The organism is Nonomuraea sp. NPDC052116 (genome assembly GCF_040680035.1).
Taxonomy (GTDB): Bacteria; Actinomycetota; Actinomycetes; order Streptosporangiales; family Streptosporangiaceae; genus Nonomuraea; species Nonomuraea angiospora_A.
Genome location: NZ_JBFAWA010000014.1, coordinates 1 through 57,025, shown reverse-complemented (window position 1 = coordinate 57,025; position 57,025 = coordinate 1). Strand labels below are relative to the sequence as shown.

Genomic DNA, 57,025 nt, shown 5'->3' with positions numbered 1-57,025 from the left:
CGCGCCGGCGGTCGGCGCGGTCAACGGCCTGCTGGTGGAGTTCGCGCGCATCGACTCGTTCATCGCGACCCTCGGCACCGGCAGCATCCTGTACGCCGTCACGGGCTGGGTGACCCAGGGCGCCCGGATCTTCCCCGGCCCGCAGGGCCTGCCCGAGGGCCTGACCGGCCTGTACGACTCGACGCTCCTCGGCCTGCCGGCGCCCGCGTTCTACGTGCTCGTCCTGGCCGCCGCGCTGTGGCTCGTGCTGGAACGGCTCCCCGTGGGCCGCTACCTCTACGTCATCGGCTCGAACCCGCGGGCGGCGGAGCTGGTCGGGATCCCGGTCCGCCGGTACGTCGTCCTCGCCTTCGCGGGATCCGGCCTGGTGACCGGCTTCGCGGGCGTGCTCCTCGCGGCCCAGCAGCAGATCGGCAACCCGAGCGTCGGGCTGGACTACCTGCTGCCGGCGTTCGTGGCCGCGCTGCTCGGCTCCACCACGGTCAAGCCCGGGCGGGCCAACCCCTGGGGCACGGTCGTCGCCATCGCGGTCCTGGCCATCGGGCTGTCGGGCATCAGCCAGCTCGGGGTGGACTTCTGGGTCACCCCGCTGTTCAACGGCGCCACCCTGCTCGTCGCCGTCGGGCTGGCCGGCTACTCCGCGCGGCGCCGGGCGCACACCGGCCGGGTGCGGAGCCTTCCATGAACCTCGCCCGCCTCGTGGCGCTCGTCCTGGTCGCCGGCGGCTGCTCTCTCGGCACCCCGCCACCCGCCCCCGGAGGGGGGTGCCACGACGTGGTGCACACCGCCAGGCGGGCGGTCGCCCGCGCCGAGGCGACGGACGTGCCCTGGGGCGGTCCCACGAGTGGGCCGCGCGCCGTCCCGGGCAAGAGCATCGTCTTCGTGGCCTCGACCATGACCAACCCCGGCGTGGCCGGCACCGCCGACGCCGTACGGACGGCCGCCCGGTCCGTACGGTGGAGCTTCCGCGTGATCGACGGCCAGGGCACCCCCGCCGGGATCCGGGTGGCCCTGGGCGAGGCGGTCGCGCTCCGGCCGTCGGGCATCGTCATCGGCGGGTTCGACCCGGGAGCCGTGGCGCAGCAGGTCAGGCAGGCCAACGCCGCCGGGATCCAGCTCGTGGGATGGCACGCGACCAAGTCACCGGGCCCCAGCGCGAACCCCCGCCTCTTCACCAACGTCACCAGCCGGGTGGAGGACGTCGCGCGGATCAGCGCGTACTGGATCATCGCCAGGTCGAACGGCCGGGCAGGCGTGGTGATCTTCACCGACTCCTCGATCCCGTTCGCCGAGAACAAGTCCCGGCTCATCAAGCAGATCCTGGCGACCTGCTCCGGCGTCCGGCTCCTGTCGTACGAGAACATCCCGCTCCCCGACGCGGGCATCCGCACGCCGCAGGAGGTCTCGTCCCTGCTGTCCCGCTTCAGGGACCTGTGGACGTACTCGGTCGCCATCAACGACGTCTACTTCGCCGACGCCGCTCCCGCGCTGCGCGCCGCCGGCAAGCCCGGGGAGGGGCCTCCGTACTCCATCGGCGCCGGGGACGGGGACCCGTCGGCGTTCCAGCGGATCCGCGCCCGGCAGTTCCAGCACGCGACCGTCCCGGAGCCGCTGAACGCGCAGGGCAGCCAGATCGTCGACGAGCTCAACCGCGCGTTCGCCGGGCACCCGCCGAGCGGGTACGTGACGCCGGTGCACCTGACCACGACGGCGAACGTCGACGACGCCACGTCCTGGGACCCGCGCGGCTACCGCGACGCCTACCTGCGGATCTGGCGCGGGTAAGCGCTACCAGCCCCGGGAACGCAGGAAGGCGGCGCAGCGGCCGGTCCAGTCGCCCACGACGGGATCGGCCTCGGCCAGCCCCAGCCCGTGCCGGCCGCTGGGATAGACGTGCACCTCCAGGGGGATCCGGTGGCGGGCGAGCGCCCGGGCCACCTGGAAGGTGTTCTCGACGGGGACCGCCTCGTCGTCGGCCGTGTGCCACAGGAACATGGGCGGCGTGGCCGGGCCGACGCGGTCGCCGAGCGACAGCTCCGAGCGTACGGACTCGGGCGCGTCCGGGCCGAGCAGGTTGGCGGCCGAGCCCTGGTGGGCGGCCGGCCCGGTGAGCGCGGCGACGGGATAGCAGAGCACGGCGAGCCCGGGGCGGGGATCGGCCCGGTCGACGGCGTCGTGTGGACCCTCGGGCAGCATGGAGCCCGCCTCGGTGGCGAGCAGCCCGGTCAGGTGGCCGCCCGCCGAGAAGCCGAGCACACCCACGCGGGCCGGGTCCACGCCGGTCGAGGCGGCGTGGTGCCGCACCCAGCGCACCGCCCTGGCGGCGTCGAGCAGGGGCAGCGGGTGGCGGTGCGGCGCGATCCGGTAGCGCACGACGAACGCCGCGATGCCCAGCGAGTTGAGCCAGTGCGCGACCGGCGCGCCCTCGTGGTCGGCGAGGTGGTGGTAAGCGCCGCCCGGGAGGACCACGACGGCCGGGCTCGGGCCGTCGTGCCGTACGGGGAAGGCGGTGATGGTCGCCTCGCCGGTCGTGGGCCACAGGGGGTGCTCGCTCATGCCGTGCCTTTCTGGGTTGTCCGAGACGGATGTTAGCGAGGGCCCGATGTGAGCCGTTCGGTTAGGTTGGTCGGGTGCGTGATCGGGACCACCCGTTGAGCAAGGATGCCGCGCGGCCGCTGAGCGGGCTGCGGATCGTCGAGCTCTCCAGCTACGTGGCCACGCCGCTGTGCGGGATGACGCTGGCGCAGCTGGGCGCCGACGTGATCAGGGTCGAGCCGATCGGCGGCGCTCCCGACCGTACGCGCTGGCCGCTGGCCGAGAGCGGGACGAGCCTGTACTGGTCGGGCCTCAACAAGGGCAAACGCGCCGTCGAGGTGGACCTGTCCGCCGAGGACGGGCGCCGGCTCGTCGCCGACCTGGTCGTCGGCGGGGGACGGCGCGGCGGGATCGTGATCAGCAACGCCGACCGGCACCCGGAGCTGACCTTCGAGGCGCTGCGGGCCCGCCGCCCCGACGTGATCCACGTGCTGCTCACCGGCCGCCGCGACGGCGGGACCGCGGTGGACTACACGGTCCAGGCGGCGACCGGGTTCCCGCTGCTGACCGGCCCGGAGGACGCCGGGCAGCCGGTGAACGGCGTGGTGCCCGCCTGGGACCTGGCCGCCGGCCTCTACCTGGCGGTCGGGCTGCTGGCCGCGGAGCGGCACCGCGTACTCACGGGGGAGGGGCAGCAGGTGCGGGTGGCGCTGGAGGACGTCGCCCTGGCGACCGCCGGAAGCCTCGGCTACCTCGCCGAGGCGCAGCTGAACGGCACCTCGCGCGAGCGGATCGGCAACCACGTCTACGGCGCCTTCGGCCGGGACTTCGCCACCGCCGACGGCGGGCGCCTGATGGTCGTGGCACTCACCGAACGGCACTGGCGCGACCTCCTCGCCGCCACCGGCCTCACCGGCGTGGTCTCCGCGCTGGCCGCCGCCCTCGGGGTGGACTTCGGCGCGGAGTCCGAGCGCTACCGGCACCGCAGGGTGCTCGGCGACCTGATCGCGAGCTGGTTCGAGACCCGTACGCTCGCCGAAGCGGAAGAGGCGCTGCGGGCCACCCGCGTGCTGTGGTCGACGTACCGGAGTTTCACGGAGCTGGCCGCGACGCTGCCCGGGAACCCGCTGATGGGCAAGGTCGCCCAGCCCGGGGTCGGCGAGCACTGGGCGCCGGGCTCGCCGCTGGTGATGGACGGCGAGCAGGCCCCTCCTGAGGCGTCGCCGGAGGTCGGCGGGCACACCGAGGAGGTGCTGCGGGCCGAGCTCGGCCTGTCCGCTGCGGAACTGGCGGAGCTGCGGAAGAACGGCGTCATCCGGACGACACGGGGAAGGTCCACGTGAGCTGGGAACCGCACACCCTCACCACCCGGGAGACGGTGGAACCCGGCCCGGTCGCCGCGCTGTCGGCGCTGTTCGACGACGGCACGCCCGCGGTCGGCCCGGGAGACGCGCTGCCGCCGCTGTGGCACTGGCTCGCCCTGGCCCGCTGGCCCGTCTCGTCCGTGCTCGGCGCGGACGGCCATCCGGCGCGCGGGTCGTTCCTGCCCCCGGTGGAGCTGCCGCGGCGGATGTTCGCGGGCGGCGAGGTCGCCTTCCACGCCCCGCTCGCGGTGGGGAGCACGGTACGCCGCGAGGCGCGTGTCGAGTCGGTCACCGAGAAGCCGGGGCGCTCGGGCCGGCTGGTCGTCGTGGTCGTCGCCATCCGGCTGTACGACGAGCACGACCGGCTCGCCGTCGAGGAACGGCAGAACCTCATCTACCGGGAGGCCGGTGCCGTCCCGGACGAGGCCGCTCCGGCCGGGCCCGCGGCGGCCCTGGCGCCCGTCGGCGCGCCTTTCGCCCGGGCGGGGGAGGGTTCCTGGCGGTTCGCCACGGACCCGACGCTGCTGATGCGGTTCAGCGCGGCGACGTCCAACCCTCACCGGATCCACTACGACTGGCCGTACGCCACCCGCGTCGAGGGCTACCCCGGCCTGGTGGTGCACGGGCCCCTGATGACGCTCGCCCTGGCGGAGGTCCTGCGCCTGGAGGGGCGTGACGCGCCCGTGGCGCGGATGCGGCACCGGAACCGCAAGCCCCTGTTCTGCGGCCGGCCGGCGCTGCTGCGGCGGATCGACGCGGCCACGCTGGGCGTGTTCGGCCAGGACGAGGAGCCCCACAGCACCTTGGCGATCGAGTTCGGGGAAGGCGCCGGCCGTGCGTGAGATGACCGAGCCCGGCCGCGCGCGTGCCGTCGTGGAGGCGCTGCGGGGCGTCGTCGGCAGGGCCGCCGCCCACGTCGCCTCCGCGGACCGGGACCAGGCCGTGGCCTACGACGTGGCGTCGATGTCGGCGGCGGTCGCGGCGGCCGGAGCACTCCTCGACCACGTCGCGGACCCCCGCCCGGGCCACGGCGCGGACCTGGCGCTGCTTTATGCCGCCGACGTCGCCGCCGATCTGGCCGGTCGCCTGACCGGCAGGGAGTCGCTGTGGGGCGTGGACGGGGCGGCCCTGGACGGCGTCGCCGCCCACGTCGCCGCGGGACGCGACCCGGCGTTCCTGGAGCGCGTCGCCGAACGCGTGCTGGCCACCCGCGAGGCGGGGCCCCGGCACCTGTCCGCCGAGCTGCAGCTGGTCCGCGCCGCCTTCCGCGAGTTCGCCGCCGACCGCGTCGTCCCCGTCGCCGACCGGATCCACCGCGACGACGAGGACATCCCCGCCGACATCATCGACGGGCTCGCCGGCATGGGCTGCTTCGGGCTGTCGATCCCGGCCGAGTACGGCGGCGGCGCCGAGGGCGACGAACTGGCCGCCATGGTGGTCGTGACCGAGGAACTGTCCCGGGCCTCGCTGGGCGCCGCCGGCTCGCTCATCACGCGTCCCGAGATCATCGCCACCGCGATCGCCCGCGGCGGCACCGAGGAGCAGAAACGGCGCTGGCTGCCGATGATCGCCTCGGGGGAGCGGCTGTGCGCCGTGGCGGTCACCGAGCCCGACTTCGGCTCCGACGTCGCCCGGATCACCACGAGCGCGACCCGCGACGGCGACCAATGGGTGCTGAACGGCGTCAAGACCTGGTGCACCTTCGCCGGCCGGGCCCACTACCTCCTCGTCCTGGCCCGCACCGACCCGGCCGGGCACCGGGGCCTTTCGCTCTTCGTGGTGGACAAACCCTCCTTCACCGGTCACGAATGGCGCCTCACCCAGGAGGGCGGCGGGTCCGTCGAGGGACGTGCCATCCGTACGCTCGGCTATCGGGGCATGCACTCGTTCGAGGTGCGCTTCGACGGCTGGCGCGTCCCCGCGGCCGACCTGATCGGCGGGGAGGGCGGTCTCGGGCGCGGGTTCTACCTGCAGATGCAGGCGTTCGCCAACGCGCGGCTGCAGACCGCCGCCAGAGCCGTCGGGGTCATGCAGTCGGCGCTGGAGCTGGCCGTGGACTATACGCGGCAGCGGCCGGTCTTCGGCCGGCCGCTCGCGGACTACCAGCTGACCCGCGCCAAGATCGCCAGGATGGCCGGGTCGATCGCCGCGTGCCGGGCCTTCACGTTCGCGGCGGCCCGGGCCGTGACGGCCGGCGACGGCCAGCTGGAGGCCGCGCAGGTGAAGCAGCTCGCCTGCCGGGCGGCCGAATGGGTCACCAGGGAGGCCCAGCAGCTGCACGGCGGCTACGGGTACGCGGAGGAGTACGGCATCTCCCGGCTGTTCGTGGACGCGCGCGTGCTGTCCATCTTCGAGGGCGCCGACGAGGTCCTCGCCCTGCGGGTGATCGCCCGCAGGCTGATGAAGCCCTGACGACGAAATCGGTTGGCGGAGGCCGCTGATCGGCCGAGATCATGGCCCTCATGTCGATCCGTACGGCCCGTGAAGCCGATCTGCCCGCCCTGCTCGCCCTCGCCGTCGCCTTCTACGAGGAGGACGGCTTCACCACGCCGGAAGGCGACCTCAGCGTCAACCTCACCACCTTGATCACCTCGCCCGCGGCCCGGGTCGCGGTGAGCGAGGAGCACGGCCGGATCATCGCGTTCGCGATCACCACGACCTCGTTCGGGCTCGAGTCCGGCCTGATCGCCGAGCTCGAAGACCTCTACGTCACTCCGGAGGCGCGCAGGCGCGGCGAGGCGAACCGGCTGATCGAGGACAGCCGCAGCTGGGCCGCGGAGCTGGGATGTTCCCTCCTGGAGATCGTGATCGCCCCCAACGGCAACGACGTGAGCCATCTCTTCGCCTTCTACGGCAAGCGCGGGTTCCAGGACGAGGGGCGCCGCCTGCTCAGCCAACCGCTGTCCAGGACGTGATCACGCTCTGGTGGCGACCTGGAGAGGCCGGCGGACGCCGGTGGCGGCGGCGCGGTCGCGCCACCAGTGCAGGCCGGCGGCGTCGGCCTGCTGTTCGAGGGCGGTGAGGTGGGCGGTGGCGGCGTCGTGATGGCCGGTGGCGGAGGCGAGCAGGGCGAGGTACCAGTCGACGGGGCCCAGGCAGAGCACGGCTGATAGGGCGGAGATGCGGCCGCTGTAGGGGAGCAGGGCGGTGTAGGCGCTACGGCATTCGTGGGTGCGGCCGAGCGCGGCGACGGCGGCGGCGCGCAGGCAGGTGGCCGACAGCCAGGACCAGTCCCGGGGAGGGGCTTGACGGGGGCCGCCGTTGAGGCGCCGCGCGTGGTCGAGGTGGCCCTGGGCGCACAGGTTCAGGGTGGTGGCGTCGTGGTGCAGGGTGGGATGGACGCCGCGGACGGCGGCGATGAGCGGCGCGGCGTCGGCGATGGCGCCGCAGTGGTAGCTGAGCGCGAAGCGGCCGGTGGCGACGGTCTGGCGGGCGTGCCAGAGGTTGAGGCGGCGGGCCTGGTCGTCGGCGTCGTCGTAGAGGCGGTCGGCCTCGTCGAAGCGGCCGTCGAGGGTGAGCCGGTTGGCGTGCCAGAGGGTGTGCTGGAAGCGGGGCCAGGGCAGCGGGTGGAGTTCCAGGAGGGCGTCGCAGCGGGCGGCGGCCCGGTCGGCGCCGGCCACGTCGAACGCCTCCAGGCGGCCGCAGGCGTCCACCATGCCGGCGAGCAGCTCGACCTGAGGGTTGTCGGTGTGCTCCGCCAGGTCGTGTAACTCGCCGGTGAGGTCCGTCAATCCGGTGAGGGCCCGGGGCCGGGGGATGGTGAGACGGCGGTCGTCGCAGGTGCCGGTGCGGGTGCGGGTGAGCGGGCGGGGGTCGTCCGCCGGGTGCTGGCCCGCGTGGTACTGGGCTGCCGGGTGCCGGTCCGCCACGGGCAGGCCCGCCAGGTGCCGGTCCGCGAGTGGCCGGTCCGCGAGGTGCCGGTCCGTCAGGGGCCGGTTCGCTTGGTACGGGTCGCGCAGCAGCGACAGCGACGGCTTGCCGAGCGCGGTGAGGGCGCGTACCACCAGCCCGGCGCCCGCGTCGGCGCGGTCGGCGGCGCGCAGGGCGGCGGCTCCGGCGCGGCGGGCGGCGTCCCGGTCACCGGTCGCCTCCAGGGCCTGGACGTGGTGGAGCAGCAGCTCCACGTGCTGGGCGGGGTCGCCGCCCGAGGCGTCGTGGGCGGCCACCGCATGGCCCCACCACCCGGCCGCCTCCGCGTACGCCAGGCGCAGGCCGGCCTGCTCCGCGGCGGCCACGGCCCAGCGGACGGCCTCGCCGTGCGAGCCCGCCTGGACGGCGTGCCAGGCGATGGCGGCCACGTCGGCCGACGGGCGGGCGGCCAGGGCGGCGGCCAGGTCGCGGTGGACGGCGGCCCTGCGCCGGGGCGGCAGGCCCCCGGCCAGCGCCTCCCGCACCAGATCGTGCACGAACACCAGCCGCCCACCCCCGGCGACGGCCGGCTCCACGCGAAACGCGCGCCCGCCCCCGACGGGCAACCCCGCGCCGGCGGCCCGACCAGGCGCATCCTGCGCGCCGGGCAACCCCACGTCGGTGGCGAGGTCGAGGGCGGCGTTGGGGACGGGTAGTCCCGTGCGGGCCGTCAGGTCGGCGGTGGGGGAGAGCAGGCCCGTGTGGGTCGTCAGGTCGGGGGTGGCGCTGGGGGAGAGCAGGCCCGCGCGGGTTGCGCGGTCCAGCAGGTCGGCCGCCTCGGGGCCTGCGACCTGCGTCACGATCGCCGGGTCGAACTCCCTGCCGAGCACCGCCGCGACCGCCAGCACGTCCGCGACCTCGGCGTCGAGCTGCGACCGCACCAGCCCGGCGACCGTCTCCGGGACGGCGTCCACGGCGTGTCCGCCGGCCCGCAGCCGGAGGCATTCCCGCACGAAGAAGGGGTTGCCGCCGGTCCGGTCGGCCAGCCGCGCCGCGGCCTCGGCGTCGAGCTCAACGCCCAGGCCGGCCGCCATGGACCGTACGGCCTCCGGCGCCAGGCCGCGGACGCGCAGGCGGACGAGGTCGTAGCGGGCCAGCCGGCTCAGCGGGTCGTCGAAACCCGGGCGGAACGCGGCGACCAGCGTGACGGCGGCGCCGTCCAGCCGCAGGACCAGGTCCCTGAGCAGGTCCAGCGACGCGGAGTCGGCCCGCTGCAGGTCGTCCAGGACGATCACCAGCGGCCGGACGCGCGCGGCCGCGGCCAGCCACCGCGCGACGGAGTGCGCGTCGGCCGGGCGGTCCGCGTCGAGCAGGCCGGCCAGGGTCTGCCGGTCGCCGGGCGGGCAGTGCTGTTCGAGCGTCCGCAGCACCTGGACCCACGGCCACAGCGGCGGCAACCCTTCGGCGTCGTGGCAGCGCCCCCAGAGCACGAGCTGCCCGAGCGCGGCCGAGCAGTGCTCGCCGAACTCCTCCAGCAGGAACGTCTTGCCGATCCCCGCCTCGCCGCTCACCGCCGCCAGCCGCAGGCCGGCGCGGGCGGCCCGCTCGGGCAGCGCCATCAGCTCGGCGAGCCGGTCGTCCCGGCGAGCCGGTCGGGGCTGGGGAGGCACGACCAGGGTGGCCGGGGCGGCCGGCTCCAGGGAGTCGGCCTGGCGGAGGATGTCCTGTTCGAGGGAGCGCAGCTCGGGGCCGGGGTCGAGGCCGAGCTGGTCGGCCAGCTGCCGGGCCGCGCGGCGCAGTACGGCCAGCGCCTCCGCCTGCCGCCCGGTGCGGTACAGGGACAGGGCGAGCAGGCACCACAGCCGCTCGCGCAGCGGGTTCTCGGCCGTCTCCGCCTCCAGGTCCGTGATCACGGCCTGCGGGCGGCCCAGGTCGAGCAGCGCCCGGGCGCGCCGCTCGAGCGCGACCAGCCGCAGCTCGCGCAGCCGGCTCACCTCGGTGAGGGCCCAGGTCTCGTCCCCGAACTCCCCGTACGGCATGCCCCGCCACAGCCCGAACGCGGCGTCCAGGCAGGTCAGCGCCTCCCCAGGCGACTGGAACTCCGACCGGCCCACCAGCTCCTCGAACCGCGACGCGTCCACGTCATCGGCGGCCAGCAGGTAGCCGGGAGGCCGGCCGATCAGCACCTTGGGCTTGGCCCACGGGCCGCGGTCCGGCTCGATCGCCCGGCGCAGGTTCGACACGTACGAGTGCAGCGACGACAGCGCGCTGGGCGGCGGCGTGTCCCCGTACATGTCATGGATCAGGGTGTCGGTGGAGACCACGACCCCGCGTGCGATGAGGAGCCGGGCCAGCACCGCGCGCGGGCGGGCCCCGCCCAGGCCGACGGGCTCCCCGTCGTCGGCACGGACCTCGAGAGGTCCCAGAACTTGAAATTCCACAGCACGTCCGGTTCGCTCAGGCGGATCTGGAGAAGTCAGGCGGATCTGGAGAAGAGGGTGGCCGCGGGCCGCAGGGCCATCAGCAGGCCGAGCGCGGCGTACCCGATGACCAGGTGGGTGCCGCCGACCCAGCGGGCCAGCTGCTCGCCGACCAGCAGGTAGCAGGGGACGGTCACGACCGCCCAGCTCTCCGCGATGAGCGGCCACCAGCGCAGCACCCCGCGCCACCGCGCCGTGAAGGCGAGCTTGACGCTGATCGCGGCCATGCCCAGCATCGACAGCGGCCAGCAGATGTCGAGGAAGGCCAGCCAGGTCTCGTCCTTGACGCCGTCCGGCAGGACGCCGTGCAGCAGCGACCAGACGCCGGCGAGGCCGAGCACCGCGGCCTCGAGCTTGAGCGCCACCGCGGCGCCCCGCGAGGTGCCGATCGCCCGCGTCTTCATCTGCACCCAGAGCAGGCAGAAGATGCCGAGCTGGAACACCAGCCCGGTCAGGTCGATGATCCGCTCGCCCACGCCGACGCCTTGCGTGCCGTGGATGTAGATGGCCGTCGCCCAGGTCAGCGAGCCGACCATCAGCCCGATCCCGGCGCGGCGGACGGCGCTCTCGCTCACCGCCGGCGCGGCGCCGGTGTCGGGGGTGGAGTTGAGCACTTGGGTGTCCGTACGGGCCCGGGCGGGCTCGTTGCGGATGTGGGAGTCCATGGGGTTCCTTCCGGTTTGTTGCGATGCCCCAACGATGTCCGCCCGCTGTCCCGGGCCGGCAGAGCCGCCCGTCCCTGATCCGGTCCCGAGGCGCCCCGCCGCGTCCCGGGACAGGCTGTCCCGGGACAACGGGACACATATCCGGCGACAATGCTCAGGTGACAAAAGCCAGCCGCCTGTCCGCGATCCCGGCGGCGCTCGCGGTCGTGCTCACGGTCGGCACGGTGCTGCTGGACGTCCGCAATTCCGGGATCTCGTTGCCGCCCGGCGCGGGCCTCGAAGCCGTGAGCTGGCCGGCCGCGGTGTCGGGCCTGGCCCAGGCGGTGCCCGGCGCGCTGCTGCTGCGGCGGCTGCCCCGGCATCCCGTCGCCTGGGTGCTGACCCTGTCGGGCGTGCACTGGGCGCTGAACGGCTTCTCCGGCGCCTGGTCGGTGTACGCGATCTACACCTCGCCCGGGGGTTTCGCGGCCGCGCCGGCCTACTGGTTCTACGCCCGGTTCGGCGCGGCGCTGCTGGTCGGGCTGCCGCTGCTGATCCTGCTCTTCCCCGACGGGCGGCTGCCCGCCGCCAAGGGCTGGCGGCGGCTGTCGATCGCCGGTCTGGGGCTGGCCGGCTACCTGCCGCTGGTGTGGCTGTTCGTGCCGGCGTCCGCGATGATGCGGTTCGAGAACGCCCCGCTGCCCCCGGAGATCCTGCGGCTCGGCCTCGACGCCGTCAGCCTGGAGCTGTCCTACGAGACGTGGGCGGTCCTGCTCGGCCTCGCCCGAGCAGGGGCGGCGGTGAGCCTGATCATCCCCTGCGCGGTCATGGTGCACCGCTACCGGCGGGCGGACGCGGAGCGGCGCGCCCAGATCCGCTGGCTGACCTGGGCCGCGCTGGCCGACATGTTCGTGCTCCTGGTGCCCCTGGAGCAGCTGTCGTCGGTGCTCCTGTGCGTCGGGATCGCGCTCACCTCCGCCGCGGTGCTGATCGCGGTGACCGAATACCGCCTGTACGACATCGACCGGCTGCTGCCGGCGACCTTCCTGTACGGGATGCTCGCGGTCCTGGTAGTGGCGATCGACGTGGCCGTGTTCACCGTCGCGGGCAGCGTGCTGGGCGAGCGCGACTCCGCGCTGGCCGCGATCGCGATCGTCTCGGTGGCCTACGCGCCGCTGCGGACGTGGTTGTGGCGGGCGGCGCGGCGGCTGGTGCGCGGGGCGCGCGACGACCCGTACGCGATGGTCTCGACGCTCGCCGAGCGGCTCGAGGTCACCACCGAGCCCGACGCGCAGCTCGCCGCGCTGGCCCACACGGTGTCGGAGGCGTTCCGGCTGCCGTACGTACGGGTGGAGATCGAGCGGCCGGGCGGCGTGCGCACCGTGGTCGAGCACGGTGTCCCGGACGGGCCGCAGCTGTCGCTGCCGGTCGCCTACCGCGACGAGGCCGTGGGCCGGCTGGTCCTGTGCCGGGCCGACCTGACCGAGCGCGACCAGCGGCTGCTCGGCGACCTCGTCCGGCAGGCCGCCCAGGCGGCGCGGGCCAGCGAGCTCAGCGCCGACCTGCAGCGCATCCGCGCCAGGCTCGTGACCGCGCGCGAGGAGGAGCGCCGCCGGATCCGGCGCGACCTGCACGACGGCCTCGGCCCCAGCCTCGGCGCCGTCGCGCTGCGCATCGAGACCGCCCGCAACCTGGCCGCCACCGCGCCCGCCGAGTCCGACCGCATCCTGGAGCAGACCGCGGCCGAGGTCTCCGTCGTGCTGGCCGACGTCCGCCGCCTGGTGCACGACCTGCGCCCGCCGGCGCTCGACGAGCTCGGCGTGCTCCGCGCCGTGGAGCAGCAGGCCGACCGGGTCCGCTCCGGCGGCCTGCAGATCGCCGTGACCGGCGACGACGCGCTCGGCTCGCTGCCCGCCGCGGTGGAGGTGGCCGCGTACCGGATCGTGTCGGAGGCGCTGGCCAACGTGGTGCGGCACGCCGCGGCGACGCAGTGCGAGATCATGCTCGGTGTGCGCGGGCGAACCCTGGAGATCACGGTACGCGACGACGGCCGCGGCATCGGCCACGACGTCGAGGCCGGGGTCGGTATGTTGTCCCTGCGCGAGCGGGCGGCCGAGCTCGGCGGGGAGTGCCAGGTCACCTGCCCGCCCGGCGGCGGGACGCTCGTCCGCGCGCGACTTCCCCTCGAACAGACCACGGAGGTGGCCGGTGTCCGATGAGACGATCCGAGTGCTGCTCGCCGACGACCATCCGGTCTACCGCGACGGGCTGGCGGCGCTGCTGGCCTCCCTGCCCGGCATCGACGTCGTGGGCACCGCCGCGGACGGCCGGCAGGCCGTCGCGCTGGCCGCCGACCTGCAGCCGGACATCGTGGTCATGGACGTCAGCATGCCGGAGCTGGACGGCATCGAGGCCACCCGCCGGGTCGTCGCCGACAGCCCGCACATCGGGGTGGTCATGCTGACCATGTCGGAGCAGGACGCCACCCTGTTCGCGGCGATGCGCGCCGGAGCCCGCGGCTACCTGCTCAAAGGCGCGAACCAGGCCGAGATCGTCCGCGCCATCCAGGCCGTCGCCCACGGCGAGGCCATCTTCGGGCCGTCGATCGCCCGGCGGGTGACCGAGTTCTTCACCGCGCCGCCCACCGAGGATTCGGCGTTCCCGCAGCTCACGCCGCGCGAGCTGGAGATCCTCACGCTGATCGCGGCCGGCCGGTCGAATCCGCAGATCGCCTCGGAGCTGTTCCTGTCGCCCAAGACCGTGCGCAACAACGTGTCCAACATCTTCGCCAAGCTGCACGTGGCCGACCGCACCGAGGCCATCATCCGCGCCCGCGACGCGGGCCTCGCCCGCTGAGCCCCTTCGAAAAGAGGGGGTTGTCAGGGGTTGCGTTCTCTACGTGGACGACTCCAGGTGCTGCTGGATGACGGCCATGACGTCCTGGGGCGAGGCCGCGCGGCTGAAGGTGGCGACGACGATCTGGTCGCCCTTGTCCTGCGGCTGCTCCAGGTGGCGGAAGGTGGCGATCACGTACCGGAGCGCGTGGTCGAGGGGGCCTGAGGGGTCGTACGTGCCGCCCGCGCGCAGCCATCCCCGCAGCACCTGGTTGTGCGCGGCCACCACGGAGGCGGCCATGAGCTCGGCGCGCAGGCCGGCGTCGGGGGAGTCGCCCAGCCACTCGCCGACGAACTCGCGGAACAGCCGCTGGTAGCGGGCCACGCTGGCGATCTCCCTGTCGCGTAGCGCCGGCACGCGGCGGACCAGGCGATATCGGCGCAGCGACACCTCCGCGTCGTCCACGTAGTGGGCGAGCACGATGCGCACCGCGTCGGTGATGGCGACGATCGCGGTGTCCGCGGTCGAGGCCCGCAGCCGCGCGGCGATCCTCTCCAGCAGGGTGTCGTGGTCGGGGAAGATCGCGTCTTCCTTGGAGCGGTAGTAGCGGAAGAACGTGCTGCGGCTCACGCCTGCTCGCGCGGCGATGTCGTCGACGGTGGTCTCGTCGTAGCCGCGCTCGTCGAACAGCGCCACGGCGGCTTCGGCGAGGCGCTGGCTGATGGGCGGTTTCGACATGTGGTCATTCTCTCGAAAGTTAGGGGTATCCAAGCTATCGAAACTGAGTATCGTCAATATGAAACTGAGTCTTATTGGCGGTGGTGCATGTCAGCGCAGGGCACAGCGGGTAGCCTGGCCCGCCTCAAGGAGCGGTTGGACGAGGCAGTCCACGTGGGCGAGGCCCGGGCGGCGGCCAAGCAGCACGCGAAGGGCAGGCTGACCGCCAGGGAGCGGATCGAGCGGCTGCTGGACGCGGGCTCTTTCGTCGAGCTGGACGCGCTGGCCCGCGGCGGGCTGGTGTACGGCGACGGCGTGGTGACCGGTTACGGGACGGTCGACGGTCGCCAGGTGTGCGTCTTCTCGCAGGATTTCACGGTGTCCGGCGGAAGCCTGGGGGAGGTGTACGGGCAGAAGATCTGCAAGGTCATGGACCTGGCCATGAAGAACGGCGTGCCGATCATCGGCATCAACGAGGGCGCCGGGGCGCGGATCCAGGAGGGCGTGGTCTCGCTCGGCCTCTACGGCGAGATCTTCCGCCGCAACATCCGGGCCTCCGGCGTGATCCCGCAGATCTCCCTGATCATGGGCGCGTGCGCGGGCGGCCACGTCTACTCGCCGGCCCTCACCGATTTCACGATCATGGTGGACGAGAAGTCCCACATGTTCGTCACGGGACCCGACGTGATCAAGACCGTCACCGGTGAGGATGTCACCTTCGAGGAGCTGGGCGGCGGCCGGGTGCACAACAGCCGCAGCGGCATCGCCCACTACCTGGCCCATGACGAGGACGACGCGCTCGACTACGCCCGGGCGCTGCTGTCGTACCTGCCGCAGAACAACCTGGACGACGCGCCGCACCCCGAGTTCGAGGCCGATCTGGAGGTCGGCGCCGACGACCTGGCGCTGGACGCGCTGGTGCCGGACTCGCCGAACCAGCCGTACGACATGCACGAGGTCATCGCGGCCCTGCTGGACGACGGCGAGTTCCTGGAGGTGCAGCCGCTGTTCGCGCCGAACATCGTGGTCGGCTTCGGGCGCGTGGAGGGCCGGTCGGTGGGCGTGGTGGCCAACCAGCCGATGCGGCTGGCGGGCACGCTCGACATCGACGCCTCCGAGAAGGCCGCCCGGTTCGTCCGCACCTGCGACGCGTTCAGCGTCCCGGTGCTCACGCTCGTGGACGTGCCTGGCTTCCTGCCCGGCACCGAGCAGGAGTGGAACGGCATCATCCGGCGCGGCGCCAAGCTCCTGTACGCCTACGGCGAGGCCACGGTTCCGCTGGTCACGGTGATCACCCGCAAGGCGTACGGCGGGGCGTACGACGTGATGGGCTCCAAGCACCTGGGCGCGGACGTGAATCTGGCCTGGTCCACCGCGCAGATCGCGGTGATGGGCGCCCAGGGCGCGGTCAACATCCTGCACCGCAAGCGGCTGGCCGCCGCCGACGACCCCGACGCGCTCCGGGCCGAGCTGGTGCGCGAGTACGAGGACACCCTCGCCACCCCCTACCTGGCGGCCGAGCGCGGCTACGTGGACGCGGTGATCGCGCCGAGCGAGACCCGGCGCGAGGTCACCCGCGCGCTGCGGCTGCTGCGCGGCAAGCGCGACGCCCTGCCGCCCAAGAAGCACGGGAACATCCCGCTATGAACGTAATTAAGGGCGACCCCTCGCCGGAAGAGCTGGCCGCGCTCGTCGTGGCGCTGCGCGCTCTCGCAGATGACGACGTTTCCGAGCCGCCCGTCGGTGGCTCGTCTGCGCGCCGCCGTGTGCTGCGCCGCCCGTTGGTGACCGGCCCCCGCGGATGGCGGGAGTCGAGCTGGAGTCTTGGAGGATCCCTGTGAGCACGACCTTGCGCAAGGTGCTCGTCGCCAACCGCGGCGAGATCGCCGTCCGGATCGTCCGGGCCTGCCGCGACGCCGGGATCGCCTGCGTGGCGGTCTACGCCGACCAGGACCGCGACGCGCTCTTCGTCCGGATGGCCGACGAGGCGTACGCGCTGGGCGGCGCCACGCCGGGGGAGACGTACCTGTCGATCGAGAAGATCATCGAGGTGGCCGCGCGGTCGGGCGCCGACGCGGTGCACCCCGGGTACGGCTTCCTGGCCGAGAACTCCGGCTTCGCCGAGGCGGTCATCGACGCCGGGCTGGTGTGGATCGGGCCGCCGCCCGCGGCGATCACCGCGCTCGGCGACAAGGTGCAGGCCCGGCACATCGCCCAGAAGGTCGGCGCGCCCCTGGTGGCCGGGACACCGGACCCCGTCGCCGGGGTGGAGGAGGTGCTGGCGTTCGCGGCGGAGCACGGCCTGCCCATCGCGATCAAGGCCGCGTTCGGCGGTGGCGGGCGGGGGCTGAAGGTGGCGCGCACCGCCGAGGAGATCCCCGACCTGTACGACAGCGCCGTGCGCGAGGCCGTGACCGCGTTCGGGCGGGGCGAGTGCTTCGTGGAGCGCTACCTGGACCGGCCCCGCCACGTGGAGACCCAGTGCCTGGCCGACGCGTACGGCAACGTGGTCGTGGTCTCCACCCGCGACTGCTCGCTGCAGCGCCGCCACCAGAAGCTCGTCGAGGAGGCGCCCGCCCCGTTCCTCACCGGCGAGCAGGAGGCCCTGCTGCGCCGGAGCTCCAAGGCGATCCTGCGCGAGGCCGGCTACGTCGGCGCCGGGACGTGCGAGTTCCTCGTCGGCCAGGACGGCACGATCTCCTTCCTGGAGGTCAACACCCGCCTTCAGGTGGAGCACCCGGTCACCGAGGAGGTCACCGGCATCGACCTGGTGCGCGAGATGTTCCGGATCGCGGCGGGGGAGGAGCTCGGCTACGACGATCCCGAGCCGCGCGGCCACTCGATCGAGTTCCGGATCAACGCCGAGGACGCCGGACGCAACTTCCTGCCCGCCCCCGGCACCATCACCGGCTGGCGGGCCCCCTCCGGCCCTGGCGTCCGCCTCGACGCCGGGTACGAGCAGGGCGAGACCGTGCCGGGCGCCTTCGACTCGCTGATCGCCAAGCTGGTCGTCACCGGGGCCACCCGCGAGCAGGCCCTCCAGCGGGCCGGCCGGGCGCTGGCGGAGTTCGGGATCGACGGCATGCCGACCGTGCTGCCGTTCCACCGGGCCGTCGTGGCGGAGGAGGCGTTCACCGCAGAGCCCTTCACCGTGCACACCCGCTGGATCGAGACCGAGTTCGACAACCTGATCGCCCCCTACGACGGTGTGCCCGGCGAGGCCCCGGAGCAGGGTGAGCGCGAGCGGATCACCGTCGAGGTGGCGGGCAAGCGCCTGGAGGTCGTCCTCCCCGCCGGCACCGCGAAGCCGCGCGCGGCCGCCAAGGCCGCCCCCCGGCGCGAGAAGAGAGGCGCGGCCAAGGCCGCCGCCGGTGGGAACGCCCTGGTCAGCCCGATGCAGGGCACCATCGTCAAGGTGATGGCCGCCGACGGCGACGACGTGGTCGCCGGGGCCACCATCGTGGTGCTGGAGGCCATGAAGATGGAGCAGCCGCTCACCGCCCACAAGGCCGGGACCATCGTCGGGATGTCCGCCCAGGTCGGGGCCACGGTGGCGGCCGGGACCGTGATCTGCGAGATCAAGGACCCGGCCTGACGCCGAGGCGGACCCGGCCGATCAGCGCTTGAGGCGCAGGCCGCGCAGGAAGCCCCACAACCCGCCGGACCGGGACGAGTCCGCCTGGGCCTCGCCCGCCGCGGACGGCTGAGCCGCGGGCGCGTCGGCGCCGTCGGCGGCGCGCTCGCCCGCCGGTACGTAGCCCTCGGCCAGCTCGAACTGGACCGGCAGGGACCGCAGGGCGCGCATGAAGGGGGAGGGGCGCCAGGGCAGCTGGTCGGCCGGGAGCGCGAGCTTGATCTTGGTGAGCCGGCTGAACAGCCGGCGTACGGCGATCGTCGTCATCTGGGTCGCCAGCCGGTGCCCCAGGCAGCTGTGCGGCCCCGCGCCCCACGCCAGGTGCGCGCGGGTGCTGCGGATCGCCTCGTGGTCGAGTGCCCCGGCGAAGCGCGGATCGGCGTGGGCGCCCGCGACGGAGAGCATCACCGGGTCGCCGGCGGCGATCGTGTAGTGGCCCATCTTCACGTCGGTCTTGGGGAAGCGGAAGGTCAGGTTGGCCATCGGCGGGTTGAGCAGCGCGACCCGGTTGACCGTCTCGTCGATCGCGCCCACCGACAGGCTCGCCCGTACGTCCCGGTTGGAGACGACCTCGACGACGACGTTGCAGACGAGGCTGGCGGTGAAGTCGAGCAGGCCGGGAAGCATGAGCAGCTCGCGGGCCAGCTCGTCCAGCGTGAGGTCCGGAGCGGCCGCGATCATGTAGGAGGGCAGGTCCTCGCCGGGCCGCTCCCGCTTGGTGGCCGCGAGCTCCGTCATGGCCGCGTACAGCCGCTCGAACGCCGCGGCCGCGTCGGGCCCGGCGTCGATCATCCGCCAGATGTCCATCACGACCTCTTCGCCGCGTGCCGCGGAGAAGCCGAGCATGCGGTTGGCGACCATGAGCGGGAGCGGCCGGGCGTACTGGGCGGCCAGGTCGGCCCACCCCGTGGAGCCGCCCTCGGCCAGCACACCGATGAGGTCGTCGGCGTACTGCACGACGGCCTGTTCGAGCAGCTGGGACTGCGGCTGGGTGTGGTCCTGGAACGGCGCCAGCGCCTGCGTCCACGCGTTGCGGAACCGGCGCTGCGCGGCGCCCTCGGAGAAGGCCGAGTTGTTGATCTGGAAGACGGGCAGCAGCGGCCAGTCCGCGGGGATCCGGCCCTCGACGTTCATCCGCCATCTGTCCACGCTCTTGGTCCAGATGCCGCCCGAGTTCTGCAGGACGCGGAGCACCTCCTCGTAGCCGAGGACGAACCAGACCGGCACGCCGAGGACGTCGACCGGGGCGACCGGGCCGTACCTCTTGCGCAGGCGTTCGTGGACGAAGGCGGGGTCCGCGTCGTAGTCCCTGGTCAGCAGCGGTTCTACGGACATCGACAGCAAGGGTTCTGCGGGCTGCTGGGCCCATGGGCCGTGGGTCACGGGGATGAACTACCTCTCTGGGAGCTTTGGGCCGGTTCGCTCAAGAGATCTGAAAGCATCACGCAAAGCGCCCGTCATGGCAAGAGGAAAGTGTACGGCGTGTCCTGAATCATGGACGCTGCGTGGTCTCGGCGGCCTTTCAAGTGATCTGCTATCAAACGTCATGCATCGACGATCACAATCCTCAGGTGAGCCCTGAACCCCAGCAAATAGGCCCATACACCATCATCCGCCCCTTGGGCCAGGGCGGTATGGGGGTCGTCTACCTGGCCCGGGACCAGGGATCCCGGCTCGTCGCGCTGAAGAGGCTGCGCGAGGGACCGGCCGGCGACGCGGGCTTCCGCCGTCGGTTCACCAGGGAGGTCGAGGCGGCGCGCAGCGTGGCCCGCTTCTGCACGGCGCCGGTGCTGGACGCGGGCATCGACGGCGAGAGCGCGTACATCGTCACCGAGTACGTGGACGGCCCCGATCTGGCCACCGCCATCAGGAAACGCGGTCCGATGGCCGGGGCCGACCTGGAGGCCCTGTCCGTCGGCGTGGCGACCGCGCTCACCGCCATCCACCAGGCCGGGGTCGTGCACCGCGACCTGAAGCCGCAGAACATCCTGCTCAGCCCCGTCGGCCCGCGAGTGATCGACTTCGGCATCGCGCAGCTCGTGGAGCCGGACGCGAGCCGGTCCACCGGGATCGTGGGGACTCCGGCGTACATGTCGCCGGAGCAGGCCACCGAAGGCCGGATCACGGCCGCGAGCGACGTGTTCGCCTGGGGCGGCGTCGTGGCGTACGCGGCGACCGGCCGGCCGCCGTTCGGGTCGGGCGGCGCGCCCGAGGTGCTGTTCAGGGTGGTGCACTACGCGCCCGAGCTGACGGGGCTGGACGAGCGGCTCAGGCCCCTGGTGGAGCAGGCGCTGGACAAGGACCCGGCGCGACGGCCCACGGCCCAGCAGCTCCTCGACCGCCTGCTCGGCCGGGAGTCGGTGTCGGTGGACACCGGGGTCCGCACGGTGAGCAACTCGTGGGCCGCCTCGCGTGCCCGCCGCCGGGACGCGCCGGCGACCGGCCGCTGGAAGGCCCCGGTGGCGGTCGCGGCCGCGCTCATGGTGACCGGGGCCACGGTCACCGCGGCCTGGCATCCTTGGGAGACGGCCGCCCACGGCGGAGGAGCGTCCCCGGTCACCGCAACCTCCCCGGCGGCGTACGACGGCGGCGTCCCCCCGCTCGCGCAGCAGGACACGTCCGTGCGGAACCTGGACGGCCAGCGGGTGCCCGTCCACATCACGATCGACAACCTGTACCGCGTGGACGGAGACCTCCGGCTTGAGCTGACCGTGCGGAACGACGCCAAGGACGGCGCGTACGCGGACCTGTACACGATCCTGGGCCGGGACTCGGAGGATCTCTCGAGCATCGGCCTGACCTACAAGGGCGCGCCGAGGACGCTCCGCCCCTTCATCGAGAAGGACGGTTTTTGCGTCTGCTCCAGCTGGACCTCGGTCAACAACATCGCCCCGGCCAAATCCCAATTCCTCGTCGCGGAGTTCGACAACGTGCCGTGGACGGCGAAGAGGGCGGACCTCGACCTGCTGGGGCTCGGGGAGTTCAAGGACGTCCCCATCACCTGATCCAGGCAGCATAGTGGAGCCTTGGCGGGATATGTCCTACTCTGGGGCTGCGAGGGGAGTACTTCCCAAGTGCCGATCCGGTCAGTACGGACGTACCATGCGTCCCCGGACGGCCGCCCGCTACCCCCGGGTGAAGGAGACCTCGAACGGCTGAGCACGTTCGAGGAGGTTTCATGTCCGCGGGGACATTTCTGGCTGCGCCCGATCAGGGCAGCATCGCGTCCGTCACCCTGTGGGCGGTCACTGTGGCCGCCCTGGTCCTGCTGTTGGTGATCGACATCCTGCTGACCCGGCGCCCGCACGAGGTCCACATGCGCGAGGCCCTGGCTTGGTCCGCGTTCTACCTGGTGCTCCCGCTGGGCTTCGGCGCGTACCTGTGGGGCTCTTTCGGCACCGGAGTGGCGGTGGAGTTCTTCACCGGGTACGTGGTGGAGAAGTCGCTGTCGGTCGACAACCTGTTCGTGTTCATGCTGCTGCTGACGGCCTTCGCCGTGCCGAACGAGCTCACCCAGCGGGTGCTGCTGTACGGCATCATCGGGGCGCTCGTGCTGCGCGTGATCTTCATCGCGCTGGGTGCGGCGGCGCTGCAGAGCGGCACGTGGGCGTTCCTGCTGTTCGGGGCGGTCCTGATCGTCACCGCGGGCAAGGTGCTCAAGGAGGCGCTGAAGGGGGAGGAGCAGCACGTCGACGTCTCCTCCATGCGCAGCGTCCGGCTGCTGCGCCGGTTCGTCCAGGTCACCCCCGACTACCGCGGCTTCCGCTTGATGGTGCGCGAGCACGGCCGCCTGGCGATCACCCCGCTGGCCCTGGCCACCGTGGCGGTGTTCGCCACCGACATCGTCTTCGCCGTCGACTCGGTGCCCGCCGTCTACGGGGTGACCGAGGACCCCTTCCTGGTCTTCGCCACCAACGCCTTCGCGCTGCTGGGCCTGCGGGCGCTGTACTTCGTGCTGCGGGACGCGCTGGCCAAGCTGCGGCACCTCAACCACGGCCTGGCCGTCATCCTGGCCTTCATCGGCGTCAAGCTGGTCCTGCACTGGGCGCACGGCATCTGGGCGTGGGTGCCCGAGATCCCCACCCTCGCCTCGCTCGGCGTCATCGTCGGGGTCCTGGTCACCGTCACGCTCACCAGCCTGTACGCCGGCCGGCGCGCCGATTCGGCGCCCGAGCCCGGCGAGGACGCCGAGCGCCCCAAGGCGCTGCAGCACGACCCGATGGACTCGTGAGATCGGTCGTCAGGGGGAGGCGGCGAGGCCGTCCAGGGTGACGGTGATGTGGCGGTCGGCGGCGGCGGGGGACACCTGTTCGTGGAGCCAGGCGGCGGCGGACGTGAGGGCGGTCACGTCCGCGCCGGTCGCGTCGGCGCGCAGGGCGCCCGATTCGCGCCCCCGCGCGACGATCCGCTCGCCGATCTCGGCCATGCGCACGCACGAGGCGTGCAGCTCCGACGCCTCGTCGTCCAGGCCGCCGGCGATCAACGCGGCCAGACCGCGATAGGTGGCGGCGTGCGCCGTGGCCGCGCGGACCCAGGCGGCGAGAGCGTCCGGCGCCGGGGCGGTCAGGAGCCGCTCGCCGAGCTCGAACAGGGTCGCGTTGCGGTCCCTGAGCAGCGCGCCGATCAGGGCGCGGCGGCTGGGGAAGTGGCCGTAGAGCGTGCCGATGGCCACCCCGGCACGCCGGGCGATGCCTTCCAGGCTGGACTCCACGCCCTGCTCTCTGAAGGCGGCGTCGGCCTCGGCGAGCAGGCGCTCGTAGTTGCGGCGGGCGTCGGCGCGGGGCCGTCGGGTCGTGGTCATGCGGCCTTCCCTAGTAATTCGAGGCTCCCTCGATATAGCCTTATTCGAGGTTGCCTCAGTTTAACGGAAGGCTTGTCATGATCTTGGTTACCGGAGCCACCGGATCCATCGGCACGCACCTCGTGCGGTTCCTGGGGGAGAAGGGGGTGGCGTTCAGGGCGCTCGTGCGCGACGAGGGCAAGGGGTGGGCCCTGGGCTGCGACGTCGTGATCGGGGACTTCGACGACCCCGGCTCGCTCACCGCCGCGATGGAGGGCGTCGACCGGCTCTTCCTCAACGCGGGCGGCGCCCAGCCGGTGGACGGCGAGCAGCCGATGGTCCGCCAGCAGAAAGCGGCCATTGACGCGGCGCGGGCCGCCGGGGTGTCGAGCGTGGTGAAGGTGTCGGTCTCGGGCGCCCGGCGGGGCGGCCGCCTGGCCCAGGGCGCGCACTGGGAGATCGAGGAGTACCTCAAGGCGTCGGGGCTCGGCTGGTCGATGCTGCGGCCCGGCGGATTCATGCAGAACTTCATCACCGGGATGGCGGCCTTCACCGCAGACGGCAAGCTCCTCGACGTTTACGGGGGCACGCCGGTGTCGTACATCGACTGCCATGACATCGCCGCCTGCGCCGCCGCCCTGCTCGCCGGATCGGGCGGCCTCGGTGAGACGTACGAGCTCACGGGCCCCCGGGCGCTCACCTACGCCGAGCTCGCGCAGGAGTTCTCGGCCGCGCTGGGCCGGAGGGTCGAGCACGCCGAGCTGTCCCTGGACGAGCTGGCCGCCGGGGTGCGCGCGCAGGGGCTGCCCGCGCGGTTCGCCGACGACCTGGCCGAGCTCTCCCGGCAGGTGGCGGGCGGCTCGCTGGCCGCCACGACGACCGCGGTCCGGGACCTGACGGGTCGCGAGCCCCGGACGTTCGGGGAGTTCCTGGCGGCCAACGCGGAGGCACTGCGAACCACGGTGGGCTGAGCGGCAGTTGTACGCCAGATTGACGCGAGCATTGACACCTCGTAGGCGATAAGTGGAACAATGCGCGTTTTGTGTTATCGGAACGGTGACACTCCTGTCTCCTGATCGGAGCAGCGGAGGCTCCGGATCGAGGTGCTGGATGTACGCGCGGCCGACGTACGAGGTCGAAACGGTGCTCGCCGCCATGGCGGGCGACCGTGACGCGATCGACGAACTGGTCAGGAGCCACCTGCCGCTCGTGTACAACATCGTGGGCCGCGCCATGAACGGCCACCCGGACGTGGACGACGTCGTTCAGGAGACGATGGCCAGGGTCGTGACCGGCGTGTCCGGGCTGCGCGACCCGGGCAGCTTCCGCTCCTGGCTCGTCGCCATCGCCCTGAACCAGGTACGCGAGTGGCGGCAGGCGCCGGGCGCCGCGCTCGCCGCCATCGACGAGGCGATGGGCCTGGCCGACGCGGCCTCCGACTTCGCCACCCTCACCGTCACCCGGCTCGGCCTGTCCGGGCAGCGCAAGGAGGCTGCCGAGGCGACCCGCTGGCTCGACGCCGACGACCGCGAGGTGCTCGCGCTGTGGTGGATGGAGGTGGCCGGCGAGCTGGCCAGGGCCGAGCTGGCCGCCGCGCTGGGGACGAACGAGCAGCACGCCGCCGTACGCGTCCAGCGCACCAAAGGCCGCCTGGAGACCGCCCGCGCGGTGGTGCGCGCGCTGGCCGCCCGCCCGCCCTGCCCCGAGCTGGCCGCCGTGGCGCAGACCTGGAACGGCGCCCCGTCCGACCTGTGGCGCAAGCGGCTGTCCCGGCACGTGCGCGACTGCCCGGTCTGCGGCGAGCACGTCTCCGACCTGGTGCCGGCCGAGCGGCTGCTGGCCGGGCTCGGCCTGGTGGCCGTCCCCGCCGGCATCGCCGCCGGTCTGCTGGAGATCGCGCGTACGGCCGCCGCGCCGGTCGTCAAGGGCGGCCTGCTGGCCAAGGGCAAGGCGGCGGCGGGCTCGGCGCTGGCCGCCAAGCCGATCGCGGTCACCGCGGCCGGCGTCACGCTGATCGCCGGGGGAGCGGTGGTCGTCCAGACCCTCCTGCCCGAGCCCGCGCCGCCCCGGCGGGCCACACCGGTGGTGGTGTCGTCCTCGCCCGCCCCTTCGCGCCGTCCGGTGAGGCCCGCGCGGAGCCCGTACGGACTGACGGTCGACGCCGTGGACCAGGCGCCGCCGAAGAACCGGCCGCCCGCCCCGCTGCCCCGGCGCCCCGGCGGCACGGTCGCCATCGGCGGCAAGCACGGATACTCCAGGTACGGCGGAGCCCCGTCGATCACCCACAGGGGCGACTACGTCACCGTCACCGGCCGCGGCTACGTCCAGGTCCGCTGGGGCATCCTCTACCGCAACCGCGTCGGCCCCTTCCCGCCCGCGACCTGGACCGGGCTCAAGGGCAAGCTGTTCCACGTCGCGTCGGGCGGCGGCCGGCGGATGGACGACGAGCAGGCGCCCGGCGTCACCTGGATGGGCTCGCCGGAGACCGGCTTCGCCCGGCTGCCGCGCGGCCAGCAGCAGATGTGGCAGAACGAGTTCTACTACCTCGACGGCCGCGTCACCTTCCACAACAACGAGAGCGGCACGGACATCGACCTCACCGTCGCGCCCAAGTCCTGGCAGGAGGTCTGGGCCGACCTCTCGGCCAGGCCCGACCCGGCCAAGGGCATCGTCCGGTACGGCCTGACCCGCGACACCGGCGACGACCGCGCCCCCGTCCCCCAGTACGTCACCAGGGCGGCGAACCCGGAGCGGGTCCCGCAGCGAAGCCGCGTCTGAGATTTGTGTTATCCGGGCCCGGCCCGGGGGTCTCCTGTGACGAGAGTGACCCCTGAGGAAGGATTCACATGACCACGCAGCCCTCCCGCCGGAGCGTGCTGAAGGCGGCCGCGACCGCGGGCGCCGCCGCCGTACTGCCCGCCGCGCTCCCCATCGGGCCCGCGGCCGCGGCGGCCTTCAGGCACCCCGGCCTGCTGCACACGCAGGCCGACTTCGACCGGATGCGGGCCCAGGTGAACGCCGGCGCCCAGCCCTGGAAGGCCGGCTGGGACAAGCTGACGGCCAACGGGCGCTCCAGGAGCACCTGGAAGCCGCGCCCGCTCGCGACGGTGGTCAGGGGCGGCACGGGCGCGAACCACGTCCAGCTCGCCATCGACGTGGCCGCCGCCTACCAGAACGCGCTGCGCTGGAAGATCAGCGGGGAGAAGGCGCACGGCGACGCCGCCCGCGACATCCTCAACGCCTGGTCGGCCGCGCTCAAGGCGGTGACCGGCAACGCCGACCGCTACCTGGCGGCCGGGATCCTGGGCTGGCAGCTCGCCAACGTCGCCGAGATCATGCGCGGCTACCCCGGCTTCGACTTCGAGCGCTTCACGAAGATGATGCTGACGGTCTTCTACCCGATGAACGACCGGTTCCTGAAGGAGCACAACGGCGCCTGCATCAGCAACTACTGGGCCAACTGGGACCTCTGCAATATGGCCTCCGTGCTCGCCATCGGCGTCCTGTGCGACGACCGCGCCAAGGTCGACCAGGCCGCCGACTACTTCAAGCACGGCAAGGGCAACGGCTCCATCATGAACGCGGTGCCGTTCCTGCACCCCGGCGGGCTCGGGCAGTGGCAGGAGAGCGGCCGCGACCAGGGACACACCAGCGTCGGCGTCGGGTGGATGGGCGTGCTCTGCGAGATGGCCTGGAACCAGGGCATCGACCTGTACGGCTACGCGGACGACCGGTTCATGAAGGGCGCCGAGTACGTGGCCAAGTACAACCTGGGCGAATCGGTGCCGTTCACGACGTACAAGTGGGGACAGGGCACGACCTGCGTCCAGCGGCAGCAGACCGAGATCTCCGCCGCCGGGCGCGGGGCCGCCGACCCGATCTGGGCGCTGCTCCTCAACCACTACGGCGTGCGGCGGGGGCTGGCGGCGCCGTACATCGAGGCTTACAGCAAGCGCGTCGCCCCGGAAGGGGGCGGCGGGGACTACGGCGGCTCCAAGTACGACCACCTCGGCTTCGGCACCCTCACCTTCACCCGCGCCACGGCCGGGAGCGGCGGCGGGCTGCTCGCGACGGGGGTGTCGAGGGTGTTCCGGCCGGTCAACCGCCCGGAGACGTACGTCCAGGCCACGGGCCGGATCGGGACGGAACCGGTCACCCTCCGCGTCGTGCCCGGTCTGGACGACGCGAAGGCGTACTCCTTCGTCGACCCCGAGGGGCGTTACCTGCGGCATCGCGACTTCCTGATCCGGTTCGAGACCAACGACGGGACCGCCCTGTTCCGGCGCGACGCCACCTTCCACGCCCGGCCCGGCACGGCCGAGGGCTCGGTCCGCCTGGAGTCCCTCAACTACCCGGGCCGCTTCGTCCGCCACCGCGGCGAGCTGCTGCGCCTGGACAAGACCGACAACACCCCCCAGTTCCGCGCCGACACCTCCTTCCACCCCACCCCACCCGCCTGACCTCCGGCCCTCGACCGGCAGCACGCACGTCGTCGAGGGGCCCGTTTCCACCGGCCGGCCCGCCGTCCGTCCCTCAAGGGACCTCAGCCGGAGTGCGGCCCGTACTTCGGCTGGGGCCTTCAGGAGAGCTGCTCGGCGGTCCGGCCACCCGCCCCCTGAGGGGGTCAGTCGGCGTGGGCGTACTGGGCGGCCTGGAGGCGGTACATCGCCGCGTACGAGCCGCCCACGCGCATCAGGCTCTCGTGGGTGCCATGCTCCACGACCTTCCCCGCCTCGAACACGTAGATGCGGTCCGCGCGCGTCACCGAGGTGAGGCGGTGGGTGATGAGGATGACCGTGCGCCCGGCGGCGGCCAGTCCCGCGACCTTGTCGAAGATCTCGATCTCCGCCCTGGGGTCGAGCGCCGAGGTGGGTTCGTCGAAGACCAGTACGGACGCGTCCCGGAACCACGCGCGGCCCAGCCCGATGCGCTGCCACTGCCCTCCCGACAGCTCGGTCCCGCCCATGAACTCCCGGGCCAGCAGCGTCTCCCAGCCGTCGGGCAGGGACGCCACCACGGTGTCCGCGCCGCTGGCCGCCCCGGCGCGCCTCAGGCGTTCGCGGTCATCGGCCTGGTCGGCGCGGCCGAGGGCCAGGTTGACGCGGGCCGTGGCGGGCCAGCGGGCGAAGTCCTGGGCGACGAGGGCGATCCGGTCGAAGACGCTGCGGCGGTTCAGGAGCTCGATGGGCACGCCGCCCCAGCTGACGCTGCCGCCGGTCGGCAGGTAGAGGCCGGCCAGCAGCTTGGCCAGGGTGCTCTTGCCGGAGCCGTTGGCGCCGACGAGGGCCACGATCTCGCCGGGCAGGATCCGGACGCTGACGCCGTCGAGCGCGGGCCGGGCCTGCCCGGAGTAGGTGAAGGTGAGGTTGTCGGCCCGGATCTCGACGGGGTGCGGCGGCAGGGGGATGGGTCCGCTGCGCAGGCGCTGCCTGGCGGCCTCCGCGCACGCCCGTTCCCATTCCAGGACGAACAGGCCCTGCTCGTACACCTGGTTGATCGACAGCACCAGGCTGGTCAGCCCGGCCTTCGCGGTGCGGATGGCGATGACGGCGGCACCGGCGGCGGCGAGCGGGATGGCGTCGGCGATCAGCAGCCCCGCGAGGGTGGCGTACGTGATCGCGGTCGCGGCGCCGGATACGGCGTCCCCGGCCAGCGCGAGGCGGGCCTCGTCCTGGCCCAGCCGGGCCTGTTCGCCCTCGGCCAGTGAGGAGAGCCGGCCGTAGTGCCCGAGCAGGAACGGGCCCGCGCCGTGGGCGCGGATCTCGGGCGCGACGTCGGGACGGGTCAGCAGCCCGCTGAGCACGTCGAGCTGCCGGGTGAGCTCCAGCTGCCGCTTGACGGAGGCGAAGCGCGCGCGGGCCGAGCGTACGGCGCTCCAGCCCTTCGGCACGACCGTGGCCAGCAGGAGCGGCAGGAGCAGCGGATGGAGCACCCCGAGCACGCTTCCGACGGCGAGCAGGGTGGTGAGCCCGGCGAGCAGCTGGGCCGCCTCCGTGATCACGATGCGCGCCGAGCGGGTGCCCTGCCGGGCGGCTTCCAGGAGGTTGTGGAACCCCGCCTCCTCCAGCGCCCCCAGCTCCGCGCCGGCGGCCCCCTCCAGGAGGCGCGTGTAGGCCAGGCGCTCGATCTTGGGCCCCAGGCGGCTGACCGCCGCCTTGCTGATCGCCCGCATGACGCTGCCGGTCGCGGCCGCACCGGCCATCGCGGCGAGCGCGGGGATGCCCGCCGCGATCCGCTCCGCCGTCGGGCCGCCGGTCATGAGAGGCACGAGCACCCGGTACGTGGCCAGCAGCGTGACCACCGTCGCCACCCCGCCGAGGAACTCCGCGACCAGTACGGCGACGAGGGCTCTCGGCGCCGCCTGCCGCGCCAGCCGCACCGAGACGGAGATCAGGCCGGGCAGCTCGCGCAACATCGACACGAAGCCGGTACGCAGTCCCGCCCCTTCGTGCCTGAGCTGGCCGAACGACAGGCGGATGCCCCGGCCGAACAGCGGGTCGCGCCCGGGAACCCCGCGGACCGAGGCGTCGTGGGCGCCCGCGCGATGCCGCCCCATCAAGCCGCCAGGAACATGGACGCCGTCTCCAGGTCATCCGTCACGGCCAGCAGTGCCAGGGCGATCCCCGCCGCGCCGTTGAGCAGTCCGGGACCGGCCACGTCGAAGCCGAGTGGCAGGCGGCTGTCGTAGGCGGCGCACAGCCGATCGAACAGCACCTCCACCGCCGGCCCCAGCCCGCCGCCCGCGAAGGTCGCCGTCATCAGCATCAGCCCGGCGAGCCCGTGGCACACACCCAGCGAGTCCAGCCCCCACCCGTCCGGGGCTTCGAGGAGCCCGGCCATCGCGTCACGGGCGGCGCGCCGGTAACGGGGCTCGTCCAGCGCCTCCCCGGCCAGCCACAGCGCCCGCGCCACACCCGGAACCCCGTAGCACCACGAGCCCCGCCGCGGCGAGGAGTACGTCCGCGTGCCGTCCACACCCGCGGGCCACGCCGTACCCCACTCGTCCTGGACCGCCGCATCGAGCAGCCACTCGGCCAGCGCCTTCACGGCGGGCCGCGCGAGCTCCCCAACCTGCCCGCTGAGCAGGGACAGCACGGCGAGCGGCCCGGCGACCCCATGGGCCAGGCCGCAGTCGGCGTATCCGTCCCCGACGGACCAGCCCGGCGGGATCCGGCGCATGGGGAACGGCGGGCACGCCGAGGCGCCCCGCACGAGCTCGCGGGCCACGGCCTCCAGGCCGGGGGACGGAGGTCTCATGAGCAGGTAGACGGCGGCGCCCGCCGTCCCGTCGATGAGGTCGTGGCCCGCCGCGGGCCCCACCGTCGCGTCCAGCTGCCCGAGCACCTTCCCGTAACGGCCCGCGCGCCGCCCCATCAGCGCCGCCGCGACCCCGAATCCGGCGAGCCCGCCGGAGAAAAGTCCAGCCGTTCCCGCGGATCCGGTAAATGTAATGTCCTTAAGAATGTGATGCCCGGACACGTCCCATTCTGAATTCGGTTCCAGGCCATCCAGTGCCGCATAAAGCGGGACTAGTCCGAGTTTTCCGCGCGCCAGCGAACCAGGCCCAAGGGCTGGTTCGGGAGAATGGGTTTCCGGCCGGGCCAGGCGGGCCGCCACCTCTTGCGCGATGGCCAGGGCGGCGGCCCTCCGTGTGCCGGTGATCAGATGCACCGGCCCGGCGCCTTGGCCCCGTACGTGGGCGAACACGTGCCGCAGTCCCGCGTTCCGGCGCACGTCCCGCTCCACGACACCTGGGTTCCGCAGGTGTCGTCGGAGCCGCTGCAGGCGTAGATCGGCGGCACGGCGCCGGACTCCACGACGAGCTCGATGTCGAGGTCGAACACGTCCTCGCTGAGGTCGATCTGGGCCACAGGGCTCATATCATCTCCATTTTCTTCGTAAGAGCTGATCGGTGAGTGACCTTACCGAGCGGACGTCCTTGGAGCCGCCGTTTCGAATAACTTGAAAGGGTTTTACGGCGGCGAAAACGCGATGGTACGGTCCTCAGTCAACCGGACACAGGTAAGGGGCAGCAGGTGGCCGACAAGGCAGGATTCATCGCCGCCGACTTCGCGTTGCTGCGAATGGGCGCGCTCCCGGCGGCGCGCGGGCACGGGACACGCAGCGACCACGGCGACCCGGCGGGATACCTCCGGACCGTCACGGCCGACCCCCTGGTCAGGGAGGCGATCGCGGTCTCCAGCCCGTCGCTGGCGCACACGCTCGACGCCGTGCACGAGGGCCGCCCGGTCGAGCCGAAGAAGTTGCGCCGCGCCGTCGTCTCCGCGACCCGCTACGTGCTGCGCATGGCCACCAGGCCCACCCCGTTCGGCCTGATGGCGGGGGTGGCGGCGGCCCGCTTCGACGACTCGGCCAAGGCCAGGATCGGCGAGCACCACCAGAAGGGGGTACGCCCCGACACGGCCTGGCTGCTCGCGCTGATCCGCGACCATGAGCGCGACCCCGAGGTGCTGCGGCGATTGCGTGTCGTGCTCAACGACCTGTGCTTCGCCCGCGGCGACCGGCTGGCCCTGCCGTACCTCCCGCAGGACGGCGAGGGCGCGGTGCGCGAGGTGTCGGTCCGCCTGACCGCCCTGGTCCGCGCGGTGACGGAGCGGGCGCGGCGGCCGGTGCTGTTCGAAGAGCTGGCGGAGCAGCTCCGCACGGCCTTCCCGCAGGGGACGCGCGAGCAGGTGGAGGGCGTGCTGGCGCAGCTCGTCGAGCGTACGGTGCTGCTGACCGAGCTGGTTCCCCCCGACGACGCCCCCGACCCGATCGCGCACGTCGCGAGCCGGCTCGCGCGTGACGAAGGGCTTGAGGCGGTCTCCACGGCGCTGCGCGCGTACACGGAGCCCGCGCCGGGAGAGGGGCTGCCCGCCTGGAACGACCTGCTCCGCGCCACCAGGCGGTTGCGCCCCGACCACCATGCGCCGCACGTGGACCTGAAGCTCGACGTGGACGTGCGGCTCCCGCGCGAGGTGGCGGCCGAGTTCGAGTCGGCGGCCGGCGTCCTGGCCCGCATCACCCCGCCCGACCAGGGCTCCGACCACCTGCGCCGCTACTTCGAGGAGTTCGTGACGAGGTACGGCACCGCCCGGCTCGTCCCGATCAAGGAGCTGCTGGATCCCGAGTTCGGGCTGGGCGCCCCGGCCGGCTACCGGGCCTCCGAGCGCGCGGACGCCGACCCCGAGCGGAACCGTTACCGCGACAAGGTGCTCGGCGAGCTGGCCCAGGGCGCGGTCTTCGACGGCGTGCGCGAGGTGGAGCTGGACGACGCCACGCTCGCCCGGCTGGCCACTGCGGACGACGGGCGGCTGCCCGAGGTGCTGGAGGTCGGCGCCCACCTGCTGGCCGACTCGGTGGAGGCGCTGGACCGGGGCGACTTCCGGCTGGTGCTCGCGAACATGCCGATCTCGCGCCGTGGCGGGGCCGTGAGCGGGCGGTTCACGTACCTGCTCGACGAGCTGCGCGACCAGACGGCGCGGCTGTGGCGCGAGGCCGAGGGCGGGGGCCCGGGTGCAGGCGCTGTGCCGGCCCAGGTGACGTTCCAGCCGGCGTGGTCGCGGATCTCGAACGTGGCCCGCGTGCCGACCCTGGCCGAGCGCACGCTGCCCATCGGCCGGTACGCCGACCGCGGCGACCCGTCGGTGCTCACCCTCGACGACCTGGCGGTGGGGGCGACCGGCGAGCGGCTGTTCCTGTTCTGCCCGCGGCTCGGCACGGAGATCGTGCCCGCCACCCCCCACATGCTCGTGGTCCCCCGCGTCGCCCTGGAGCTGGTCCGCTTCATCTACGAGCTGGGCGAGGACCGGCACCGGGCGTGCAAGGAGTGGAACTGGGCCGGGGCGGGCGGCTTGCTGCCGTTCCTGCCGCGCGTGCGCCGCGGCCGTACGATCCTGGCCTCGGCGATCTGGCGGCCCGCCGCCGAGCTCAACGACAGGAAGGCGCCGGACGCCGACTGGGACCGGAGCTTCGACGCCTGGCGCGAGCGCTGGCAGGTGCCGGACGAGGTCTACCTGACCAACGGCGACAACCGCATCGGGATCGACCTCGACGCCCCGCTGCACCGCCGGATCCTCCGCGACGAGCTGGCCCGCAGGCCGAGCACGCTGCTGGTGGAGGCGCCGGGCGGCAGCGGGTTCGGGGCGGGCTGGCTGGGCGGCCACGCCAACGAGCTGGCCGTGACCCTCCGCTCGGCCGCGCCGGAGCCCGCGGTGCGCACCTTGGCCCGCCCGGGGACGCGGGTCGTGCGGCACCACCCCGGCGGCGAGTGGCTGTTCGCCAAGCTGTACGCCTCGGCCGACCGGCACACGGACCTGCTCAGGCAGCGGCTCCCCGTGCTGCTGGACGCGCTGCCCGAGGGTGTGGACCGCTGGTTCTTCATCCGCTACTTCGATCCCGGCGCCCACCTGCGCCTGCGCTTCCACGGTGATCCGGCCCCGCTCCACCGCGACGTGCTGCCCCTGGTGCACGACTGGGCCGCCGACCTGTGCCGGGCCGGGCTCGCCCGCACCGTGCAGCTCGACACCTACGAGCCCGAGATCGACCGGTACGGCGGGCCGGAGGCGCTGGAGGCGGCCGAGCGGGTGTTCGCGGCCGACAGCCAAGCGGTGCTGGCGCAGCTGCGCCTCCAGCTCGACCTGCGGCCGGAGCTCCTCGCCGCGGCCAACTACGCCGACCTGGCCCGCGCCTTCCACGGGCCGGGGTGGGCGGAGCGGCTGCTGGCCGCGTACCCGGTGGACGAGCACCATCGCGCGTTCCAGGCGATCAGGCGCAGCGCCGTCGAGGTCGTCGGCGGCACGGGCCTCGACCCGCGGCTGGCGGAGATCTGGCGGGCCCGCGAGCCGGCGGTGACCGCGTACGGCGAGCTGATCCGCTCGCTCGACCGCAGGTCACCCCTTCAGGCGCTGCTGCACATGCATCACAACCGGCTGGTCGGCGCCTCCAAGACCGCCGAGGACGCCTCGTACGCCATCGCCCGCGGCGCCGTCCAGGCCCTGCGCGACCGGGCGAGGCACGGGCGATGACAGAGGTGGCGGAGATCGTCGAGGAGGTCGCGCGGCGGCTGGCCGACCCCGTGGAGGTGGCCCGGGTGGCCTCGGCCAACAAGGACCGGCTCGCCGACGGCCGGCAGCCGCTGGTCTGGCACGCGATGTCGCTGAACGAGGGCTATCTCGGCGTCGCGCTCCTGCACAGCGAGCTCGGCCGCCGCGAGAGCGCCCACGCGTTCCTCGCCGCGGCCGCAAGGTCCCAGACGGGGCGGCACGGGCTGATCGACGGGCTGCCGGCGCTGCTGTTCGCGATCAGGGCGGCGGTCACCCGGCCGGGCGACTACGCCGGGCTGCTGGCCCGTGCGGAGCCGGCCGTGCGGGAGCTGATCAAGCGGCGCGCCGAGGAGGAGACGGGCCGGGATGAGGTGAGCTTCAGCGCGTACGACGTCATCGAAGGGCTCACCGGCCTGGGCCGCCTGGCGCTGTCGTACGGCGACACGGAGCCGCTGGCGTACCTCATCGCGCTGACCGAGCCGCGCTCGGAGCACGTCCCCGGCTGGCTGGTGCCCCACGCCTCCGTCAGGGGCGCGCCAGCCGGCGAGGGTCACTTCAACCTCGGGCTCGCCCACGGGATCCCCGGCCCGCTGGCCCTGCTCGCCATCGCCCACCGCGACGGCTTCCGGCTGCCGGGCCAGGAGGAGGCGATGGAACGCATCGCGACCTGGCTGCTCGAATGGGAGCACGACGGCTCCTGGCCGCCCACCGTCCCCCTGCGGCACCAGCTCGAACGGGCCGTCCCCGCCGGGCCGCCCATCCGGCCCGCGTGGTGCTACGGCGCCGCGGGCGTCGCCCGGGCCCTCTTCCTGGCGGGACAGGCGCTCGACCGGCCGGAGTGGCGGGAGGCCGCCCTGCGCGGGCTCCGTACGGCGCTCGCCCGTCCCTGGGAGGACTGGGGCATGGTCGACGCGGGCCTGTGCCACGGCTGGGCCGGGATGCTCCACGTCACCTGCCGCGTGGCGCGGGAGACGGGCGACGAGGCGCTGCTCGAAGCGGCCGACGGGCTGGCCGCGCGGGTCGCCGGCGAGTTCCGCCCCGAGGCCCCGTTCGGCTTCCGGTACTCCGCGACGGGAGGCACCGAGGTGGCTCCGGACCGCGTGGGACTGCTCGAAGGAGCGGCCGGGATCGCGCTCGCGCTGCACCACTACGCGACCGGCCGGCCACCCGCGACGGGCTGGGACGCCGCCCTGCTGCTCGCCTGACATTTGAGGAGATGGACCATGCTGAGCCTCGCGGACCTCGTGGGCGGCGAATTCCCGGCCCGGCGGGCGGTCTTCCGCCCGGGCGCGGTGCCGGATCCCGGCGAGATCGCCTCCGTGGCGGACATCGACCGCGTCCTGACCGGCAGCGGCCTGCGGGCGCCCGGGATCCGCGTGGTCAAGGACGGGTCCGTCCTCCCGTCGGCCCACTACACCTCGCCGTCCACCTTCGGCTACGCCGGTCTCGACGACGTGGTCGATCCCGGAAAGGTGGTCGGGCTCTACCGCGAGGGCGCGACGCTCGTCCTGGGCACCGTGAACCTCCTGCTCCCGCGCCTGCACGAGCTCTGCAAGACCGTCGAGCGGGACGTCGGGCACCCCGTGGACGCCAACGTCTACGTCGCGCCGCCGGGCGCGCGGGCGTTCGACGTCCACTGCGACGCCCAGGACATCATCGTGATCCAGGCGCACGGCGCCAAGCAGTGGACGTTGTTCGACGACATCGTGCCGAATCCCGGCGGCGGGAGGCTCGTCGCCCCCGAGGGGGGCGGCTCCACGTACGAGCTGCGCGCGGGCGACGTGCTCCACGTCCCCCGCGGGATGCCGCACCTGGTGCGGACGGCCGCCTCCGCCTCCGTCCACGTCACGATCAGCGTCAACACCCTGACCTGGGCGGACCTGCTGAAGGGATTCGTCGCCGACCTGCTGCGCTCCGACGAGTACGCCGCGGCGCTGCCCATGGGCGCCGGTCTCGCCGAGCGCGTCCAGCCCATGGTCGGGCAGTACGCCGACCGTCTCGCGGCGGCGCTGACCGAGGCCGCCACCGCGCCCGCCGTCCACGAGATGATCTACGGCAGGACCGCCTTCGGGGAGGCGCACCGGGGCGGGCTGTTCAGCCAGGCGCTGCTCGGTGCCCCGATCGAGCCGTCCGACCGCATCTCGCTGCGTCCCGGCACGTGGCCGCTGGTCGGCGAGGCGCGGATCAAGGCCGGCCACCGGACCTTCCGCGTGCCGGACGCGGTCGCGGCGGCCTGCGAACTCCTCGTGAGTGGCCCGGTGAAGGTCGGCGAGCTCTCCGGGGACCCCGGCGAGGCCGTCAAGATCGCCCAGGCTCTGGTCGAGCTCGGCCTGTGCGCGCCGCCCGCCCCCTGAGCGCTCTCCCGGCGCACGTCTTGGTGATGGCGACCGGATCCACGTTCATCCCCCGGTACGCAACCGAGGAACCGTGCGGGCCGGAGAGCAGGGCCGCGGAGAGCGCCCGGGAGACGGTGGTCAGGGGCGGGTGGAGCTGTCGCCGCAGGACGCGTCGGTGCCGGGGATAATCCGTGGAGTCGTCCGGAGCCGGGTGGTTATCGTCGGGCGGTGACCTATCTGAGTCAGTTGGGCTACCTGCTGGGCCTGGAGGGTGTGGCCCTGCTGCGGGCCTTCCGGGAGGGCCGCTCGGACCGCGCGTTCGTGCGGGCCCGGATCGCCGAGGTCCGCGCGCTGCTCGACGCGCCCGCCCTGGCCGACGCGGACGGGGTGACGGCCGAGGTCGGCGCGATCGGGTCGCGGGAGGTGTACCGGACGTGGGCACCGCACTATGACGCGGGCGGCAACCAGATGATCGACTCCGAGCAGCCCGTGGTCCGCCGCATCCTCGACGGCCTCCCGGTCGGCATCGCGCTGGACGCCGCCTGCGGCACCGGCAGGCACGCCGTGTACCTGGCCGAGCTCGGCCACCGCGTCATCGGCGTCGACACCTCACCCGAGATGCTCGCCCAGGCCCGGCGGCGCCCGGACGCGGACGTCTCGCCCGCGCAGGGCCGGAGGCACCTGGAAGCGGGCGTCTCGCCCGGGCGGAGCCGGCGGGGCCCGGAAGCGGACGTTTCGGGTGAGCGGTCGGGTCAGGTCGGTCGCGGCCTGCCCGCCGTGGGGCTGGCCATGGGTGATCTGCATCGGCTGCCGTTGCCCGAAGACGCGGTCGACACCGTCGTGTGCGCCCTCGCACTGGTGCACGTGCCGGACCTGGCGCCGGTGCTGGCGGAGTTCGCGCGGGTGCTGCGTCCCGGCGGCCACCTGATCATCACCGACCCGCACCCGATGGCCTCCTACCTGGCCCCGGCCGCGCCCAGCCCGGGTCCGGACGGCCGTCCCGCGCTGCCGGCCGATCGGCCCCGCTCGCTCAGCGGCTACCTCGCCGCCGCGCTCCCGCTCGGCTTCCAGGTGCGCCACTGCGAGGAGCCGCGCCGCCCGCCCCTGCCGCTGGTCCCCGGCACCCGCCCGCCGGACCCGCTCCCGCCGCAGGGCTCCTACGAGATCATGTACTGGTGCCCGGAGGCCGCGGACGCGGCCATGAGCGGCATGCCGGTCGCGGTCGTCTGGCACTTCCAGCTCAGCCCTTGTCCTTGACCCGGTGACGTCTTTCCTGGGCTAGGTTGAGGCTCGAGGAGAAGGAGGCGACATGCGCACGACGCTGCCTGCCGCGTTGCTTCTTCTCCTGTCGTGGTTCCTGCCGGCCTCCGCCCATGCCCAGGTCGCCTCGCACGTCGTGGCGGTGCACGCCAGGGTCCAGGAACAACCGGGGCTCCAGCGGGAGCCGTACCGGGAGACCGTGGGCCAGGCCCGGTACGGCCTGCTCGGCACCGCCCCGCCCGCGGGGCCGGCGGTGCTGCCGTCGGTCCTGTCGCAGCCGCGGCGGGGCTGGGTGGCCGTGGTCGCGAGCCCGGCCGCCGACGTCCCCGCCGACCGCCGGCCGGCGGCGGCCCCCGCGCGGGGGCCTCCCTCCACAGAGTGCTGAAGATCCCCTTTTCGCACATCTGAGCCTGTGGAGGCTTTCATGTTCCGTGCGCCTGTTTGGCGTGCGGTGACGGCCCTTGCCGTCATCGCGATCTCCTTGATCCTGGCCCTGGTCAGCGCCCCGCGCCTGGGCCTGGATCTACGCGGTGGCACCCAGCTCGTCTTCGAGACGAGGGACTCGCCCACCGTCAAGGCCGACTCGGCCGCCACCGACCGCGCTCTCGACGTGCTCCGCCAGCGGGCGGACGCGCTCGGCGTGGTCGATCCCACCCTGGTCCGCTCCGGCGAGCGGCGGATCATCGTCGAGCTGCCCGGCGTGCTCGACCCGCGGCAGGCGGCCGAGGTCATCGGCCGTACCGCGCAGCTCGCCTTCCGCCCCGTCCTCGGCAACGAGGGTGACGTACGTGACGAGAACGGCGGGCAGCTGCGGCTCGGGCCCGCCGCCATCACCGGCGACGGCATCGCCGACGCCGTCCAGCAGAGCGACCCCCAGCGCGGCCCCGGCTGGTGGGTGAGCATCGACTTCCGCGACGCCGGCGCCTGGCAGCGGATGAGCGGGGCGGCGGCGTGCGAGCCGGTGGGCGATCCCAAGCGCCGGATCGCGATCGTGCTCGACGACGAGGTCATCTCCTCGCCGCCGCTCGACCCGTCGATCCCGTGCCGTACCGGCATCCCCGGCGGGAGCGCGGACATCACGGGCTCGTTCACCCACGACGAGGCCCGCGACCTGGCCGTGCTGATCAAGGGCGGCGCGCTGCCCGTGCCGCTCACCATCGTCGAGCAGCGTACGGTCGGCCCGACGCTCGGCGCGGCGGCCATCGACGCGAGCGCCAAGGCGGCGGTCGCCGGGCTGGTCCTGACGGCCGCCTTCATCGTCGCGGTCTACCGGTTGTCCGGGCTGCTCTCGACGCTCGCGCTCGCCTGCTACGGCCTGATCTCGTACGCGGCGCTGGTGGCGATGGGGGCGACGTTCACGCTGCCCGGGCTGGCCGGGTTCGTGCTGGCGATCGGCATGGCCATCGACGCCAACGTGCTGGTCTTCGAGCGGGCCAGGGAGGAGTACGACCAGGGACGCGGCCGCCGCGGGCTGAAGGCGGCCCTGGACCGGGGGTTCAGGAACGCCTGGAGCGCCATCGCCGACTCCAACGTCACCACCCTCATCGCCGCGGGCCTGCTGTTCTGGCTGGCCTCGGGGCCGGTCAAGGGCTTCGGCGCGACGCTGGCCGTCGGCGTGCTGGCCTCGCTGGTCTCGGCCATGCTGATCACCCGCGTGCTCGCCCACGCCGTCATCGGCCGGGTCGGGCCGCGCCTGTCGGGCCTGGGCTCGCCGGGAGCCGTACGGACCTGGCTGACGCGCAGGAACCCCCAGCTCATGAAGGCCAGGAGGCTGTGGCTGGCGATCGCGGGCACGCTGGTGGCGGTGGCCGTCGCCGGGCTGCTCGCCCGCGGGCTGAACTTCGGCGTGGAGTTCACCGGCGGGCGGCTCGTCGAGTTCGCCACCGCGAAGCCCCTGTCGGCCGACGCGGCGGGGCAGGCCGTCTCGCGTGCCGGGTTCCCTTCGGCGGTCGTGCAGGCGAGCGGTGACGGCGTCACCGTACGCGCCGGGCAGCTCGGCCTGGACGGCGTGGCCAGGATCGAGCAGGAGCTGGAGCGGCAGGCGGGGGAGGTGACCAAGCGGAGCGACGAGTTCGTCGGCCCGAGCCTGGGCGAGGAGCTGCGCCGCAACGCCCTCGTCGCGCTCGGCGTGGCCGTGTCCATGCAGCTGGCCTACCTGGCGATCCGGTTCAGGTGGACGTTCGGCGCGGCGGCGGTGCTGGCGCTGCTGGTGGACGTGACCGTGGTGGCGGGCCTGTTCGCGTGGCTCGGCAAGCCGATCGACGGGATCTTCCTGGCCGCGATGCTGACCATCGTCGGCTACTCGGTCAACGACAAGGTCGTGGTCTTCGACCGGGTACGCGAGCTGTGGTCCCCCCGCAGCCCGTTCGTCACAGCGGTGAACTCGGCCATCCTGCAGACCATGCCGCGCACGGTCAACACCGGCCTCGGCGCGCTGTTCATCCTGCTCGCGCTCATGGTCTTCGGCGGGGACTCCCTGCGGGACTTCGCGCTGGCGCTGGTGACCGGGATCGTGACGGGCACGCTGTCGTCCGCCTTCGTGGCCGGGCCGCTGGCCGTCTGGCTGGCCCGGTACGACCGCAAGCCGCCTCCGGGGCCGCCCGTCAAGCGCCGGCGCGTCTCGGGGGCCGTGGTTTAAGTCCTTACTCGGGGACTTGAAAGTCCTCGTATGGGGATATAACGTGATCCGCATGTATGCGATAGTCAGGCACTACAGCGCGGACGCGAGCGCGATCAACGAGATGGTGCAGCATGTGGACCGGGAGTTCGCCGACCGCGTCCCCGAGCAGGTGGGGTCGGTCCTCTACACCGCCGTCGACACCGGCGGGGGGACCGTGATGACGATCACGATGTTCGGGGACGCGGAGGCGGCCTCCCGCGCCGAGAGCGCGGTGATCGGGGTCCAGGAGAGCCTCGGGGCCCGGTTCGGGGTGCGGGAGACCGCCGTCGAGCGCGGGGAGGTGATGGTCAGCCGCGCCGCGCCGTCCGTCGTCGGACGGGTCAGGTTCGAGCCGTAGGCGCCGGCGCGCGTCGAGCGCGAGGCAAGGGTGCGCTCCGTCCCATATGTGCATATCTAGCGGTTATGGAATGGCCCAGCGTAGATGCCGGTCAAGCAGCCGGGTAGAGGGCATGACTGAATCTAGCCATAAGATGAAGCTATGGCTGAGCGGCTGAATCTCGAGGGGTTGCGGTACGCGCAGGCGGTCGCCGAGACGAAGTCCTTCAGTGCCGCCGCCCGCGCGTACGGTGTCACCCAGCCGGCGCTGTCGAACGGGATCGCCAAGCTCGAGGAACGTCTCGGAGGGCGGCTGTTCGATCGATCACCGCGCGGGGTGACGCCGACCGCGTTCGGCGCTCGGATCCTGCCTCTCGTCGACAGCGCTCTGGCCGGGCTCGACGCCATCGTGGCGGAGGCGAGACGGCTGACCGAGCCCGGCGATCAGAAGATCCGCATGGGGGTTTCCCCCTCATCGGCTCGCAGCTGGTCGCGCGGGCGTTCAGCGCGGTCTGTGACCTTCCGGCGCCGCGGGACCTGGTGCTGCGGGAGGCGAACATGGAGGACCTGCGGGAGGGCCTGCTGGCCGGGCAGCTCGACGTCATCCTGATCCCGGCCGTGGCGCCGCTGCCGCGGTTCGAGCACCGGATCATCGAGGTCGAGCCGATCGTCGTCGTCGGCTCGTCGCAGGAGGCGCCTCTGGAGGTGGGGGAGGCCGGAGGCGAGCAGTTCATCCTGGTGCCCGACTCCTGCGGTCTGACCACGTTCACCAGGCAGCTGTTCGCGGCGCGCGCGTTGCCGCTGCGCACCTACCCCGGTGAGGCCGGCAGCTATCGGGTCCTGGAGGAGTGGGCGAGCATGGGCCTGGGAGCGGCCATGCTGCCGCGGTCCAAGCTCACCTCCCCTGATGTGCGCTCCCGCCCCCTGGTGGATGACGGTCGCGCGGTGGAGATCTCGTACGAAGCGGTATGGAGCGCCGGCTCCTCCCTCGGCGCGGACCTGGCCTTCCTCGTCGACAGGCTCGCCGCCTCGCGCTAGCCATTCACGTTGCTTATCGCCGCATTCAGCAGGAGCCTCTGGTCGGGCCGTCGGCACTCGCCTAACCTTGCTGGTCAATCATCGAGCGGGAAGAGGGTCACGAGGTGTTCGGATGAAGAGGGCGGGTTCCGAAGTCAGCCGGCGGGCCGATCCTCTCGTGCAGTTGTCGCTCGAACAGCTACGCGAGCGTACGAGCATGAAGTGGCGCGCGCACCCCGATGACGTGCTCCCGCTCTGGGTGGCGGAGATGGACGTGCCGCTGGCCCGTCCCATCGCCGACGCGCTGCACCGGGCGATCGACCTCGGCGACACCGGATACCCGTACGGGACCGCCTATGCCGAGGCTCTCGCGGAGTTCGCCCGCCGGCGATGGCGGTGGGACGGCCTGCGCGTCGAGCACACGGCCGTCGTGCCCGACGTCATGATGGGCATCGTCGAGGTCCTCCGCCTGATCACCGGCCCCGGGGACGCGGTCGTCGTGTGCTCGCCGGTCTATCCGCCCTTCTACGCGTTCGTCACGCACGACGCGAGGAAGATCGTCGAGGCGCGGCTCGGCCCGGATCTGCGGGTCGACCTCGACACCCTGGAAGAGGCGTTCGTCCGCGCGCGGAGCCACGGCCGTCGCGCGGTGTTCCTCATGAGCAACCCGCACAACCCGACCGGCGTCGTCCACACCCGTGATGAGTTGCAGGCGATCGCCCAGCTCGCCCGAAAGCACGGCGTCCGGGTGATATCCGATGAGATCCACGCCCCGCTCGTGTTGCCCGGAGCCACCTTCGTCCCGTTTCTCGACATCGAAGGATCCGAGAACGGCTTCGCGCTGACCTCCGCGTCCAAGGCCTGGAACCTGGCCGGTCTCAAAGCCGCCCTGGTCATCGCGGGCGCCGACGCCGCCGACGACCTCCGGCGCATGCCCGAGGAAGTCGGTCACGGCCCCAGCCACCTGGGCGTCATCGCGCACACCGCGGCGTTCCGCGCGGGCGGAACCTGGCTCGACGAGCTGATACTCGGCCTCGACGCGAATCGCACCCTCCTGGGTCAACTCATCGCAGAACACCTCCCTGAGGCGCGCTATCGACCGCCCGAGGGCACCTACCTCGCCTGGCTCGACTGCACCTGGCTCGGCCTGCACGAGGAGGGGCAGAGCGACGAGCTCGGCGTCGTCAGCGACGTCGCCGGACCGGCGAAGCTGTTCCTCGACCGCGCCCGCGTCGCCGTGAGCTCGGGGCACGTGTTCGCCCCCGGCGGGGCCGGCTGCGTGCGGCTCAACTTCGCCACCTCGCCGGACATCCTGCGCCAGGCGCTGTCCAGGATGGGTCGCGCGGTGCGCGAGCCCTGACAGCCTCACGTCCTGCAGAGGAGCACCGCGATGTCGTCCATGCGCTGTTCGGCCGTGGCCTGCTTGATGAGCGACTCGGCCAGGTCGTGCAGGGGCTGGCCGGGTGAGGGCGTGAAGCGCTCGGCCAGGTCGTCGATGGCCTCGCCGATGCTGCGGCCCGGCTCCTCGATGAGGCCGTCGGTGTAGAGGGCCAGGACGGAGCCGGGCGGCATCGGCACCTCCGTGGTGGCGTACTCGGAGTCGGGGTCCACGCCGAGCAGCAGCCCGGGGGAGGAGTCGATGGCCTCGGTACGCCACCCGGGCCGGCCGAACAGCGGCGGCAGGTGCCCCGCGCTGGCCAGGCAGGCGATGCGCTTGCGCAGGTCGATGTTGACGTACAGGCAGCTGGTGAACCGGTCGGGGGACAGCTCGCTGAGCAGCCGGTTGGTGCGCGCGAGCACCTCGCCCGGGCTGGCCCCGGAGGTGGCGTGGGCGTGGATGGCGGTGCGCACCTGGCCCATGAGGGCGGCCGCGGTCACGTCGTGGCCCTGCACGTCGCCGATGACCGCCGCGGCCATCGTGTCGGTCAGGCGGATGAGGTCGTAGAAGTCGCCGCCGATGTCCATGCCCGGGGTGGCGGGCAGGTAGTGGGCGGCCAGCTCCAGGCCGGAGATCTCGGGCAGCCTGCGCGGCAGCAGGCTTTTCTGCAGGCACTGGGCGAGCTGGTGCTTGACGTCGTACAGCCGGGCCCGCTCGTACGCCTGCGCGATCAGCCCCGCGAGCGCCGTCAGCGTGGCCCGCTCGCTCGTACTGAACTGGTGCGGCCGGTTGTAGGCGAGGACGCACGTGCCGATCGGATGGCCCGAGATGACCAGCGGCAGGAAGGCCCAGGCGGACATGTCGTCCGACCGGGCGGCGTCCGGGTATGCCTTGCGCAGCTCGTCCCAGGTGGAGAAGAACGTCGGCTGGCCGGCGTCGAAGGAGTGGTTGGCCGGGTCCGGCGGGATCACCGGACGGCCGTCGAACTCCTGGATGGCCTGCGGGCTGTAGCCGCGCGAGGCGTCCACGCGCAGCCGGCCGCCCTTCGAGGTCAGGATGGCCAGGGCCTGGACGTTGTAGACGGGCATGACGTGGTCGGCCACCAGGCCGACCACCTCCTGCGCGGTCACCGCCCGCGAGAGCTTGGTCGCCAGGTGCAGGATCTCGTGCAGCGCGACGTTCGAGGCCGGCCGCTCGGCGCTGGCCGCCAGGTGGCCCGGGCCTCGGGCGCCGACGGCCGGCGTGATGCGCACGGTGATCCCGGACAGGCCGGGGAAGAACCGGAGCGACAGCTGGCGTCCGGCGGGGTTGTGTACGGTGAAGTGGGTGACCTGGCGGCCGACGACCGCGGCGCGGTAGGCGTCCTCGTACGCGGGCTCGTTCATCCACGGCAGCGCCTCGCCCAGGCGTTTGCCGAGCAGCTCGGACGCGGAGCTGAGCAGCAGGTCGGCGGCCGGGGCGCTGAGGAGGGTCACGCGCCCGTTCACGTCCAGCGAGCCGTGGCCCTCGGGCAGCCGGTTCAGGCAGTCGAGCGCGATCAGGTCGGGCCGCGGGTCGGCCCTGCGCCTCGGGTCCAGCACGCGCGGCCGCGGCCCCGGCTTGATCGGCTGCCCCTGCTCGGCCGCCTTCTGGAGCACCTCGGCCATCTGGGCGCCGATGTCCTCGATCCGGTCGAGCTGGCGCTGGGTCAGCCGGGTCACCCGCCCCGCCGGCCACAACAGCACGAAACCGCCCCAGACGGTGCCGCCGGAGATGACAGGGTGTGCGGCGGTCGCGAAGTCGTACGGCACGGACAGCGCCGACGACGGGAACTCGCGCGCCAGGCCCTCCCTGTCGGGGACCCAGACCAGCCGCTGCTCGCACACCGACGTGGCGATCGGCGCGCGGTCGTTCGTCCTGACCCTGGCCCACGCCTTGGCGATCATGGGAGGAAGCCCGAGCTGGCTGTCCATCTTCAGGACGTCGCCGTCCTCGTCCAGGAGATAGAGGTGGCCTATGTGCGCCCGTGTGCTGACGACGGCTTCGACCAGCAGCTCGTCCAAGAGGGACGAACCAGTCGCCAGGGCGCCGTTCCCCCGCACCGCCTCAGCCCGTCTCGCTCACGACGTGCGAGCGCCCGAATTGCCTGAAACCTCGCATATGGGCAGAATACACGCACGCATGTAGCGGATTGCTTACGGTGTGCCGGGGCGTAGATCTAGCGGAGGGGCGCCGAGGAAGATCTCGCTTGACGTGTTCGCGAAATGTTCGTCATGAAGCGGCCCTCCCGTTCGGAGGTTCTTGAAGCCCACTCCGCGGGGCGGCGATGATCACGCGGACAGCTTGAGCGCCCGGTCGAGCAGCTGATGCATGTGCGCGCGGAAGCGCCGCAACGTGCGGGGGTCGTCGGTGTTGCGGCGCTGCCCGGTCCCGTCGAGCACCCCGCTCAGCGTGAACCCGTGAATGCACCAGATCATCGTGTACGTGGTGAACTGCGCGTCGGCGTCCGCGGGCTTGGCGATCGCGTCGATGCTGTCGATGGCGCGCTGGACCAGCGGCTGGGCGTTGAGCGGCTCCAGGTCGATGTCGCTGGCGTCGGACAGCCAGCGGTGCATCCACAGCGCGGGCACCTCCGGATGGTCGGCGCACAGGTCGATGTACCCGTCGACGAACCGGTGCAGCGCCTCCGGCCGCCGCTCGGGCGGGGTGTCCCGCAGCTCGTCGGCCCTGGCCACGATGACCTCGGACAGCACCCGGTGAGCCTCCTCCATGACCGTGAGGTAGAGCCCCCGTTTGGTGGGGAAATGCGCGCTGAGGGCCGCTGTGTCCAGCCCTGCGGCCTCCGCGATCTGCTCGGTGGAGGTGCCGTCGTAGCCGAGCGCGGCGAACAGCCTGATCGCCGTCCGCAGGATCAACTCCCGCTCGCCGCCTTCTGGAGAGCCCATGGACGCGACCCTAGATCCGGGGCGGCATGCGGTCCGTTAATCGATCGACAAGCGGAGGTAAAAGTAGTCCCTCGAACGCCCTTGCCGGGCCCTCCGGCGGCCCGGGGCCCGGCAGGGGCGCCCGGGGTCACACCTGGATGTACTCCGCTTCCAGCAGGTGGGCCAGGGCCTTGAGCTCGGCGCCGCGGTGGCCGGTGCCGAGGGCCCAGTGATGCGACATGCCGGTCGCGCTCCAGTCGTCGGTCCACTCGCCGGGGTCCCGGCCGAAGTCCACGCGGGACGTCGTGTTCCCGATCTGCAGGTGCGGCCCGTCCACGGTCTCGCCTTCCGAGGCCACCAGGGCGAAGCGGCCGTCGCGGCGCTGGATGATCCCGAACGCCGTCACCGGCCCGTGCTTGACGTCGAACTCCACGGAGACGCCCCACCCCCGCTTCCCGTGGTACACGCCGAGCCCGCGCAGCAGCGGCCTGCGGGCGCTGATGGCCAGGTGGGCGGGGCCGTCGTGGCCCATCTCGACGTGGCCCCGGTGGAAGTCCAGCGCCTGGAGCTCGGTGAACGACCCGCCCGCGCCCATCCGGTCCATGATCAGCATGGCCAGGCTGGTGCGCAGCTCGAACTCGCCGGCCGCCGGGATGCCGCGCGCGGTGAGCAGGGACGCGCCGAGGATCATCCCGGCCCCCAGCCGCTCGTGCGTCTCCCCGTCCAGGCCGCGGTGATAGTACGCCAGGCTGTCCAGCGAGAAGTCCTCCACCAGCCGGTCCAGGCCGACGGAGACGCGGCAGGCCCACTCGAGGTCGACGGCGTTGACGCTGTCGGCCAGCTCGAAGATCTTCTCGGTCTCGGCGCGCTTGGCGGCGACCTCGGCGTCGGTGACCTTCTCCACGCGGACCCGCAGGTCGTCGAACTCCAGCACCTCGACGTGCCCGCCGAAGTTCGCCGAGACGAGCGTGAGGTCGGTGGAGACGTCCAGCATGCCGGGGTAGAGGTGCCCCATCAGGCCGTGCCGGCCGTGCCGCAGGGCCGCGCGGGCCCCGGCGGCCCGCACCCAGCTCGTGATGCGGGCCCAGGCGCGCTCGTCCTCCAGGTAGCCCGAAACCGACCGGAACGGGATGCCGCACCGCTGGAAGGCGTTGGCCATCTCGGGCAGCGGGCAGGCGCCGCAGTAGGCGAGCCACTGGCCGGTGTCGAACGTGGCGTGCTCCATCGACTCGGTCGGCTGCAGGTTGATCAGCAGCACGGGCGCGCCGCTGCGCTGCGCGATGGGCACGAGCATGGTGGCCGTCATGTACGTGGTGAGGAACCCGACGATGAGGTCGCAGTCCGCGGCCCGCAGCTTCTCGGCCGCGACCGCGCCCTCCTGGGCGTCGGAGATGAACCCGACGTCCACGATCTCCGCGTCCAGCTCCCGCATCCGTTCGGAGACCCGGTCGGCCGATCGCTGGAGCTGGGGGAGCAGGTCGGGGAACTGCGGCCAATATGCGCCCAGCCCGCCGGCGACCAGTCCGACACGGGTCTTCGTCTTGCTTGCCACGGTGATGCCCTCCTGAGGGGTGAAGGGTGGGTGCCGGGAGAGTTTCGGACAAAAGTATAGATCTTTTCCGAAACCTCACCATAGGGCATCAAGAGTGGAGCGTGCGGTCCAGGAAGTCCACGATCGTGCGGGCCAGGGTCAGCCGGTGGTCGGACAGGGCGTGGTCGGTGGGGAAGAGGTGGTGCTCCAGCCGCGGCACCGGATGCGCCTCGTAGGCCCGGACCAGCGGATGGTGGTGCGTCTCTGCGGGCGTGACGGGGTCGCGGCCCGTCCCGACGAGCAGCACGGGCCGGTCGGCCAGGCGCGGCGCGAGCGTCGCCAGGCTCCACTCCTGCCCCGCCGCCTCCATCTCGGCGACCAGCGCCGCGGCGCTGGTGCCCTGGAGCGGCAGCAGCTCGCCCTCCCAGTCCCGCAGGTACCCCTCCCGCGCCGCCGGGTCCGCCAGGCAGGCCGCCGCGCCCGCGCCCACGTCGAACGCCGCCACCGAGGCGACCGCGCGGACCGCGGGGTCGGCGGCGGCCGTCATCAACGCCGCGAACCCGCCCAGGCTGTGCCCCACCACGGCCAGCCGCGCCGGATCCAGCCGGGGGTCCAGGCGTACCGACTCCACCACGCGGGCCGCGTCCTCCAGCACGTGGTGCCACGACCAGGTCCCGCCGACGCCCCACGACCCCCGGTAGTGGAAGACCAGCGCCGCGTAGCCGGCCCGGCGCAGCGCCTGGGCCAGGTCGAAGTTGCGCTCGTTGCCCGGGAACCCGTGCAGCAGCACCACGAACGGATGGGGTCTGGGCCCGGCCGGGAGGTGCAGGACGCCGAGCAGTCGGTGGCCGCCGCTCTCGAACGTGACCGCGGGCGTGCTGGCCGGCGGCACGAGGGTGGCGGGAGGGTTGTACACGTCGGTCACGCGGATCTCCGTACGTCATCGAACCGGTCGTTTCGATGTGGAACTTAGCAGAGACTTGGAACCGGCCGGTACCATCTGACGCATGCCCGTACCCAAAGGCGCTTCCCTCGACCCCGTCCAGACCCGGGCGACCATCCTGCGCGCCGCCACCGGCCTGCTGTACGAGCGCGGCCTCGACGGCATCGGCGTGGCCGAGCTGTGCGCGACCGTCGGCGCGTCCAAGGAGACCCTCTACCGGCACTTCGGCTCCAAGGACGGGCTGGTCGAGGCCGTGCTCGAGGCCCGCAGCGACCACGTCGTACGCTGGCTGCGCGAGGCCGCGGAGGCGGCCGGCGACGACCCGGCCGCTCAGCTCGCCGCGGTCTTCGACGCGCTCGCCGGCTGGTACGCCGAGCCCGCCTTCCGCGGCTGCGCGATCGTCAACGCGTCCGCCCAGTGGCACGACGGCGTCCCGCGCACCGTCGCCGCCCGGCACCTCGACCGCCACCTCGACCTGCTGACCGGCATCGCCCGCCGGGCCGGCGCCCGGCAGCCGGAGGTCCTGGGCAGGCAGCTGCTGATGCTGGTGGAGGGCGCCACCGTGCTGGCCGACCACCACGGCGAGCGCGACGCCGCCGCAACGGCCAAGCAGGCGGCCCTCGCCCTGCTGCGAGGGCAGGGCGAGGGCGCTTTTTGAAGGGAAGCCGTCAGCGCGGCGGCGGGAGGGTGTGGAGGTTGCGCGGCGTGACCGAGCGGGCCAGCCGGTACGCGGCCTCCGCGTTCACGAGCCCGGACCCGGTCGGCCCGTCGTAACCGTCGGTAGCCACCTCGCCCATCGCGCTCTTGCCGTCGACCACGTCCCGCGCCGACGCCTTGAGCACGGCCTTGACCAGGCTCGGCGACAGCCCCGGCTGCGCCTGCTTGAGCAGCGCGCACACCCCGGCGATCTGCGGTGAGGCCGCGCTGGTGCCGCTGATCACGGCCCAGCCGTCGTCCTTGCCCGTGCCGTCCTTGTTCGGGTAGCCGGGTCCGGCCAGGCTCGTGTCGATCTCGTCGCCCGGCTCGACGGGCAGCATGATGTAGATGGCCCGCGGCTGCTTGCCGACCAGGCCGCACACGTCGGGCACGTGCCGCCCGGCGTAGATGAGGCTGTCGAAGCTGCTGGCGTAGTCGGAGGCCTCCATCCTGAACTCGCCGTTGGCCATCGTCTCGTCCACGAAGACGCCGCCGACCGCGATGACGTCCGGCATCATCGCCGGGAAGGCGACGTGGCCGTTGCCCGCCGAGAAGCAGACGACGATGCCGCGCTCGCGTACGGCCTCGATGACCGCCAGCTCCAGCGGGCGCAGCGCGTTCGGCAGGGAGGTGACGCCGGGCAGGTGGAAGCCCCAGCTGTTGGTCATGACCGCCGGCGACAGGTCGGAGGCCGTCTTGAAGGCGAGCGTGGGGTTGGCCCCCATCTTGACGCCGACGAAGTCGATGTCGCGGGCACTGGCGAAGATGTTCGCGGCCTCGGCGGTGCCGTGACCGTACTCGTCGTGCTGCACGGCGGTGGCGTCGGGAGCGAGCGTGGCGTTGTAGTTGTAGCCGTGGTGGTCGTAGAAGGGGTGCCGGTAGAAGCCCGTGTCGGGCATCGCGACCAGCACGCCGCGGCCCGTCACCCCGCGGTCGTGCACCTGGTGCGCGCGCAGGAGGAGGGCCACGTCGTCGGGCACCCGCAGGTGGTGGTAGCCGACGCGGGGTGGGATGGGGGAGGGCGCGAAGAAGCGCGGCGGGGCCTGCGGGTAGGCCCGCTCGATGTACGGCTCCAGGTCCGGCGGGATCGAGAACGGCTCGCCGCTCACGTGCGACAGATAGGACACCTGGGCGCCGGTCGCGGAGGTCACGTCCGGCGGCCGGCCGGTCAGCTCGGCCTGGCGCACCTCGACGTGGGTGCCGAACGTGCTCTCCCACAGCGACCGCGGTCCCTCGCCGCTGATGGAGTACGTGCCGACGTGCCGTACCGTGAAGCCCTTGGCCTGCAGCGCGTTCGCGGTGCGCTCGGCGAGGCCGGGGGCCGGCTTGAGCTGGTCGAGGCTCGCGGTCTGCGCCGCCGACGATTCGGCGAACATCGAGGCGCCGCTCTCCGGCCGCAGGGCCGCTTCGAAGTAGACGGTGTCCTCACGTCGCTCGGTCATCGTGGTCATGTCGCTCCTTTGCGAGATGAGACCGGTGGACGGGTCGTCAGAGGGCGTGGAAGTCGGGCGGCTCCACCCGGTGCACGGCGACCACGTCCCCGCTCAGCTCGGCGGGCACCGCCGGCTGAGGCAGGCCGAACACCCGCTCCCACACGTCCCTGGGCGCGCTGACGCTGATCGTCGTCCCGATGTGGAGCACCTTGAGGCCGAGCCGCGCCAGCGCGGCAGCCGCCTGGCGCTGCCGGCCGGGCGCCGCTTCGACCTCGGCCGAGACGATGTCACCCTCAGCGGCCATGCCCTCAGGCTCCGCCCGCGGGGCACGCCGCGACACCGGGGACGGCCCAGGGATTACCCTGGGGTTGCGACCCTCAGCGGCCGGTCCACTTGATCTCGTACGCCTTGAGCGCGTACTCCTTGCCGTCCACGGTCGTGGTCACGTCGGAGTCCGCGGTGTTGACCAGCAGCAGCTGCTGCGGCTGCGCCAGCACCCTGACCTTGGCGTCCGACGAGGTGACCTGGTCCAGCTCGGCCCCGGCGGGGAACCACTTGACGAAGTTCGCCAGCAGCCGACCGGTGTCCGTCTCGGCGCCGCTGCGCGTGTCCCACAGGCACGGCCGGCAGTCGCGGTCCTTGGCCTGCGGGTTCCAGTACAGGGCCGTGGCGGCGCCGCTCCGCGCGAACTCGATCATCGAGGCGGCCTGCACCGCGAGCCGCTTGTTCTCGGGCCAGGTGGTGCCGTCCTCGGGCACGAAGTACCACTCCGACCACCAGACCGGCAGGTCGCCGACCTTGTCCCGCAGCCACTTGGTGACCGCGCCGAACTTCGCCAGCGCCCCGAACTCGTCGGGCAGCAGCTCGTGCGCGTCCGTGGGCGAGGCGCCGTCGACCACGACGAAGTCGGCGCCCTTCTTGTTCTCGAACCAGTAGTTGAAGGCGTCCAGGACGTTCTGGTTGACGACCCCCCAGTCGCCGCGCAGCTCGGAGTCGCCGCGCTCGTTGCTGTCGAAGCCGAGGTACGGGCCGCCGACCTTGGCGTCGGGCCGGGCCTGCTTCACCGCGGCGTACACCTTGTTGTACAGCTCGGTGTAGCCCTTGTAGTCCGCGGGCTTGGAGTGGTCGCGCCAGAAGCCCTTGAACTCGTTCCAGACCATGAAGTACTTGACGTCCTTGTACCGCGTTGCCACGGCCGCCGCCAGCTTGGCGAAGTCGTCGAAGTGCTCGGGGTAGGGGGCGTCCTCCAGGTGCTCCCTCCAGGCCGACTCCTCGGTGGGGCCCTGGGGGCCGCCCTTCATCCAGTCGGGGGCGCAGCAGAGCGTGAGGACGGGGACGCCGCCGGACTCCCTCATCAGGTTGATCCGGCTGTCGAGGTCCTCCCAGAAGTACTGCCCCGGGTAGGGCTCGGGGTTGAGCGCCCCGAACCCCATGATGTGCTGGTTCTGCACCATCGGGGTCTGCGAGAGCCGTCCGGCGACGTCGCGTTCGAACTGGGGGGTGATGTTGTTGGCGCTGACACCCGTATGGGTGAAGCCCCAGCGCGGCCAGCCGTCGTCCACCTTCGGCGGCGCCTCGGGAGCCGGCTGGGACGTGGCGGGAGCCTGCTGCTGCTCCTTCTGCTGGGCGCCCGTGGTCCCCTGCTCCGCGGGCCCGGCGGTGGAACAGCCGGTCATGGCCAGTGCCATCACGGCCGCTAAGACGCTCGCTCTACCGAGCCTCCGCAAGATCGATCCCCCGCTAGTCGATGCCACCCGGTTCTCACCTGATCCTCGCCACTGGTATACCGTCTGTAGCGTTCCATGGGTGGCCAAAAAGGGGCACATCGGGAGCGGGGTTCACAGCTAATCGTTATCCACGAAGAGACCGGCGTGGTCCCGCGCCCACTCGGCGAACGTCCGCGCGGGGCGGCCGAGGATCTTCGTCGCCTCCTCCGTCACGGGATGGGGCCGGGAGCCGCCCCTGGCGTACCGGTCCATGAGGGCCCGTACGAACGGCCCCGGCAGGCCGTTCCCGACCATGGCCCGCTCGGCCGCCTCCGGCGGGATCTCCTGGAAGCGCAGCGGCCGGCCGATCGCCTCGCCGATGACCCGCACCATCTCCTCGTGGGTCAGCGACCGCGGGCCGGTCAGCTCGACCCGGCGCCCGGCCAGGTCGCCGGTGAGCAGCGCGCGGGCGGCCACCTCGACCAGGTCCCGGTCGTCGAGCGGCGCCTCCTGGAAGGACGCGTGCACGTACCGGACGATGTCGCCGGCGCGGATCTGGGCGCCCCAGGAGTTGACCGCGTTGGACGCGAACGAGCCGGCCCGCAGGCTGGTCCAGCTCAGCCCGCTGCCGGCGGCGGCGGTCTCGGCCTCCTTGTTCCGGTCGCCGCGGTAGCGGGAGGGCTGCTGGTCGAGCGGGTCGTCGATGTTCATCGCCGACAGGGCGGCCACGCGCGTCGCGCCGCGCTCCTTGGCCAGGGCGAGCAGCTCGCCGGCCGCGTCGCCGATGGCGCGCGAGTGCAGGAAGACGGCGGTGACGCCGTCCAGGTGCCGGGCCAGCGTGCCCGGCCTGGCCGGGTCGCCCTCGACGACCTGCGCCCTGGCCGGGAGCCGCGCCCCGTGCGGGGCGCGGCTGACGGCCCGGACCTCGGCGCCTTCGGCGAGAAGCAGCTCGACCAGGGGGCGCCCGATGGCGCCGGTCGCGCCGGTCACCAGGATCGTGTTCTGTGTCATGCCCCCTGAGAGGTGAGCGGGCGACCGGAGTGTGACATCGGGTCGGGTCAGAATCCGGGCGGCGGGGTGGCCGACGGGCCCGGCACCACGTGCAGGACGATCACGCCGTCGTTGTAGGACTCCGCCGTCGCCACCTGCCAGCCCGGATCGATCCGGGAGACGGGCACGTCCACCTCGAAACGCACGCCCTTGTCGCCGTTCCGCAGCGGCCAGTCGAGGGCGTAGGACACCTTCAGATGGTGCTCGCGCACGACGCGGGCCGCCTCGGCCGCCGAGCGCCCCTGGAGCTCCACCCCGGCCAGCGCCTCGCCCGGCCAGCCGGCGTCGGCGGGGTAGGCGTACTTCTCCCCGGGCTTCGCCGGGCGGCTCAGCCTGACCTCAGCGGGCCCCTCGATGTCCGCGGTGACGCTGAAGGCCGTGATGCAGTCCTCGACCCGCTCGGGGCAGCTGTCCCCGGTGAACGTCGCTTTCGCGCCGCGGTCGGACGACTCGAATCCGAAGACGGAGCCCGGCTGCCGCGGCGAGACGGGGATCAGCGTCACCGTGAGGTTGTCCAGGCCGACCTTGTGGAAGGCCTTCTGCAGCTCGGCGGGATCGGGGTCGCCTTCGGTGAAGTAGAAGACGTATTCGTCGCCGACGCGGTCGATTGTCACGGCCTGGCCGGCGTACACCTGCTCGGACCGTCCGATCAGGGACGGCCCGACGACGACGGCTCCCGCCAGGGCGGCGGCCACGGCCAGGCCGAGCAGGGCGCGGCGTGGGGAGGGCATGAACCGGCGGCGGGCTGGAGCGGGTTCCAGCGCGGGTTCCAGCGCGACGATCCGGGCCAGCAGCGCGTCCGCCCCCGCGGTGGACGCCCGGCCGGTCAGGTCCTCGTCCAGCACCCTCGCCCGGCTCCTGAAGATCTGGTCGTTGTTCACCGTGCCTCCTTCTCGACGAGCGGTTGCGATGCGAAAAGGGCCGACGGCCGGGCCTGCTCCAGCGCCTTGGCGAAGCGTTTGCGGGCCCGGTGCAGGCGGATGCGGGCGGCGTTGCGGGAGCAGTCCAGCACCTGGGCGATCTCGCCGGGGTCGAGCCCCTCCCACAGGGCCAGGGCGAGCAGCTCGCGATCGGCGTCGGAGAGCATGCTCATGGCCTCCTCCACGCCGTCGTGCCCGCTCTCGGGGGAGACGGCGGCGTAGAGGTGCTCGATCTCTTCCGTGAGCTCGGTGTGCCGGGTGAGGCGGCGTCGCTCGCCGCGGCGGTGGTTGGCCAGGACCCGCCGGGCCACGCCGTACAGCCATAACCTGCCGGACTCGCCGTCCGGGAGCTCGGCGATCCGCCGCCAGGCGATCACGTAGGTCTCGGCCACGACGTCGGCGGCGTCCTCCGGAGAGGAACACCGCCGTACGGCGTAGCCGAGGATCTGCTCGTGAGTTCGCCGGTAGACCGCCTCGAACCGAGACCGGTCATCTTGTTCATTCACGCGTCGTCCTCGTCAGAGCGGGGGTTTCAATTCCTACGTGTCCGCGGACGACGGGAGAATTTCAGCGACCGCGTCCACGCTTCCGGCGGTCCCTGACCATCGGTGGCTTTGGGGTAAAGCGGGGCAAAGCGCCCAGGAAGCCGGGCTCCGGAACTCCAGGGACGGCCTTGATCGTTGTGGCCAGCGGCAGACAACCCAACCCGATCTTCAACAGGGAGAACAGAGCCGTGGTCTTCAAACGGATGCTGGGAGCGTTCGGCGTCGGCGCGCCCTCGGTGGACACCGTGCTGTCCACCCCGCGGACCCAGCCGGGCGGCACGCTGCGAGGAGAGGTACGGCTCAAGGGCGGCGACTTCGACGCCGAGATCGAGCACGTCACCCTCGGCCTGGTGGCGAGGGTCGAGATCGAGCACGGCGACGGTGAGCACGGCGGGCTCGGCGAGTTCGCCAGTTCGCGGGTCTCCGGGCCGTTCACGCTGCGAAAGGGTGAGGACCGCGTCATCGGGTTCGAGCTGCCGGTGCCGTGGGAGGCGCCGATCAGCGAGATCGGCGGGCAGCCGCTGACCGGGATGGCGGTCGGCGTGCGTACGGAGCTGGCCATCGCCAAGGCCGTCGACAAGGGCGACCTCGACATGATCGCGATCGAGCCGCTGCCGTCGCAGCTGCGCATCCTGGAGGCGTTCCTGGGGCTCGGGTTCGGGTTCAGGTCGGCCGACCTGGAGGCGGGTCACCTGTACGGGGTGCACCAGCAGTTGCCGTTCTACCAGGAGATCGAGTTCTACCCGACCGGCCACTACGCCGGCCAGGTGGGCGAGGTCGAGGTGACGTTCGTGGCCGACCCCGCGGGGCTCGAGGTGGTGCTGGAGGCGGACAAGCGCGCCGGCCGCTTCTCGTCGAACGACGCCATCGGCCGCTTCCACGTCAGCCACGACGACGCGCTGCGTACCGACTGGGCGGGGGAGCTGGGCCGCTGGCTGGACGGCCTGTCGCAGTACGGGCCGGCCCACCACGGCGGACACTACGACCCGCACCACCACGGCGGGCACCATGGCGGGCACCACGACGAGCACCGCGGCGGTCCGGGCTGGGGCACGGTGGCCGCCGCCGGTGCCGCGGGCGTCGTGGGTGGCCTCGTCGCGGGCGAGATCGTCGAGGAGATCTTCGAGGGGGACGACGACGAGGGCGGCGACTGGTGACCCCTTAGCGCGGCTCCTGCGGCGACCGGAACCCCCGGTCGTCGCAGGAGCCGCGCCGGGTGCCCAAGGCGAAGCGCTCCGTGATCGTAACCGTGCAACCAGGCTGTAAGTGGGACGAAAGCCTCGGCGATAGATTGAAGATCGTTACCCGATCGATTCCGATCTGAAGGAGCCGACGTAATCAGCACCACTATGTGGAGCGAACTGCGCATCACCTCCGCGCCGCAGCTGTCGATCTCGATCTCGCCTCACCTGACCGCGCTCGCCATGATCGCCGACGCCCTCGCGGGCCGCCGCCGCGGCCTTCCGGAGCTCTGGCGCAAGGCGATCAGCTCGCGAGTCAGCCCGCAGGGGCACCAGGCGGTACGCCCACTCGCCGCCCCCGGCTACTCCGTGGTCCCCGACAGCATCGTGCCGCGTACCCCCATCGGCGGGGACATCTCCGTGCAGGCCCAGATCGGCGCCCTGCGCGACCTTCCATCCGACAACCTGATCAAGGACCTGGAGCAGGCGTTCGGCCAGGGACCGCTGCCCGCGCACTGGCGCTCGGCGGCCGAGCGGCCCGCCCGCTGGCTGCACGGCTACACCGCGGCCCTCGGCTCCGTCTGGAACACCACCGAGCCCGTGTGGAGGCGGGCCCGCGCGCTGCTGGACAGGGAGGTCCGGCGGGTCGGCGTCGCCGCCGTCCGCGGCGGCCCCGAGCTGCTGCTCGGCGCGCTCAACAGCCGCATCATGTACGGCGAGCGCGGGCTGCTCATCGCCGACGTGGAGTCGAGCACGTTCGAGCTGGGTGACCGCAGGATCGTCCTGGTGCCGATGCTGGCGGGCAAGGACGCAGTCATCGTCAGCCTGGACCACGACGAGGCCGTCTGGATCGCCTACCCGGTGCCCGGAGCGGAGACGCTGTGGCAGCGGCCCGTCGCGCCGGCGCTCGACGACTTGTCGGCGCTGGTCGGGCCGGTGCGCGCGGACCTGCTCGCCGCGATCGGGCAGCCCATGACCATGAGCATGCTGGCGGCCGGCATGCAGGTCGCGCCGAGCAGCATCACGTACCACTGCGACCGGTTGAGCGCCGCCCAGCTGATCACCAGGGAGCGGCGCGGGCGCGAGGTGTGGATCACCCGCACGCAGCGCGCGGAGGAACTGCTGGAGGTGTTCCGCCGCTGAGCCGGGGGCGCGGCGAGGTCGAGAGCTACGACCGGGTCAGCATCCAGGTCCAGTCGGACGTCGCCATCGCCGGCCAGGCCGTCACCGACGTGGTGCACCTGCTGG

At 72.9% G+C, this 57,025-nt stretch carries 47 protein-coding genes and 1 pseudogene (1 of these 48 cut by a window edge); 29 read left to right on the top strand and 19 right to left on the bottom strand.

Annotation, left to right across the window (positions count from 1 at the left end; all coding sequences use genetic code 11):
* Both AB0L65_RS26400 and AB0L65_RS26395 read left to right on the top strand, forming a co-directional pair.
* A protein-coding gene (locus AB0L65_RS26400) for an ABC transporter permease (protein ID WP_364249951.1) crosses the window boundary here: on the top strand, positions 1-685 show its 3' portion. It extends 329 nt beyond the left edge of the window; 685 of the gene's 1,014 nt are visible here — the last part of the coding sequence; its start codon lies off the left edge, out of view; its stop codon occupies positions 683-685.
* Positions 682-1,785, top strand: a complete 1,104-nt coding sequence (locus AB0L65_RS26395; RefSeq protein WP_364249948.1) for a substrate-binding domain-containing protein — start codon at positions 682-684, stop codon at positions 1,783-1,785. Before AB0L65_RS26400 ends, AB0L65_RS26395 begins: the two co-directional genes overlap by 4 nt.
* Before the next feature lie 3 nt (positions 1,786-1,788).
* On the opposite strand, the gene AB0L65_RS26390 is transcribed toward AB0L65_RS26395, so the two are convergent.
* Positions 1,789-2,556, bottom strand: a complete 768-nt coding sequence (locus AB0L65_RS26390; protein ID WP_364249945.1) for an alpha/beta hydrolase — start codon at positions 2,554-2,556, stop codon at positions 1,789-1,791.
* A 74-nt stretch (positions 2,557-2,630) separates the two neighbouring features.
* Between AB0L65_RS26390 and AB0L65_RS26385 the strand changes: the two genes are divergently transcribed.
* Genes AB0L65_RS26385 through AB0L65_RS26370 form a run of 4 tightly spaced genes read left to right on the top strand, consistent with a single transcriptional unit; the run spans position 2,631 to position 6,814 of the window.
* Positions 2,631-3,878: a CoA transferase gene (locus tag AB0L65_RS26385; protein ID WP_364249942.1), complete on the top strand. Its 1,248-nt coding sequence runs from the start codon at positions 2,631-2,633 to the stop codon at positions 3,876-3,878.
* Positions 3,875-4,741, top strand: coding sequence for a MaoC family dehydratase N-terminal domain-containing protein (locus AB0L65_RS26380; protein ID WP_364249939.1), 867 nt, complete (start codon positions 3,875-3,877; stop codon positions 4,739-4,741). The genes AB0L65_RS26385 and AB0L65_RS26380 overlap by 4 nt, the downstream gene beginning before the upstream one ends.
* A 1-nt stretch (position 4,742) precedes the next feature.
* The gene (locus tag AB0L65_RS26375; RefSeq protein ID WP_364250456.1) at positions 4,743-6,311 is read left to right on the top strand and encodes an acyl-CoA dehydrogenase family protein; all 1,569 of its coding nucleotides are present in this window, start codon (positions 4,743-4,745) and stop codon (positions 6,309-6,311) included.
* 50 nt (positions 6,312-6,361) lie between these two features.
* Entirely contained in the window at positions 6,362-6,814 is a 453-nt protein-coding gene (locus tag AB0L65_RS26370) for a GNAT family N-acetyltransferase (protein ID WP_364249936.1), read from the top strand.
* On the opposite strand, the gene AB0L65_RS26365 is transcribed toward AB0L65_RS26370, so the two are convergent.
* A complete protein-coding gene (locus tag AB0L65_RS26365) occupies positions 6,815-10,189 on the bottom strand; it encodes a BTAD domain-containing putative transcriptional regulator (RefSeq protein ID WP_364249933.1) in 3,375 nt (1,124 codons plus the stop codon). It abuts the gene before it with no gap.
* 35 nt (positions 10,190-10,224) lie between these two features.
* Positions 10,225-10,893, bottom strand: coding sequence for a hypothetical protein (locus tag AB0L65_RS26360; protein ID WP_364249930.1), 669 nt, complete (start codon positions 10,891-10,893; stop codon positions 10,225-10,227).
* A gap of 158 nt (positions 10,894-11,051) precedes the next feature.
* On the opposite strand from AB0L65_RS26360, the gene AB0L65_RS26355 reads away from it, so the two are divergent.
* Entirely contained in the window at positions 11,052-13,091 is a 2,040-nt protein-coding gene (locus AB0L65_RS26355; protein WP_364249927.1) for a histidine kinase, read from the top strand.
* Positions 13,081-13,728: a response regulator transcription factor gene (locus AB0L65_RS26350; protein ID WP_350726960.1), complete on the top strand. Its 648-nt coding sequence runs from the start codon at positions 13,081-13,083 to the stop codon at positions 13,726-13,728. Before AB0L65_RS26355 ends, AB0L65_RS26350 begins: the two co-directional genes overlap by 11 nt.
* A gap of 39 nt (positions 13,729-13,767) precedes the next feature.
* On the opposite strand, the gene AB0L65_RS26345 is transcribed toward AB0L65_RS26350, so the two are convergent.
* Positions 13,768-14,445 (bottom strand): TetR family transcriptional regulator, encoded by a 678-nt coding sequence (locus AB0L65_RS26345; RefSeq protein WP_364249924.1) that lies wholly within the window; start codon positions 14,443-14,445, stop codon positions 13,768-13,770.
* A gap of 87 nt (positions 14,446-14,532) precedes the next feature.
* Here AB0L65_RS26345 and AB0L65_RS26340 point away from each other — a divergent pair, with 87 nt between their 5' ends.
* Genes AB0L65_RS26340 through AB0L65_RS26330 form a run of 3 tightly spaced genes read left to right on the top strand, consistent with a single transcriptional unit; the run spans position 14,533 to position 18,019 of the window.
* Positions 14,533-16,071, top strand: coding sequence for an acyl-CoA carboxylase subunit beta (locus tag AB0L65_RS26340; RefSeq protein ID WP_364249921.1), 1,539 nt, complete (start codon positions 14,533-14,535; stop codon positions 16,069-16,071).
* Positions 16,068-16,265 (top strand): acyl-CoA carboxylase subunit epsilon, encoded by a 198-nt coding sequence (locus AB0L65_RS26335; protein WP_364249918.1) that lies wholly within the window; start codon positions 16,068-16,070, stop codon positions 16,263-16,265. Before AB0L65_RS26340 ends, AB0L65_RS26335 begins: the two co-directional genes overlap by 4 nt.
* Positions 16,266-16,273: 8 nt before the next feature.
* Positions 16,274-18,019, top strand: coding sequence for a biotin carboxylase N-terminal domain-containing protein (locus AB0L65_RS26330; RefSeq protein ID WP_364250453.1), 1,746 nt, complete (start codon positions 16,274-16,276; stop codon positions 18,017-18,019).
* A 21-nt stretch (positions 18,020-18,040) separates the two neighbouring features.
* Here AB0L65_RS26330 and AB0L65_RS26325 read toward each other — a convergent pair whose 3' ends face one another.
* Positions 18,041-19,393, bottom strand: a complete 1,353-nt coding sequence (locus AB0L65_RS26325) for a cytochrome P450 (RefSeq protein WP_364249915.1) — start codon at positions 19,391-19,393, stop codon at positions 18,041-18,043.
* 170 nt (positions 19,394-19,563) lie between these two features.
* Between AB0L65_RS26325 and AB0L65_RS26320 the strand changes: the two genes are divergently transcribed.
* Together AB0L65_RS26320 and AB0L65_RS26315 are read left to right on the top strand one after the other, a co-directional pair.
* Entirely contained in the window at positions 19,564-21,063 is a 1,500-nt protein-coding gene (locus tag AB0L65_RS26320) for a serine/threonine-protein kinase (protein ID WP_364249912.1), read from the top strand.
* Between the two features lie 173 nt (positions 21,064-21,236).
* Positions 21,237-22,289, top strand: coding sequence for a TerC/Alx family metal homeostasis membrane protein (locus tag AB0L65_RS26315; protein WP_364249909.1), 1,053 nt, complete (start codon positions 21,237-21,239; stop codon positions 22,287-22,289).
* 9 nt (positions 22,290-22,298) lie between these two features.
* Here the strand turns inward: AB0L65_RS26315 and AB0L65_RS26310 are convergent, their stop codons facing one another.
* Positions 22,299-22,859, bottom strand: a complete 561-nt coding sequence (locus AB0L65_RS26310; protein ID WP_364249906.1) for a helix-turn-helix domain-containing protein — start codon at positions 22,857-22,859, stop codon at positions 22,299-22,301.
* Positions 22,860-22,936: 77 nt separating this feature from the next.
* On the opposite strand from AB0L65_RS26310, the gene AB0L65_RS26305 reads away from it, so the two are divergent.
* The 3 genes from AB0L65_RS26305 (at position 22,937) to AB0L65_RS26295 (ending at position 27,298) form a co-directional block, all read left to right on the top strand.
* Entirely contained in the window at positions 22,937-23,809 is an 873-nt protein-coding gene (locus tag AB0L65_RS26305) for an NmrA family NAD(P)-binding protein (protein ID WP_364249903.1), read from the top strand.
* Positions 23,810-23,948: 139 nt separating this feature from the next.
* Entirely contained in the window at positions 23,949-25,616 is a 1,668-nt protein-coding gene (locus AB0L65_RS26300; protein ID WP_364249900.1) for a sigma-70 family RNA polymerase sigma factor, read from the top strand.
* A gap of 68 nt (positions 25,617-25,684) precedes the next feature.
* The gene (locus AB0L65_RS26295) at positions 25,685-27,298 is read left to right on the top strand and encodes an AbfB domain-containing protein (RefSeq protein WP_364249897.1); all 1,614 of its coding nucleotides are present in this window, start codon (positions 25,685-25,687) and stop codon (positions 27,296-27,298) included.
* A gap of 164 nt (positions 27,299-27,462) precedes the next feature.
* On the opposite strand, the gene AB0L65_RS26290 is transcribed toward AB0L65_RS26295, so the two are convergent.
* The 3 genes from AB0L65_RS26290 to AB0L65_RS26280 are packed head-to-tail and all read right to left on the bottom strand — an operon-like array spanning position 27,463 to position 30,718.
* A complete protein-coding gene (locus AB0L65_RS26290; RefSeq protein WP_364249894.1) occupies positions 27,463-29,394 on the bottom strand; it encodes an ATP-binding cassette domain-containing protein in 1,932 nt (643 codons plus the stop codon).
* Entirely contained in the window at positions 29,394-30,455 is a 1,062-nt protein-coding gene (locus tag AB0L65_RS26285; RefSeq protein WP_364250450.1) for a lanthionine synthetase C family protein, read from the bottom strand. The genes AB0L65_RS26290 and AB0L65_RS26285 overlap by 1 nt, the downstream gene beginning before the upstream one ends.
* A gap of 44 nt (positions 30,456-30,499) precedes the next feature.
* Entirely contained in the window at positions 30,500-30,718 is a 219-nt protein-coding gene (locus AB0L65_RS26280; RefSeq protein ID WP_364249891.1) for a hypothetical protein, read from the bottom strand.
* Between the two features lie 156 nt (positions 30,719-30,874).
* Here AB0L65_RS26280 and AB0L65_RS26275 point away from each other — a divergent pair, with 156 nt between their 5' ends.
* The 10 genes and pseudogenes from AB0L65_RS26275 to AB0L65_RS26230 all read left to right on the top strand — a co-directional run bounded on the left by AB0L65_RS26275 (position 30,875) and on the right by AB0L65_RS26230 (position 42,851).
* Positions 30,875-33,865 (top strand): lantibiotic dehydratase, encoded by a 2,991-nt coding sequence (locus AB0L65_RS26275; RefSeq protein ID WP_364249888.1) that lies wholly within the window; start codon positions 30,875-30,877, stop codon positions 33,863-33,865.
* A complete protein-coding gene (locus AB0L65_RS26270) occupies positions 33,862-35,088 on the top strand; it encodes a lanthionine synthetase C family protein (RefSeq protein ID WP_364249886.1) in 1,227 nt (408 codons plus the stop codon). Before AB0L65_RS26275 ends, AB0L65_RS26270 begins: the two co-directional genes overlap by 4 nt.
* A gap of 18 nt (positions 35,089-35,106) precedes the next feature.
* A complete protein-coding gene (locus AB0L65_RS26265; protein WP_364249883.1) occupies positions 35,107-36,237 on the top strand; it encodes a cupin domain-containing protein in 1,131 nt (376 codons plus the stop codon).
* A 210-nt stretch (positions 36,238-36,447) separates the two neighbouring features.
* Positions 36,448-37,476, top strand: coding sequence for a class I SAM-dependent methyltransferase (locus AB0L65_RS26260; protein WP_364249880.1), 1,029 nt, complete (start codon positions 36,448-36,450; stop codon positions 37,474-37,476).
* Between the two features lie 52 nt (positions 37,477-37,528).
* A complete protein-coding gene (locus tag AB0L65_RS26255) occupies positions 37,529-37,864 on the top strand; it encodes a hypothetical protein (RefSeq protein ID WP_364249877.1) in 336 nt (111 codons plus the stop codon).
* Positions 37,865-37,903: 39 nt separating this feature from the next.
* Complete coding sequence (gene secD / locus AB0L65_RS26250; protein WP_364249874.1) at positions 37,904-40,117, top strand: protein translocase subunit SecD; 2,214 nt, start codon at positions 37,904-37,906, stop codon at positions 40,115-40,117.
* A 52-nt stretch (positions 40,118-40,169) separates the two neighbouring features.
* Entirely contained in the window at positions 40,170-40,496 is a 327-nt protein-coding gene (locus tag AB0L65_RS26245; protein WP_364249871.1) for a hypothetical protein, read from the top strand.
* Between the two features lie 141 nt (positions 40,497-40,637).
* Positions 40,638-40,820, top strand: a pseudogene (locus AB0L65_RS26240) (LysR family transcriptional regulator); the annotation flags it as partial.
* Positions 40,799-41,512: a substrate-binding domain-containing protein gene (locus tag AB0L65_RS26235; RefSeq protein ID WP_364250447.1), complete on the top strand. Its 714-nt coding sequence runs from the start codon at positions 40,799-40,801 to the stop codon at positions 41,510-41,512. The pseudogene AB0L65_RS26240 and the gene AB0L65_RS26235, both read left to right, overlap by 22 nt.
* Before the next feature lie 112 nt (positions 41,513-41,624).
* Positions 41,625-42,851, top strand: coding sequence for a MalY/PatB family protein (locus AB0L65_RS26230; protein ID WP_364249868.1), 1,227 nt, complete (start codon positions 41,625-41,627; stop codon positions 42,849-42,851).
* A 5-nt stretch (positions 42,852-42,856) separates the two neighbouring features.
* Here AB0L65_RS26230 and AB0L65_RS26225 read toward each other — a convergent pair whose 3' ends face one another.
* From AB0L65_RS26225 to AB0L65_RS26210, 4 genes are all read right to left on the bottom strand, one after another.
* The gene (locus AB0L65_RS26225) at positions 42,857-44,911 is read right to left on the bottom strand and encodes a SpoIIE family protein phosphatase (protein WP_364249865.1); all 2,055 of its coding nucleotides are present in this window, start codon (positions 44,909-44,911) and stop codon (positions 42,857-42,859) included.
* Between the two features lie 267 nt (positions 44,912-45,178).
* Positions 45,179-45,793, bottom strand: a complete 615-nt coding sequence (locus AB0L65_RS26220; protein ID WP_364249862.1) for a TetR/AcrR family transcriptional regulator — start codon at positions 45,791-45,793, stop codon at positions 45,179-45,181.
* Positions 45,794-45,920: 127 nt separating this feature from the next.
* Complete coding sequence (locus tag AB0L65_RS26215) at positions 45,921-47,324, bottom strand: L-fucose/L-arabinose isomerase family protein (RefSeq protein WP_364249859.1); 1,404 nt, start codon at positions 47,322-47,324, stop codon at positions 45,921-45,923.
* A gap of 88 nt (positions 47,325-47,412) precedes the next feature.
* A complete protein-coding gene (locus AB0L65_RS26210; protein WP_364249856.1) occupies positions 47,413-48,228 on the bottom strand; it encodes an alpha/beta fold hydrolase in 816 nt (271 codons plus the stop codon).
* A gap of 82 nt (positions 48,229-48,310) precedes the next feature.
* On the opposite strand from AB0L65_RS26210, the gene AB0L65_RS26205 reads away from it, so the two are divergent.
* Positions 48,311-48,904, top strand: coding sequence for a TetR/AcrR family transcriptional regulator (locus tag AB0L65_RS26205; protein WP_364249853.1), 594 nt, complete (start codon positions 48,311-48,313; stop codon positions 48,902-48,904).
* 10 nt (positions 48,905-48,914) lie between these two features.
* Here AB0L65_RS26205 and AB0L65_RS26200 read toward each other — a convergent pair whose 3' ends face one another.
* The 6 genes from AB0L65_RS26200 to AB0L65_RS26175 form a co-directional block, all read right to left on the bottom strand.
* Positions 48,915-50,393, bottom strand: a complete 1,479-nt coding sequence (locus AB0L65_RS26200) for a S8 family serine peptidase (protein WP_364249850.1) — start codon at positions 50,391-50,393, stop codon at positions 48,915-48,917.
* A gap of 37 nt (positions 50,394-50,430) precedes the next feature.
* A complete protein-coding gene (locus tag AB0L65_RS26195; protein WP_350726989.1) occupies positions 50,431-50,679 on the bottom strand; it encodes a hypothetical protein in 249 nt (82 codons plus the stop codon).
* A gap of 73 nt (positions 50,680-50,752) precedes the next feature.
* Entirely contained in the window at positions 50,753-52,051 is a 1,299-nt protein-coding gene (locus tag AB0L65_RS26190) for a xylan 1,4-beta-xylosidase (RefSeq protein WP_364249847.1), read from the bottom strand.
* Between the two features lie 168 nt (positions 52,052-52,219).
* A complete protein-coding gene (locus AB0L65_RS26185; RefSeq protein WP_364249844.1) occupies positions 52,220-53,092 on the bottom strand; it encodes an NAD(P)H-binding protein in 873 nt (290 codons plus the stop codon).
* 47 nt (positions 53,093-53,139) lie between these two features.
* The gene (locus tag AB0L65_RS26180) at positions 53,140-54,012 is read right to left on the bottom strand and encodes a hypothetical protein (protein WP_364249841.1); all 873 of its coding nucleotides are present in this window, start codon (positions 54,010-54,012) and stop codon (positions 53,140-53,142) included.
* Entirely contained in the window at positions 54,009-54,557 is a 549-nt protein-coding gene (locus AB0L65_RS26175) for an RNA polymerase sigma factor (protein WP_364249838.1), read from the bottom strand. Before AB0L65_RS26175 ends, AB0L65_RS26180 begins: the two co-directional genes overlap by 4 nt.
* A 227-nt stretch (positions 54,558-54,784) precedes the next feature.
* On the opposite strand from AB0L65_RS26175, the gene AB0L65_RS26170 reads away from it, so the two are divergent.
* Entirely contained in the window at positions 54,785-55,753 is a 969-nt protein-coding gene (locus AB0L65_RS26170) for a sporulation protein (RefSeq protein ID WP_364249835.1), read from the top strand.
* Between the two features lie 192 nt (positions 55,754-55,945).
* Positions 55,946-56,920 carry a hypothetical protein gene (locus tag AB0L65_RS26165; protein WP_364249832.1) on the top strand — a complete coding sequence of 325 codons (975 nt, stop codon included), beginning with the start codon at positions 55,946-55,948 and terminating at the stop codon, positions 56,918-56,920.
* Positions 56,921-57,025 lie beyond the last annotated feature (105 nt).

What these genes read in the sequence shown, in the direction of transcription:
- AB0L65_RS26345 (WP_364249924.1), bottom strand. Translation starts at nt 14,445, where the DNA reads ATGTCGAAACCGCCCATCAGCCAGCGCCTCGCCGAAGCCGCCGTGGCG.
- AB0L65_RS26245 (WP_364249871.1), top strand. Translation starts at nt 40,170, where the DNA reads ATGTATGCGATAGTCAGGCACTACAGCGCGGACGCGAGCGCGATCAAC.
- AB0L65_RS26295 (WP_364249897.1), top strand. Translation starts at nt 25,685, where the DNA reads ATGACCACGCAGCCCTCCCGCCGGAGCGTGCTGAAGGCGGCCGCGACC.
- AB0L65_RS26370 (WP_364249936.1), top strand. Translation starts at nt 6,362, where the DNA reads ATGTCGATCCGTACGGCCCGTGAAGCCGATCTGCCCGCCCTGCTCGCC.
- AB0L65_RS26195 (WP_350726989.1), bottom strand. Translation starts at nt 50,679, where the DNA reads ATGGCCGCTGAGGGTGACATCGTCTCGGCCGAGGTCGAAGCGGCGCCC.
- AB0L65_RS26325 (WP_364249915.1), bottom strand. Translation starts at nt 19,393, where the DNA reads ATGTCCGTAGAACCGCTGCTGACCAGGGACTACGACGCGGACCCCGCC.
- AB0L65_RS26165 (WP_364249832.1), top strand. Translation starts at nt 55,946, where the DNA reads ATGTGGAGCGAACTGCGCATCACCTCCGCGCCGCAGCTGTCGATCTCG.
- AB0L65_RS26185 (WP_364249844.1), bottom strand. Translation starts at nt 53,092, where the DNA reads ATGACACAGAACACGATCCTGGTGACCGGCGCGACCGGCGCCATCGGG.
- AB0L65_RS26395 (WP_364249948.1), top strand. Translation starts at nt 682, where the DNA reads ATGAACCTCGCCCGCCTCGTGGCGCTCGTCCTGGTCGCCGGCGGCTGC.
- AB0L65_RS26315 (WP_364249909.1), top strand. Translation starts at nt 21,237, where the DNA reads ATGTCCGCGGGGACATTTCTGGCTGCGCCCGATCAGGGCAGCATCGCG.
- AB0L65_RS26310 (WP_364249906.1), bottom strand. Translation starts at nt 22,859, where the DNA reads ATGACCACGACCCGACGGCCCCGCGCCGACGCCCGCCGCAACTACGAG.
- AB0L65_RS26270 (WP_364249886.1), top strand. Translation starts at nt 33,862, where the DNA reads ATGACAGAGGTGGCGGAGATCGTCGAGGAGGTCGCGCGGCGGCTGGCC.
- AB0L65_RS26265 (WP_364249883.1), top strand. Translation starts at nt 35,107, where the DNA reads ATGCTGAGCCTCGCGGACCTCGTGGGCGGCGAATTCCCGGCCCGGCGG.
- AB0L65_RS26280 (WP_364249891.1), bottom strand. Translation starts at nt 30,718, where the DNA reads ATGAGCCCTGTGGCCCAGATCGACCTCAGCGAGGACGTGTTCGACCTC.
- AB0L65_RS26205 (WP_364249853.1), top strand. Translation starts at nt 48,311, where the DNA reads ATGCCCGTACCCAAAGGCGCTTCCCTCGACCCCGTCCAGACCCGGGCG.
- AB0L65_RS26360 (WP_364249930.1), bottom strand. Translation starts at nt 10,893, where the DNA reads ATGGACTCCCACATCCGCAACGAGCCCGCCCGGGCCCGTACGGACACC.
- AB0L65_RS26390 (WP_364249945.1), bottom strand. Translation starts at nt 2,556, where the DNA reads ATGAGCGAGCACCCCCTGTGGCCCACGACCGGCGAGGCGACCATCACC.
- AB0L65_RS26305 (WP_364249903.1), top strand. Translation starts at nt 22,937, where the DNA reads ATGATCTTGGTTACCGGAGCCACCGGATCCATCGGCACGCACCTCGTG.
- AB0L65_RS26335 (WP_364249918.1), top strand. Translation starts at nt 16,068, where the DNA reads ATGAACGTAATTAAGGGCGACCCCTCGCCGGAAGAGCTGGCCGCGCTC.
- AB0L65_RS26230 (WP_364249868.1), top strand. Translation starts at nt 41,625, where the DNA reads ATGAAGAGGGCGGGTTCCGAAGTCAGCCGGCGGGCCGATCCTCTCGTG.
- secD (WP_364249874.1), top strand. Translation starts at nt 37,904, where the DNA reads ATGTTCCGTGCGCCTGTTTGGCGTGCGGTGACGGCCCTTGCCGTCATC.
- AB0L65_RS26255 (WP_364249877.1), top strand. Translation starts at nt 37,529, where the DNA reads ATGCGCACGACGCTGCCTGCCGCGTTGCTTCTTCTCCTGTCGTGGTTC.
- AB0L65_RS26340 (WP_364249921.1), top strand. Translation starts at nt 14,533, where the DNA reads ATGTCAGCGCAGGGCACAGCGGGTAGCCTGGCCCGCCTCAAGGAGCGG.
- AB0L65_RS26220 (WP_364249862.1), bottom strand. Translation starts at nt 45,793, where the DNA reads ATGGGCTCTCCAGAAGGCGGCGAGCGGGAGTTGATCCTGCGGACGGCG.
- AB0L65_RS26375 (WP_364250456.1), top strand. Translation starts at nt 4,743, where the DNA reads ATGACCGAGCCCGGCCGCGCGCGTGCCGTCGTGGAGGCGCTGCGGGGC.
- AB0L65_RS26290 (WP_364249894.1), bottom strand. Translation starts at nt 29,394, where the DNA reads ATGGGGCGGCATCGCGCGGGCGCCCACGACGCCTCGGTCCGCGGGGTT.
- AB0L65_RS26190 (WP_364249847.1), bottom strand. Translation starts at nt 52,051, where the DNA reads ATGACCGGCTGTTCCACCGCCGGGCCCGCGGAGCAGGGGACCACGGGC.
- AB0L65_RS26300 (WP_364249900.1), top strand. Translation starts at nt 23,949, where the DNA reads ATGTACGCGCGGCCGACGTACGAGGTCGAAACGGTGCTCGCCGCCATG.
- AB0L65_RS26200 (WP_364249850.1), bottom strand. Translation starts at nt 50,393, where the DNA reads ATGACCACGATGACCGAGCGACGTGAGGACACCGTCTACTTCGAAGCG.